Below are 56,397 nucleotides of genomic sequence, written 5' to 3'. Positions count from 1 at the left end.
GCTTGGAGTGCGTGGATGAATCCGGCACCACCGCCGACCCAGATAACGCAGTCGCAAACAGATTCGAATAACCTAGGAGTCTCTCCGACTGTTTTGTCGCCCGCAATGAAGAATTATGTTGTTAACGGAACGAATTACGCTTCTGTATTTGATCCCGAGGATCCGGGTAATTCTTCCGCAATAGATTATCTCGCCCTAAATGCTCCAGAATCACCAACGTTTATGTTTGGCGCCCATGGCGTTAACTCCAATCAGGGTTGGGTTGATTTTGCCGGGACGGGCAGTGGGGGCGCATACTATGACGTTGATAGCGTATGTCAAATTATTCATGATTCTTCGTATTACTCTGCCGGGATGCCAATCACTTTGGTGATGTGTGGGGGCGCGGATGATAAATATGGTCATACAGCTTTTGCTCAACAAGTTGCGGATAGAATGTATGCAATGACAGGCGCAAGAACCGTTGTTTTTGGCTATAACGGGAATATTAACCCATGGAATGTTAATTTGTCCACGCCGTTTACTTCACGTTGATCTGGCTTCTATTGCAATGGGGCTTTTTTGTGAAAGGTCAAAAATGTTTCGATCTGGGCTGATGTTTTTGATGATTTCGTCCATCTCTTGTTCTTGGGGAAATGGTATGGTCAAGGATTCAGGCGAAACTCACAAAATGCTTAAAAATTCATTTGGAGCAGCGAGCGCAATGTCTGCTGCGCTGTCGGGAGATGTTTCAGCCGCGCGCATCTTGTGCTCTGGAGACAATGAATACTGGGTTGAGATTGCTGCTGAAAATGGAGACCAAATTGAAACCCATAATATGGGGGTTTTGCTTTCCAATGGTCCAGAAATTAAGCAATTAGCAAGATCGTTGTTCTGGTTCTATCGAGCGAAAGATCTCGGGCTAATAATTTACCCGAATAATATTCCAAGATTGGAAAACAAACTGGAATTGGCATTGGGAACAGGCTATGCCAAGAGATTCAACTACCATAAGGACATGCCTTTGGCCGACTTGGAGGTTTCGGCAATGTTAGGGGATGCGGAATCTGCAAGGGCATTATTTGAATTAAATAAATCAGATAAGGCATTAAAATATCGCTGGGCTAGGATTGGTGCGCAAAATGGAAGTCTGGAGTGCATGTTTGAATATGGCTTACTCCTTCAAGATAAGCATTTCGAACCCGACATTCTTCGGGGTACCTATTGGATAAGGAGATCTGCGGTAAAACATTATCAAAAGGCTTGCGAATTTCTCAATGCATCTTCTGACATAAGCGAAGGAATGGTTAACTTTAAGAGGTAGCTGCAAACGACTTTGGCGCCGACCCACCCCATCGGAGGCGCCGGCCGGCTCGCCCAGGGCAAGGTCCGCGCCTCCGCTCCGGGTTGCTGCGCTGCAGCACGTCCCTTGCAGCTGGGCGCCCGTGATCAAGCGCGCCCCACGCCGTCGTGTCTTGTGTACCTTATACTTGAAAAGTTTCATCAAGTTACTGATTTATTTGCTGGTTGTACGTATTGCAGGGCAGACTAAATAGCCTCCGCCGCAAACAAATGGAGGGGATCTCCCTTCGGTTCCATCTTCGGTAACAATGCCGAACGGCGGTCAGCCACTTGCCGATTCGTCTCCTTCCTATGATGATTCTGGGGAAATGGCAGATGGTGGTGGTGATGGAAAAAAAGAAAGTGCGTGGGATCTCTTTAAAGAAGGGTATTCAAATGCATCTATTGGAGGATATAACAGTCCTCCTTTGGGTGATGCAGCTGGAATTATCTCTAGTGCGGCTGGTGGGTTGGCAACAGGTGCGGCTGCAAGATGGGGATTAGGGGCAGGTGTTGGTGGACCAGGAAGTCTTGCTGCTCAGAACTCAGCGGCTTTGGGCGGTCTCGCTACGCCGCTAGGCTGGGGATTAATGTTGAGTGTGCCTATAGGTAAGACGATTGCAGGCTTTGGAAATATTTACTTTAATCACGTGTATAGGCATTGAATCAATATTGGTCATTGCTGTGGGTCTTGGTTTGAAATTTGGAACAAGCGGGGAGTCCTATGAACAAATTCTCGGGATCAGATCTGTTAGTATTTTCAGTATTGGCAATAGTGTCAAGTCCTGTCCGGTTGTTCGTGGATCGCGATTTCGCCTTGGTGATTCAGATTGTCTTCTGTGGGGTTGGGACAAATTTGATAATAAGGAGTGTTCAAAAACTGCCTGGCTTTGGACGAATTGAAAGACTTTCAAGCCGAATCCAATGGGGGTTGGGAGGGGTATTCCTACTATTAGCTTTGCTTGTCAGCCTGACATTCCACTGCGTTCGCGTATAGTCGCAAACAGCAACAGCAGCAACCTCTGGGTCCCCATGAATGTGTCGGTGTTGGAGCACCGGCCCCACATGCATGGAGGACTGCAAGGGCGGTTCGTGTATCTCTATCCCGGCTCGCCGGCGACCTGCGGATGGCCAATCGTGCCAGGCCGTCGGTGCCGCGACGGTCGCTGGAGGGCCCCGGTGCGCGGGTAGCGGTGCATGAGGGCGCGGATCGTTCCCGGGATCTCGCGCCGGACGGGATCCTCGCGGGCGCCCTGGCGGCCTTCCCCCATGGGATGCCGGCGGAGGGTGTCCCGGGGTCAGGGTTCCTGGGGTTTCCGCTGGGCCTCCCGGGCCTCCTGGACGCGGCGGGCGGCGGCGTCGCGCTCGGCTTGGCCGGGGCGCCCCCAGACGAGCCGGCTCGGTTTGGCCTTGAGGAGTTCGAGCAGTTCCTCGGTGCTCCGCAGGTTCCGGTCCAGGGCCTTGAGGACGGTGGTTGCCTCGGGGCCGGCCTCCGCGGCGAGGGCCCGGGTCTCCTGGAGCAGGGCCTCGCTCGCCTTCAGGGTGCCGGCCAGGTGGACGAGAATGGCGTCCAGGTCGCCCCGGTGGGTGTCCAGGAGGGTCTGGACGGTGACGAGGCTCCGGTCCAGGTCCGCGAGGGTCCGGTCCGCGGTGCCCACCGCCGCCTCCCCATGCTGGACGAGCCCCTGGCCGTCCCGGGCCAGGTCCCGGAAGGTGGCGAGGGTGGCCTCCAGTTGGGTGAGCACCCGGGCGATTCGCGGATCGTCCAGGAGCACGCCCGCCCCTCGGGTCTTGAACGTGGTGTGCACCTCCCCCACCAGGCCATCCAGGTTGTGGAGCACATGATCGGCGGTGTCCAGGAGGCTGGCCAGGGAGGCCGTGGCGCCTCCCGCCAGGCGGCTCCCGGGCGGGAGGACTTCCTGGCGAAGGGCCGGAGGCGGGAGCTGGAGGTCCACGAAGGCGCCGCCCAGGGGCTTGGCCACGGCCACCGCCCGGGTTCCCTTCCAGAGGACGATGTCGGTGCGCAGGGCCAGGGTCGCCAGGAAGCGGTAGGCCACGCCGTCCCGCTCCAGGGCGATGCGCCGCACCCGGCCCACGCGCAGCCCCTGCAGCTGCACCTCGGTGCCCTCGGCCAGGTCCGAGGCCGCCTCCAGGGCCACCTCGTAGGGGGCCTCCTTGGTCACCAGGGCGGACACCCCCCGGCGGAAGACGAAGCCGGCGAAGACGGCCAGCGCCAGGAAAACGAGCAGCCCGATCTTGGCATCATCCTTCTCGAGTTTCATGCGCCGCTCCCGGACGCCAGGCGTCCATCCATGAGCCCCAGGTCCTGGACCGGACCCTCAAGCCAATCGCCGCCCACCACCAGGAAGGCGGCCTCCGGGTCCCGGGCCGCCGCGGCCAGGAGGGTCCGGGCCGCGCGGGCGGCCGCGGGATCCAGGTCGCCCGCAGGGCGGTCCACCAACCAGAGCCGCGCTCCCTTGGCGCCCGCCCGGGCCAGGGCCGCCAGCCAGCAGCCGCGGTCCGCCGGTACCGGGGGACGCAGGTCCTGGGCGCGGCCGAGGCCGGCCAGGTCCAGCCACCGGGCGGCTTCCGCCTGGGCGGACTCCCGGTCCAGGCCCCGCACGAAGCGCAGGGGCAGGGCCACGTTGTCCCGGAGGGTCAGGTTCACGGCCAGGCCGCCGTCCGTGGGGACCCACCCCAGGTGGCCGGCCTCCACGAAGGGGTGCCGCGCGTCCACGTCCGGGGCTTGGCCGGCCAGGCGGACTCGGCCGCGGTCGGGCTGGACCAGGCCCGCGCAGAGGCGGAGGAGAGCGGTGGCCCCGGTGCCGGGCGCGGCCCGCAGGCGCCAACGCTCCCCTGGCAGGATGATCGCGTCCAGCCCCGAGAAGATGGGCCGGCCGTCGGGGGCGTCGAGGGTGGCGCCCTCCAGGAGGAGCAGGGGCTCAGGCATAGATGAGCACCGACAGGAAGGCGCCGGCCAGCAGGAGGATCGCCAGGGAGCCCACCGCGGCTCGGGTGACCGCCTGGGGGATCTCCGTGGTGCTGCGGCGGACCCGCAGCCCGCAAGAGCAGCAGAGCAGGGGGATGGCGGCCCCGAAGACGAGGGCCTTGAAGGCGGTGATGGCCAGCTCCCGCGGGCCCACCGCGCGCCCCAGGGCGTCGAGGAAGGCGGTGAGGGACAGGGGCAGGCGCAGCCAGGCCACCGCGAAGCCCCCCAGGAGGGCGACGGTGTCGACGTAGACGATGAGCGTGAACAGGCTGATGACGCCGCCCAGGAGCCGGGGCAGGAGCAGGTACTGGGCCGGGTCGATCCCGGCCAGGTGGAGGGCGTCGATCTCGCCGCTCAGCTGGCGCGAGGCCATCTCGGTGGCGATGGCGGTGCCGCTGCGGCTGATGACGACCACGCCCACGAGGAGCGGCCCCAGCTCGCGGATGACCAGCTGCGCGAGGACCTGGCAGAGGTAGGTCTCCATGCCGAAGCCCGAGAGCTGCCCGAAGACCTGGAGCAGGGTGAGGCCCCCGAGGAGCAGGGCCGCCAGGGTGCACAGGGGGAGGGCGTCCAGGGCCGTGAATCGGATCTGGGTCCGGGTCACCTCGCGGACCACCTGGAAGCGGCTCCGGTCGAGGCGCAGGAGGCCGCCGGTGCACGCGTGCAGGAGCCAGGCCACGGATCCCGTGTGGGCGAGGAGGCTCCGGACGCTCTCCCCCAGCCCGCGCGCGGCCTGCGCGGGCAGCGTGAGCACCCTCCTGGCGGCCTCCTGGGATTCCATGCCTCCACCCTACCCAATCCGTGCCACGGTAAGCTAAAGAGATGGCGACGCGCACCTGGAAATTCATCGTGGATCCCGCGGAGGAAGGTCTCCGCCTGGACCAGCTCGTCGCCTCGCGGACGGGGCTGAGCCGGCGCAAGGCCCGCGAAGTGCTGATGCTGGGCGGGGTCCAGGTGGCCCGGGCCCGGGTCAAGGTCGCGGGGCGCGTGGTGCGCCCGGGCGTGGAGGTGCGCGTCTCCGTGGACGACGCCCTGGGGGATCCGCCCGACGCCGACGTCCCCGTGCTCTACGAGGACGACTTCCTCCTCGTGGTGGACAAGCCCGGGGGCATGGCCTCCCAGGGCACGCAGGCCTCGGACCGCCACGACCTGCTCGCCCTGCTCCAGCGGCGCCGGCCGGGCCAGTTCCTGGCCCTCCAGCATCGGCTGGACCAGGGCACCTCGGGCGTGATCGTCCTGGCCAAGCATCCCGGGGCCCACCTGGGCAGCCAGTTCCAGGCGAGGACCCTGGAGAAGACCTACCTGGCCCGCGTGCCCCGCCACGTGGAGCCGGTCACCGTGGACCTGCCCATCGGCCGCCTCCGGGGCGCGACCCCGGCCCGGTTCGGGTGCACGGGGGACCTGCTGGAGCCCCGGCCGAGCCGGACCGACTTCCGGCCCCTGGCGCCGGACGAGGTCCCCGGCCTCGCCCCCGGGTTCTATGTCGTGGCCACGCCCCACACGGGCCGGACGCACCAGATCCGCGTCCACCTCTTCCACCTGGGCGCCCCCGTCTGGGGCGACAACCTCTACGGGGGGGTCCCGGCGGACCAGCTGTGGCTCCACGCCTGGAAGCTGAGCCTGGAGCACCCCGTCACCGGCGTGCGGCTGGACCTGGTGGCGCCCCCCCTGCGGTTCCTGGGAGGTCCGGCGTGAAGCTGCCCCTCGTCTTCAATCCCCGGTCCGGCCACGGACGGCTCGACCCGCACGCCCTCCTGGCCCGGCTCCCCGCCGATCTGGCGGCGCGCCTGGAGCCGGTCCCCCTGGCGCCCCCCTTCGACTACTCCCCGTGGATCCAGCAGGCCGCCGCGGCTGGCGGCCCCTTGTTCGTATGGGGCGGGGACGGCACTCTGCACCACGCGGGCCGGGCCCTGGCCGAGGCCGGCTGCCCCGTGGCCCTGGCCGCCGTGCCCGGGGGCTCGGGCAACGGGCTCGTGCGCGGCCTGCGCACCCCCCTGGACCCCGCCGGGGCCGTGCTGCGGCTCCTGGAGGGCCGGGACCTGGCCATGGACCTGCCCCGCCTGGATGGGGACCCCTTCCTGAACCTCTGCGGGACCGGCTTCGAAGCCGAGGTCGCCCACGCCTTCGACCAGGCGCCTGGCCGCGGGTTCTCCACCTACGCCCGGGCCTGCCTCGGCCTCTGGCGCCGGCACACCCCCCTGGGTCTCCGGTGGGAGGCCGATCTGCCGGCGGTGCCCGAACCCGGGACCCGCATGGACAGGCTCCGGGCCGCCTGGCGCGGGACCGAGCCTGGGCTGCCGAAAACCGCCTGGAGCCTGTGCTTCGCCAACCTCCCCCAGTACGGGTCCGGCCTCTGGATCGCCCCCGGGGCCCATCCGGCCGACGGCCTCCTGAGCTGGGTGACCCTGGCCCGGCCGGGGGTGTGGGACGCCCTCTCCGAGGTGCCCCAGCTGTTCCGGGAGGGGGGCCGGACGCCCCTGCGCCAGGAAGGCCGCCTACTCCGCGCCACCCTGCGCCTGGACCGGCCCAGCCCTTGGCACATGGACGGCGAACCCGCCCCGGCCCGGGACCGGGCCGAACTCACCGTGGAGCCGGGCGCCTTCCGCATGCGCGTCACCCCCGAGTGCCCCTTCGCCTGAGCGTCGGACCAGCGCGGGGTCCAAGCCGCGCAGGCGTCTGTCGATGCCCTTGGAGAGGCGCTGAGGCCCGCGGAGGAGCCCCGGCCCTTGGCGCAGCGCTTGGGTTTCCGCTTCGAAGCGGGAAGCCCTGGGACAGGCCGGGCCTGGAAGCGGGGACGCCGGGCCTTCCCAACCCTTTGGCCCTCACCGGCGGCTCAACGTTTCTCCCGGCCGGCGGGTCCATCCTGGACACCGGCCGTCCGGCCCCGCCCGAAAGGCAGTCCCATGCCCCTCCGAACCCTGCTCCGCGGCATCGTCCTCGCCTTCGCCGCGACGGCGGCGGCCTTGGGGGTGCGGGCGCCCCGGGGCGTTCGGACGGACGCTCCCCGGCGGGTCCGGGCCTCGGCCCGCCTCCAGGGTTGGGACCGGCGGCGGGGCCTGCGGGAGGCCCGGTTGCGGGCCGGGGAAGGCCTGCGGATCCTCGCCCGGCCCCGGGCCTTTACCAGGCCTCGATCTGTCTGAGGGCCTCGTAGAGGCCCACCGCCGCGGCCTGGGCCAGGTTCAGGCTCCGGTGGAAGGTGCCCCGCATGGGGATGCGCACGTGCCGGTCCGGGAGCTCGGCGAGGATCTCCGGTTCGAGGCCCTGGGTCTCCCGGCCGAACACGAGGCCGTCCCCCTCCCGCCAGGCCACGTCCGTGTGGCGGCGCTCCCCCTTGGTGGTGAAGAGCCACAGGGGCAGGTTGGGGTAGGCCGCCCGGAAGGCCTCCCAGCTGGCGTGGTGCTCGGGGGCCAGGCGCTCCCAGTAGTCCAGCCCCGCGCGGCGCAGGTAGTAGTCGGAGGTATCGAAGCCCAGGGGGTGGATCAGGTGCAGCCGGGTGTCGGTGGAGACGCAGAGGCGCCCGATGCTGCCGGTGTTCTGGGGGATCTCGGGGTGGACGAGGATGATGTGCAGGGCCATGCTCCATGATGGCATCCACGGCGCCCCGGGCGCACAATACCGTCCAGGAGGACCCATGGCCGACAGCAATTGCATCTTCTGCGCGATCGCGGAGGGGCGCATCCCCGCGACGATCGTCCACCAGGACGCGGACGTGGTGGCCTTCAAGGACATCGCCCCCCAGGCCCCCGTCCACCTCGTCCTGGTGCCCCGGGAGCACTTCGCCGGCCTGAACGAGCTCACCCCGGACCGGGCCCGCCTCGTGGGCCGCATCGCCCTGGTGGCCAAGGAGCTGGCCGAGGCCCAGGGTTGCGCGGCGAACGGCTGGCGGCTCGTTTCCAACTGCGGTCCCGACGCGGGCCAGACCGTGTTCCACCTGCACTTCCATGTGCTGGGCGGACGGCCCATGGCCGGCAAGATGGTTTAATGGAGCCATGCACAACCCGCCCCACCCCCTGACCTACCTGGACGCCCTCAAGGCCTTCCTGCGGGAGGACTGGGGCACCCAGGACTGGACGACGGCGGCCGTGCCGGACCGCCCCATGGCGGCCCGGGTCGTGGCCAAGCAGGACCTGACCGTGGCGGGGCTCCCCGTGGCGCGGGAGGTGCTCCTGGCCGTGGACCCGGCCCTGCGCGTGGACCTCCCGGCCCGGGACGGCGACCGCCTGCGCCCCGGCGACGAGGCCCTCCGCATCGAGGGCTCCAGCCGGGCCATCCTCATGGCGGAGCGGGTGATGCTCAACCTCCTCCAGCGCCTGTCGGGGACGGCCACCCTCACCCGGGCCTTCGCGGACGCCGTGGCCGGGACCGGCGCGCGCATCCTGGACACCCGCAAGACGACCCCCGGCCTCAAGGTGCTGGAGAAGTACGCGGTGCGCTGCGGCGGCGGCTTCAACCACAGGCTGACCCTGGGGGACGGGATCCTCATCAAGGAGAACCACATCGCGGCCGCCGGCGGCATCGGGCCCGCGGTGGCCCGGGCCCGGGCCGTGGCGCCCAGCCTCGTGCGCATCGAGGTGGAGGCCGAGACCCTCGACCAGGTCGCCGAGGCCATGGGGATCCCCGAGGTGGACGGCATCCTCCTGGACAACATGAGCGTGGACCGCATGGCCGAGGCCGTCGCCCTCCGGATCGCCCAGGGCAGCCGGGTCTTCCTGGAGGCCAGCGGCAACATGTCCCTGGAGCGGGCCCGGCCCGTGGCCGAGACCGGGGTGGACTACCTCAGCGTCGGCGCCCTCACCCACAGCGCCCCCGCCGCCGACCTCAGCCTCCGCTTCTGACGGGCGCCCTACAGGGCGTTCTTGTGGATCCTCCCGTCCTTCATGATCACCTTGAAGTTCTTCCGGGGATCCGCGATGACCTTCAGGTCCGCGAGGGGGTTCCCGTCCACCAGGAGGAGGTCCGCCAGCGCGCCCTCCTTCACCACCCCCAGCGCGCCGGGGTAGGGGTTGCGGGGGCCGCTCAGGGCCAGGAGTTCGGCGTTGGTGGCCGTGGCCATGGTGAGGGTCTCCGCCGGGGTGAACCAGCGGGTCATCTTGGCCAGCTGCGCGTTCTGGCGCGCCGCCAGGCGCGGGTCGAAGAGCACGTCGGTCCCCCAGGCGAGGCGGAGCTTGAAGCGCTTGGCCAGGGCGTAGGCCGTGTCCGTGCCCCGGTGCATGGCCAGCATCTTGAGCTGGTTGTCGGAGCCCGGCGGGAACGGGGCCGCGTCCTCGTCGTCCAGGAAGGGCTGGAGGCAGAGCCAGATGTCCTTTTCCGCCATGAGGCGGGCGGTGGCCTCGTCCATGAGCTGGCCGTGGTCGACGCACTTCACCCCGCCGCGGATGGCGGTCTGGATGGCCCGGGGGGTGTAGGCGTGGACGGTGACGTACGTGCCCATGTTCTCCGCCGCCTCCACCGCTGCGCGGATCTCGGCCTCGGTGTACTGGCTGGCGTCCAGGGGATCGTAGTTGGAGGCGACGCCGCCGCCCGCGGCCAGCTTCAGGAAGACCGAGCCGCGCATGAGCTGCTCCCGGGCCCGCAGCCGCACCTCGTCCGGGCTGTCCGCGAGGGCGGAGGCGCCCGTCACCTCGGCGTGGCTCAGGGGCGCGCCGGGGGCCCGGGGCACCTCGTAGGGGAACCGGAAATCGCCGTGGCCACCCGTCTGGCTGATCATGGCGCCGGCCACCCAGATGCGGGGGCCTTCCACGAGGCCCGCGTCGATGGCCTGCTTGAGGCCGATGGCCGGGCCCGCGAGGTCGCGGACGCTGGTGAACCCGCGCAGGAGGGTCTCCCGGGCCTCCCAGCCCGCCAGGAGGTACAGGTAGCCCTGGTCGGCGACGAGGGAGAGGCTCTGGGGCACGGCGGCCATCATGCTGTGCCAGTGGGCGTCGATGAGGCCGGGCATGAGGGTCCGCCCCCCGCCGGCGATCACCTGGGTCCGGGCGCCCGGGTCCACGGGGATGGGCGTCGTGGAGATGCGCGCGATGCGGTTGCCCTTCACCAGGACGTGGGCGGGCGCCGACAGGGCCGGGCTGCGGCCGTCGAAGATCCGCACGTCCTGGAAGAGCACATGGGGGACCTCCTGGGCGAGGGCCGGCAGGACGGCGAGGGCGAAGGCGAGCAGGGCGCGGCGAGGCATGGCACCTCCGGACTGGATGGGGATGCCCCCATCCTACGCTCGCTGGCTCGGTTTTTCCTCGGGAATCAAGGGATTCCCGGGGGCCCGGCAGGGCCCTCAGAACTCGGAGGCCCCCAGGGTGTCGGCGATCTTGGCGGCGAGGTCGTCGTGGGTGAAGGGCTTGGTGACGTAGTTGGCCGCGCCGGCCCGCACGGCCTGGATGATGCGCTGCCGGTCGCTGTCGGTGGTCACCATCATCACGGGGACGTTGCGGGTGCGTTCATTGGCCTTGATGGCCTCCAGGGCGCTGATGCCGTCCATGCCGGGCATGTTGATGTCCATGATCACCAGGGCCACGTCCGCCACGTTCTGCTCCAGGACGGCGATGCCATCCTCGCCGGTCCCGGCCTCCAGGAGGTCGTAGCCCAGCATGCCGACGACGCGGCCGATGATCTTGCGCATGGTCGCGGAATCGTCCACGGAAAGGATCTTCATGGGGCGCCTCCCGGATTCTGGGGCTCGCAGCGGTAGTAGAGGCCTCCGCCGTGGGTGAGGGGCAGGAATTCGTCGGCGATGCCGCGCAGCGATTCGACGGCGCTCACCAGGAGGTGCCCGCCCGGGCCCAGGAGCCGTGCGAGGCCCTGGAAGATCCGGCGCTTGAAGTCGTCGGCGAAGTAGATGGTGACGTAGCGGCAGAAGACGATGTCCATGCGCCCCAGGGGCTCCATGGAATCCTGCAGGTTGAACTTCCGGAAGGAGATCATGGCCTTGACGTCGTCGTTGACCTTCCAGACCTGGCCGTCCGGGTGGAAGTACTTCCGTTTCATGTCGTCGGGCAGGCCGCGGCGGATGGCGTTCTCGTCGTAGCGCCCGGCCTTCGCCAGGAAGAGGGCGGAGGGGGAGATGTCGGAGGCGATGATCTCGAAGTGGCCCGGCTGGAGTCCCGGGGTCCGCTTGCAGAACTCCTGGATGGTCATGGCGATGCTGTAGGGCTCCTGGCCCGTCGAGCAGGCCGCGGACCAGATCCGGACCCGGAACCGGTTCCCCTTGAGGATCTCCTCGGCCAGGGGCGGCAGGAGCTGCTCCTCCAGGATGGAGAAGGGGTGCTGGTCCCGGAACCAGAGGGTCTCGTTCGTGGTCATGGCGTCGATGACCTGCTCCCGGAGCTGGGGGGAGTCGCCGCCCTTGGCCAGGCGGTAGAAGCTGCCGAAATCGGTGCAGCCGTGCTGGACCATGAGCCCGGCCAGGCGCGTCTCGATCAGGTAGGCCTTCTCGTCGCCCAGGCAGATGCCGCAGTGCTCCTGGATGTAGTCGCGGATGAGGCGGAACTCGGCGGCTGTGATGGATTCGGGACTCATGCGGACCTCCCGGAGCCGACAAGGTAGGCGATGCGGGGCGCGAGGCGGGGCAGGGGGACCTGCTCGTCGGAGAGGCCGGCCTCGTCCACGGCCATGGGCATGCCGTAGACGACGCAGGTGTCCTCCGTCTGGGTGAGGACGTGGCAGCCCTGGCGCTTCATGGCGCGCACCCCCTCGCAGCCGTCGGAGCCCATGCCGGTCATGACGACCCCCAGGATGGTGCCGCCGAAGTGGGCCGCCACGGAGCGGAAGAGCACGTCCACCGAGGGGCGGCAGCTGTTCTCGGGCGGGTTGTCGTTGAGGCCGATGATGGGCGGCCCCTCGGGCCCCCCCATGCGGCGGATGGTCATGTGGCGGCCCCCCGGGGCGATGTAGACCCGGTTGGGCAGGACGGGCTCGCCCTCCACGGCCTCGGCCACCCGGAGGCGCGAGGTCTTGTCCAGGTGCTCCGCCAGGCTCGCCGTGAAGAAGGGCGGCATGTGCTGGACTACGAGGACCGGGACGCCCAGGTCCGCGGGCAGGTTGGGAATGACCTCCGCCAGGGCGTTGGGGCCCCCCGTCGAGACGCCGATGGCCACCACGTCGAAGCGGCTGGGGCGGGGCCCCTGCCGGCGGGAGGGCTGGGGCGGGGCCGGGGCGGAGGGGGCCGCCGCTGGGGCCGGCTCCGGGTCGCGGCGGATGGGCGGCAGGGTGACGGGGCTCCGCAGGTTGAGGCGCGTCTGGACGTGGCGCAGCAGGGGGCGCAGCACGTCCCGGAGCTCCGCGCGGCTGGCCTCGGCGTCGGCGCCCTCGGGCTTGCGCACGAACTCGAGGGCGCCCAGGGCCAGGGCGTCCAGGGTGCTGGACGCGGCGGCGGACGTGGTGCCGCTGATCATGATGACGCTGGTGTCCGGGTGCCGGGCCCGGAGGAGGCGGAGGGTCTCCAGGCCGCTCAGGTCCGGCATCACCGCGTCCAGGAGCACGAGGTCCGAGGGCGCCTGGTCCAGGCGGGCCAGGGCCAGGCGCCCGCTGGGACAGGCCGAGACCTCCGCATCGGGCTGGACGGACTCCACCACCTCCGTGAGGATGCGCCGGTAGACCGCGGTGTCGTCCACGATGAGGATGCGGAGCTTGGGGATCATATGGCCTATAAGATAGCGGAACGGCCCAGAAAAAAACCGCCCGGGAGGGGAAAAGTCGGCTCCGGGGGCCGGGGCCCCCGGAGCCCTTCAGCCTACAGCTTGAACCGGGCCACGCTCTGCTGGAGCTTTTCGGCCAGACGGGCGAGCTCCTTGGCGGCGTTGTTGGTGTCGCCCGCGCCGCGGGTGGTCTCCCGGGCGGCGCCGCTCACCAGGGCCACGTTGCGGCTGACGTCGTTCATGCCCTTGGAGGCCTCCCCGGCGTTCTTGGCCACGTCGGTGGCCCCGAGGGCCAGCTGGTTGATGTTGCGGCTGATGTCCGTCACCCCCTTCACGGCTTCCTGGACGTTGCGGGAGACCTCGTTGGTGCCGATGGCCGCCTGCTGGACGTTCCGGGCCACATCCTGGGCGCCCCGGGCCGCGTAGCCCACGTTCTTGGAGATCTCGTTCGTGGTGGCGGTCTGTTCTTCCACCGAGGCCGCGATGTTGGCCGAGATGGCGTTGATCTCGCCGATCACCTGGACGATCTCGTCGATGGCCTTGATGGCCTGCTGGGTGTTCCCCTGCATGTCCTCCACCTGGGCGCGGATCTCCTCGGTGGCTCCGGCCGTCTGCTTGGCCAGTTCCTTCACCTCGTTGGCCACCACCGCGAAGCCCTTGCCCGCCTCGCCCGCGCTCGCCGCCTCGATGGTGGCGTTGAGGGCGAGGAGGTTGGTCTGGGCCGCGATGCCCTTGATCATGTCCACCACCTTGCCGATCTCCTGGGCCGAACGGCCCAGCTTGTTCACGGTCTCGGCGGTGTTGGTGGCGCTCTTGGCGGCCTTGCCGGCCACGGTGGCGGCCTGGCCCGAGTTCTTGGAGACCTCGTTGAGGCTGACGCTCATCTCCTCGATGGCGGTGGCCACCGTGTTGACGGAGGAGGTCATCTGCTCCGTGGAGGCGGCGATGGTCTTCATGTTCGAGGACATCTGCTCCACGGCGGCGCCCACGGTCTGGAGGTTGGCGCTCACCTCCTCGGAGGCAGAGGCCACGGTGTTGGCGTTGGCGCTCATCTCCTCCACCCCGGCGGCCATGTTCTTCACGTTGGCCGAGGCCTGTTCGGTGCCCGCGGCGGCCGTGTTGGCCTGCTGAGTCATCTGTTCCGCGCTGCCGCTCATGGTCGCGGAGGTCGCGGTCAGCTCGTCGGCGGAGCTGGCCAGGGTGTTGCTGGCGCCGCTGATGTCCGTGAGGGTCTGGGCCAGCTTGGCGGCCGTGTTGTTCACGGCGTTCCGGAGGGCCTGCAGGTCGCCCCGGTACTCGTTGGTGATGCGGGCGGTGAGGTCGCCCTGCTCCATGGCGCCCATGACCCGCTGGACCTCGTTGATGGGCTTGATGACGCCGTCGAGGGTGTCGTTGACCCCCTGGACGATCTTGCGGAAGTCGCCCTGGTGGCGGGTGGCGTCGGCGCGGGTGGCCAGCTTGCCGTCGGCGGCGGCCTGGCTGAGCATGGAGGCGTCGGCGATGAGGGCCTTCAGGTGGCCGCGCACTTCCTCGATGGTCTCGTTGATGAACACCTTCTTGCCGGGGAAGCGCTCCAGGGGCGCTTCGAAGTTGCCCTTGCCGAACTCGGACACGCAGGCCATGGCCTTCTTCTTCACCGCGATGTGGCCGAAGACCATGTCGTTCAAGCCGTTGGCCATCTGGCGGTAGGCGCCCTCGAACTGGGCGGCGTCCATCTTCACATCGATGTCGCCGGCGTCGTGCTGGGCCGACATGTGGTTCATCTCGCGGATCAGGCCGTCCAGGGCCGCGACGCACTTGTTGAGGTTGACCTTGATGGTGTTGAAGTCGCCGTTGTAGCTGTCGGTGATCGCCGGGGGGATGTCGCCGCGGCTGATGCGGTCCACATAGCCGGCCGCGACGTTGAGGGGGCCGATGACCGCGTCCAGGGTGTCGTTGACGCCCTGGACGATGCGGCGGAACTCGCCGTGGTGGCGGCTGACGTCGGCGCGGGTGGCCAGCTTGCCGTCGACGGCCGCCTTGCTGAGCATCGCGGCGTCCTCGACGAGGGCCAGGAGGTTCGCGCGGACCAGCTTGAGGGCCGGGGCGATCTCGTCCTGGGCGTCGGAGGCGGTCCATTCGCGGGCCAGGTCGCCCTTGGCGATCTGCTGGAGACCCACGACCATGCCCTGGAGATCGGCGGCGAAGGCGTCCATGGCCTCGGCCAGCTGGCCGATCTCGTCCTTGCGGTCCATCTTGAGGCGGATGGAGAGGTGGCCCTTGGCCATCTCCTTCATCATCTCCACGCCCTTGGCCATGGGCTGGGTGATGGAGCGGGCGATGACCACGCCGAGGGCGATGCCGAGGGCGGCCCCCAGGAGCATCAGGAGCTGCATGGTGTGGATGGTGGCGTTGGCGTTGGCGGTGACCTCGTCCGTGGTCTTCTTCGCCAGGTCGATCTTGGTGCCCAGCACTTCGGCTTCGCACTTGTTCAGCGCCTGGACCTTGCCGAAGTTGTCGCCGTAGAGGAGGTCCTCGGCCTGGGCCTTCTTGCCGGAACGGATGAGCGAGAACACCTGGCGGTTGGATTCGAGGCTGGCCGCCTTGGCGTCCTCGTACCGGGCCCAGGCGGCCCTGCCCGCGTCGGTGAGGAAGGAGGCCTTGACCTTCGCCTCGGCCTTGCGCGAGAGGTCCGCCAACTCGTCGTAGCGCCGCTGGAAGCGCTCCATGTCCCCGGAGATGTAGGCGTCGCGCATGTTCACCCGGAGGCGCTGGTTGTACTGGACGACGTCGCCCATGTCGGCGATGGGGGTGAGCATCTTGTCGTGCATCCGCTGGTTGTCCTCGTCGGCGGAGCGGAGCTTGAGGGCGCCGAAGGTGCCCACGACGATCGTGACCAGGGCGGTGAGCACGAAGGAGGCGATGAGTTTCGGCCCCATCTTGATGTTGTCGAGGAATTGCATGGCGTATCTCCTGGCAGGAAGGGAAGGGCGGGTTCGAAGGCCGTCGGGATGCCGGACTCAGCCGGTGGTCATGAGTTCCTGGAGGTTGAGGAGGACGAGGAGGCCGGCGTCGGTCTTCAGGACCCCGGACAGGAACCGCTCCTCGGCGCCGGACAGGTTGGCGGGGGGCGCCTCGGCCAGGGCCACGTCGGCCTCCACGACGTCGCCGATGGCGTCCACGAGGAGGCCCAGGATGTCCTGGCCCCCGCCGTTGCCCTTGTCCTGGGCGCCGGCGCCGTGCTTCAGGATGACGATGTGGCTGGAGTCCTTGACGGGCCTGGCCTGCTGGCCGAGGCGCACCGCCAGGTCGAGGATGGTGACGATCTGCCCCCGGAGGTTGATGAGGCCCCGCAGGTGGGCGTCGGACCGGGGCACGGGGGTGATGCTGGAGACCCGGATGATCTCCCGGACCCGGAGGATGTCCAGGCCGAAGAGGTGGTCGCCCACGTTGAAGGTCGCGAACTGGGTCATGCGGCACCTCCGGCCAGGCCCGCCGAGCGCAGGAGGTCGATGGGATCGAGGAAGAGGGTCAGGTGGTCCTGGACCACGGCCGATCCGAGGAGGCCGGGGCCCTTGAACTCGACGGGCTTGAGCTCCACCTCCACGTCCAGGGCGTCCAGGATCTCGCTGATGAGGATCCCCGCCGGCGGCCGGGCCGTCGAATCCTGGCCCGGGACCTTGGGAATGACGAGGAAGAGTTCCTGGAGGGCGGCGTCCAGGGGCCGCACGTCCAGGTGCTGGTCCAGGCGCACGAGGGGCAGGCCCTCGCCCCGGTACTCGATGTACTCCCGGTCCCCGATGTGCTCGATGCGCCCCAGGAGGATGCGCTCGAGGCGGAGGACGTGGTCCTGGGGCACGGCGAAGCGTTCGCCGCGGGCCCCCTCGAAGAGGATGACGGAGCGCCGGCGGCTGGCCTTGAGGGCGGCGTGGCGGCGCTCCTCCTCCGCGCGCCGGAGCTCCTCGGCCTGGAGGTCCGTGAAGTGGAGCTGGGAGGCCGCGGCGACGCCGCCGGCGTCCAGGATCATGATCACGCGGCCGTCGCCGAGGATCGTCGCCCCGGAGAAGCACTTGGTGTTCTGGATGAAGCTGGAGAGGGGCTTGACGACGATCTCCTCGATGTCGAAGAGCTCGTCCACGATGATCCCGTACTGGTTCTTGCCGACCCGGAGGACGATGATGTTGTAGTCGCTCCGCCAGTCCTTGCGGCGGTCCTCGCCGCGGCCGGCGGGAACCTCCTCCGCCTCCCGCCGGTCGGCGATGGCGTTGCGGCGGTCGGGCAGGGGCTCCCCGGTGCCGGGGTCCTGGTAGGTCCGGGGGATGTCCAGGATGTCCGCGAGGCGCACCAGGGGCAGGAGCTGGTCCCGCAGGCGGAGCACCAGGGCGCCCTGGACCTGCTCGATCCGCTGGGCGACCTCGCTGGCCTTCACCCACACGAACTCCACCACGTTCACCTGGGGGATGGCGAACCGGTGCTCGGCCACCCCCACGATCATGGAGGGGATGATGGCCAGGGTCAGGGGCAGGCGCAGGCGCACCGTCGTGCCCATGCCCACCTCGGTCTCCACCTCCACGTGGCCGCCCAGCTTCTCCACGTTGGTGCGGACGACGTCCATGCCCACGCCGCGGCCCGAGATGTCCGAGACCTGCTCGGCGGTGCTGAAGCCCGGCGCGAAGATGAGGTGGACGATCTCCCGGTCGGTCATCTCGGCGGCCTGGGCCTTGCTGACGAGGCCCTTGGCGAGGGCCTTGTCGAGCACCTTCCGGGCGTCGATGCCGCGGCCGTCATCGTGGACGGCGATGTTGATCTGGCCGCCCTCGTGGTAGGCGTGGAGGTGGATGACCCCGGTGGGGTTCTTGCCGGCCCGCTTGCGGTCGGCGGGGGTCTCGAGGGCGTGGTCGGCGCAGTTGCGGATGATGTGGGTCAGCGGATCGACCAGCATCTCGACGATGGACTTGTCGAGCTCGACCTCGGCCCCCTCGATCTGGACCTCGATCTGCTTGGAGAGCTGCCGGCTCATGTCCCGGATGATGCGGGGGAACCGGTTGAACACCGTGCCGATGGGCTGCATGCGGGTCTGCATGATCCCCTCCTGCATCTCGGTGGTCACCTGGTTCACGTTCTGGAGGATGGCCCCCAGGCCCGGGATCTCGTGGCGGTAGTCGTTGATGGCCCGGACCAGCTGGTTCCGGCCGAGGACGAGTTCCCCGGCGAGGTTCATCAGGTTGGTGAGGAGGTCCACCCGGACCCGGAGGGTCTCGTTGGCCGTGTCCTTGGCGCCCTCGCGCGGGGTCCGGGCCTCCGCCTCGGCCTCGACCAGGGCCTCGGCCGGCGCCTCCGGGGCGGCGGGGGCCGGCGGCGGCGCGGGGGCCGGGGCCTTCTCGGCCTTGGGCCGGGCCTTGAGGCTCTCCTTGAGGGCCTTCACCTCCAGGACCTTCACCTGGTCCGTGGGGAGCTTGAGGGCCATGGCGGCCAGGTCGGGCTCCAGCACCGTCGCGAAGAGGAGGGTGACGGGCAGGTCCTGCTCCAGGCAGTGCTCCAGGTCGGCGATGGCCTCGATGTCGATGAAGGCGTCGAGGCAGGTGCCGACGGACAGCGCGTTGTTGAGGAAGGCCAGGGGGGCCAGGCCCTGGTCGCGGATGTCGCGGTGCAGGTAGGCCACCGCCCGGAAGAGGTTCATGCCCCGTTTCAGGGCGCTGCGCACGCTCTCCGCGTCCAGGTCGAAGTCGCGCTTGGTGCCCTTCTCCCGGCCCTTCACGGTCTCGCCGAGGTTCACGCCCTGGCCGCCCAGGATGGCCTCCAGGGCCGCCAGCTCCTTGGCGAAGGGGACGTCGTCGCTGGCGTGGATGTCGTCCAGCATGGCCCGGAGCCTGTCCACCCCGGTGAAGAGGCAGTCCATGAGGTCCGGGGTGGGCTGGAGCTTCCCGTCCCGCACCAGCATCAGGACGCCCTCCATGGCGTGGCTGAGCTTCTTGAGGGACTCGAAGGAGAAGAACCCGGCCCCGCCCTTGAGGCTGTGGATCGCCCGGAACACCCGGTTGATCACCTCCTGGCTCACCTTCGCGCCCAGGTCCTCCATGGCCAGGAGGTCGGGCTCCACCACGCTGAGGTGCTCCCGGCTCTCGGCCACGAATTCGGCGATGATGCTTTCGTCGGCCAGGCTGACCATGTCAGCGCTCCTGGATGGGGAACAGCTTGGGCAGGCTGAAGAGCTTGAACACCCGCATCAGGTCGGGATTGGCCCCCTCGACCCGGAAGGCGATCTTGCGCTGCTGGCAGGTCTTGAACAGGCCGAGGATGAGGGTGATGCCCAGGGAGTCCACCACGTCGGCCCCGGCGAGGTCCAGGACGGCCTCGGCGCAGGGGGTCGCGAGGGCCTCCATCGCGGCCCGCCGGCGATCCTCGACGGTGCTGGCCACCAGGTTGCCGCCCGCGGCGATGCGGATGGTGCCCGGGGCGGCGGGAGCGGGATTGTTCGAAGCCATCGGTTCCTCCGGATCAGGGAGCGGTGAGGACGAGGGGGAGGTCGGATTCATGTCAACCAGCCAGGGAAGTTATTTGAAAATCATGCTGAGCTCGCCGCCGGTCATGGCCACCTGGCCCGCGAAGTGCCGGATCAGGGGGATGCCCCGGCCCCGCTCGGACTGGGCCGTGTCGGGGGGCTGGTGGGCCTGCAGGTCGAAGCCGGGGCCTTCGTCCACCACGCCGATCTGGACGGCGCCGGAGGGCAGGCGGGTGGCCCACAGCCCGAAGAGGGCCGCGGGGTCCGCCCCGTTGCCGTGGAGGACGGCGTTGGACAGGGCCTCCCGGACGGCGAGGAGGGTGTCGAAGTGCTGGGAGGCGGAGGCATCCGGGTTGCCGAGCCACTGAGCGAGGGCGTCGCAGGCCCGGTCGATGGCGCCCGCGTCGGAGGGGAGGCACTGGGCGAAGGCGCCCGGGCCGAGGTCGAGGGGGGGCTGCTCCAGGGCCACCACGAGGAGATCGTCCCCGAAGGTGCCGCCGGCATGGGTCCGGGCCGCCTCCGACACCAGGTTGATGGCCTGGAAGATGTCGGCGGAGCGCAGGTTCTCCCAGATGGCCCCCGCCAGGTCCGAGAAGGGCTGGCCGCCGGGGCCGAGGGCGTCGAAGAACCCGTCGCTGCCCAGCAGCAGGCGGTCCCCGGGGGACAGCAGGAGGACCTTCTCTTCGATGAGGGGTTCGTCCAGGATGCCGAGGGGGGTGCCGTTCAGGGGCACGGCGCGGGTGCCCGAGAGGCCGCCCCGGTGCCAGAGGGCGTGGGGGATGCCGGCGTTGAGCAGGTGGACGCGGCCCGTGCCGGGGGCCCAGTGCCCGAATAGGCAGCAGATGGGGACCTCGGAAAAGGGGCCGGCCTGGATGGCCTTGTTGAGGCGGAAGGCCAGGCCGCGGAGGTCCAGGTCGCCGGTGATGAAGTTGGCGAGCATGCCCAGGTAGGCGGCGACGGCGTACGAGCTGATCACGGAGTGGCCCGCCACGTCCGCCAGGCAGAAGAAGATGGAGCCGTCGTCGCGCCGGAAGGCCCGGAACACGTCCCCGCCGGCGTCCGTGAGCGGCTCGGAGATGGAATAGATGGGCATGTCCCGCTCGGGGAGGGCCTCCATGGCGCGCTGGGCCATGCGCACGGCCTGGGCCGTCTCGTGGCTCCGCAGGTTCTTCAGGCGCGTGGCCTGGTCCGCGCAGAGGCGCTCCACGGTGGAGACCAGGAGGCGCGATTCGAAGGGCTTCGTGAGGAACTCGCTCACCTGGAGGTGGAGGGCCTCCTTCACCGATTCGGTGCTTTCCGAGGAGGAGAGCATGACCATGGGGATGGAGGGATCCAGGGTCCGGATCCGGCGGGCCAGGCCGAGCCCATCCAGGCGGGGCATGACGATGTCGGTGACCACCAGGGCGTAGCGGCCCGGATTGCGCTCGAAGAGCTCCCACCCCTCCTGGCCGTCGCGGGCCTCGTCCACCTTGTAGCCGGCCTTGACCAGCCAGCTGCGGAGCAGGGACCGGGTGGACTGGCTGTCCTCGGCCAGCAGGATGGCCGAGTCGCCCTCGTGGCGCGCGGCGGCCTCCAGGGCGGGGTCCGGCGCGGCCTTGGCGGGCGCGGCCCGCATCACCCGGCGCACGGCGTGGGCCATGTCGAGGATGGTGGAGGGCTTCAGGAGGACTTCGGCGAAGGGGGTGGACATTCCCTCCAGGGGCAGGGGGTCCTGGAAGGCCCCGGTGATGAGGATGGCGGGCAGGTCGGGCCGGATCCGGCGCACCTGCTGGGTCAGTTCCACCCCCGACATGCCCGGCATGGAGAGGTCCGTGATGAGGATGTCGAAGTCCTGGGCATGGTGCCGGATCTCCTCGAGGGCCTCGTGGGCGTCGGACCGGGCCGTGACCCGGTACCCGAGGAGCTGGAGCCCCTGCTTCCCGAGGGCGGCCAGGACCTCCTCGTCGTCCACGAACAGGACCCGCTCCGAACCGGTGGGGACCTCGTCCGGCGTCTCCTCCTGCGCGGCCCCCGGGCGGATGGCGGCGGGGATGGTGACGGTGAAGACGCTGCCCTTGCCCGGCTCGCTCCGGGCGGTGACGGTCCCCCCGTGGGCCGTGACGATGCCGTGGACCACGGAAAGGCCGAGGCCCTTGCCGGCGGCGCGCTCCTTGGTGGTGAAGAACGGCTCGAAGACCCGGTCCAGGGTCGCCGCGTCCATGCCGCAGCCGGTGTCCCGGAAGGTGAGCCTCGCCTCGTCCGGACCCCCCTCCAGGCCGATCTCCAGGACGCCGCCCGCGGGGAGCATGGCCTGGAGGGCGTTGATGGCGATGTTCATCACCACCTGGTGGATCTGGGCGCCGTTCCCGTTGATCCAGACGCCCGATTCGTGGCTGGCGCGGACCTGCACCGAGGGCGGGAAGGTGGACTTGATCAGGTGGACGGCCTCCTTGACCACGACGCTCAGGTCGAAGGGGATGAACTTCTCGTCCTGGGAGCGGCTGAAGGCGAGGATCTGCTTGTTCAGCTCCCGGGCGCGCATCACGGCCTGGTAGATCACCTGGAGCTTGAGGCGGATGGGGCTGCCCTCCGCCAGGTTCCACTCGATGAGCTCCGTGGCGCTGAGGATGGCGGTCAGGAGGTTGTTGAAGTCGTGGGAGATCCCCCCGGCGACCTCGCCCAGGGCCTTCATCTTCTCCATCTGCCGGAGGCTGCGCTCGGTATCGGCCTCCAGGGTCACGTCCCGCGCCACCACGACGGTGGAGGTGGGCCGGCCCGCCGGATCCCGGACCGGGGCCAGGGTGCAGTCGAGGACCTGGACGCCGCCCGCCACCGTCCGGGTCACCCGGCCCTGCCAGGGGAGGCCCCCCGTCCAGCATTCCGTGGGAATCCCGGGCAGGACCTCGCTCGCGGGGCGCCCCACGGACCGGGTGCGCGGATCCTCCGCCAGGGCTTCCATGGCTGGGTTGGCGTACGTGATGAGGCCCCCGAGGTTGGCGGTCATGATGCCTTCCGCGGCCTGGTCCACCGCCGCGGCCAGGCTCCCCTGGGAGGTCGCCAGGGCCCGGCTTTCGGTGACGTCGTTGAACAGGAGGGCGAACTGGCCGGGCGCGGGGCAGAAGGCGAGCCCGGAGAACACCCGCCCCCGGAGGCTGATGTAGTTGTCCAGGGCCGCGGGTTCCCCGGCCAGGCCCACCCGGCAGAACCGCTCGATCCAGACCGGGTCCAGGTCGGGCACCACCTCCCGGGCGGTGCGGCCGATCATCTCCTCCGACCGGAGCCCCGTGAGGCGCTCATAGGCCTTGTTCACCCGCAGCCAGCGGAAGTCGACGCCCCGGCCCGAGGCGTCCCGGATGGCCTCGTGGAGGCCGTAGGCCTCCACCATGTGGTCCAGCAGGGCCTCGTCCCCGGCCGGGGGCAGCGCCTCCGCGGCGGTGGGCGCGACGGGGCCGCGGTCCACGCGCTCCAGCTCCCGGCGCACGGCCTGGGGCAGGCGGTTGAGGCGGCCGAGGGACACGAAATCCCGTGCGCCCAGCCGGACCGCCCGGGCCACCATGTCCTCGTCCGAGGTGGGGCCGATGACGATGCAGGGCACGGTCAGGCCGCGCTCCTGGGCCTGGGCCAGCACCCAGGCGTAGCTGAGGCCGGGCAGGGCGTGGGCGCAGAGGAGGAGGTCCTGCCCGCCCCGGTCCAGGGCCCCCTGGACCTCGGCCGCGGTGGCCGCGGCCTCCCAGGTGAAGGCCAGGCCCGCCTCCCGGAGGACCTGGGCCAGGCGCTGGACCTGGAGTTCGCTCTGCTCGACGATGAGAAGCCGGAATGCCATGGAAGGGCCTGCCGCGGAAGCGCGTTGCGAATTCGGGCTGGCAGCGGGTGCTCCAGGATTTCGCCTTCAACTTGCAGGACCGGATCCTGCCCGCCAAGACTGGTCGTCCCTGAGGGACTTGGAAAAGCTAGGCCAGTATGCGGAGGGGGTTAAAATTGTCAAGCGCCAGTCGTTGGCCCGGTTCCTTCCAGGGCGGACGAGAACCGGCGGCGGAGATCGCCGAGTTCCTTGGACTTGAAGGAACCCTTGGTCCGCTCCAGCACGTCCACCCCCTCCCGCAGGGTCTCCTGGAGCAGGCCGAGCCGGGGGCAGTCCCGGATGCCGCACACCCCCTGGGAGGCGGAGGTCTGGAGGGCCACGTCCAGGAGCTGCTTGAGCTCCAGGGTCGAGGCGGCGAGGTTGCCCAGGACCAGCCCGACCAGGCCGGACAGGGGCATGACGCCCATGCTGGCCGGGGCCGACCGGATATCGGCCTCCACCGCCCGCATCTCGTCCGCCCAGGTCTGGAGGCGGCGCGACGACTCCAGGGCGAGGGACTGCACCTTGCGCAGGCGGAGGCCGGTCTGGAGGGGCCCCATCAGCTCCTCCAGGGTGAACGGCTTCACCAGGTAGGCCAGGACCGCGTTGCCCATGGCCTCGAGGGCGGTGTCCACGGAGGGGTGGCCCGTCATGAGCACGACGGGGAGGCCGGCGTTGCGCTCCGGGATGCTCCGCACCAGGTCCAGCACCTTGCCGCCGGGCATGACGATGTCGGAGACCAGGATGTCGTAGCTGTTGGCCTCCAGGAGGGCGCGGGCCTCCGGGACCGAGGCGGCCGGGTCGACGGTGAAGCCCTGCATCTCGAGGAGCTGGGCCATGGCCTGGAGGAACACATCCTCATCGTCGGCAAGGAGAAGGCGGCCTTTGGATTCCATGGGGCTCCCGGGTGCGTGGTCCATTGGGGTCTGGCCAGGGATTCTATCGCGATATGATCGCAGGGCATGCCCAGCCCCGTTCCGACCCGCATCGAGCTCGCCCGCCCCGTTCCGCCGCTGACCTACCTCGCCCCCGCCGGCCTCGCGCCGGGGGTCCGGGTCCAGGTGCGGCTGCGGAGCGGCAAGGCGGTGGGCGTCGTCCTGGGGCCCGATCCCGCCCCGCCCGAGGTCCGCCTGAAGCCCGTGGACGCGGTCCTGGATCCCTTCCCGCTCCTGCCGGCCCGGCTCCGGGACCTCCTGGATTTCGCCGCCCGCTACTACGGGTGCGGTCTCGCCCACCTGCTTCCCCTCTGCCTGCCCTCCGCCGTCGTGCCCGACTGGGACACGGTCCTTCCCGACGGCCGAACGCTGGCCCAGCTCCGGGAGGCCGACGACTGGGGCGGCTTGACCGCCCTGGGGGAGGCCTGGCACGCGGGCACCCTCGACCTGCCGACCCTCTTCCACCGCCGGGGCGGGCGGGGGGCGGGGGTCATGGAAGTCCGGTTGACCGGCGCCCCCCATCCGCCCCGGGTCACGCCCAGCCAGGCCAAGGTCCTGCGGGCCCTGGAGGCCGCGGGGGGCGCCCTCCTGGAGGGGGAGCTCCTGGAGGCCTGCGCGGTGGGGGCCGGCGTGTTCGCCACCCTGGAGAAGCACGGGGTGGTGTCCCGCACCCGGCGCATCGACCTCCTGTCCCAGCGGCGGGTGGAGGAGCCGGATCGGCGGGTGGCGCTGAACGCCGAGCAGGTGGCCGCCGTGGAAGCCGTCGGCCTGGACGCCTTCGGCGCCCACCTCCTGTACGGCATCACCGGCAGCGGCAAGACCGAGGTGTACCTGGCCCTGGCGGAGCGCGTGCTGGCCCGGGGCCGGCGGGTGCTCTGGCTCGTCCCCGAAATCGGCCTGACGCCGCGGCTCCTGGCCCGCCTTGAAGCCCGATTCCCCGGTCAGGTGGCCGTCGGCCACGCCGGCCTGAACGCCACGGAAAAACAGGCGGATGTCGTTCGCCTCCTCCAGGACGGGGCGCCCCTCTTCGTGGGGGTGCGCAACGCCGTTCTGGCCCCCCTGCGCGATGTGGGGCTGATCGTCGTGGATGAGGAGCAGGAGGGGTCGTACAAGAGCGAGGAGCACCCCCGCATCCACGCCCGGGACCTGGCCATCAAGCGTGCCCAGCTGGAGGGGTGCCCGGTGGTGCTGGGGAGCGCCACCCCCTCCCTGGAGAGCTGGCAGGCCGCGCAGGCCGGCCGCTACAAGCGCATCGTCCTGCGCCAGCGACCCCGGGGGGTCACCCTCCCCACCGTGCAGGTGGTGGATCTGCGGGACGCCTTCAAGGAGGCCCGCAAGCGCGTCGTCTTCGCGCCGCGGCTCCTGACCGCCCTGGGGGAGACCCTGGCCCGCGGGGAGCAAGCCATGCTCCTGCTGAACCGGCGGGGCTTCGAGAACTTCTGGATGTGCCGGGCCTGCGGGCGCACCTTCGAATGCCCCCACTGCGCCCTCAGCCTCACCTTCCACAAGGGCGCCTGGCGCCTCCGGTGCCACCTCTGCGGCTTCGAGACCGCCCCCCCCGAGGCCTGCATCCACTGCGGGGCCGAGCACATCCGGGGGGTGGGGGAGGGCACCGAGCAGATCGAGGACCAGCTGCGCGCCCTCTTCCCCGCCGCCCGCATCCTCCGCCTGGACCGGGACACCACCTCCCGGCGGGGCTCCCTGGAGGCGGGCCTCCTGGCCGCGGAGGCCGGGGAGGTGGACGTGCTGGTGGGCACCCAGATGCTGGCCAAGGGCCACACCTTCCCCCGCCTGACCCTCGTGGGGATCCTGAACGCCGACCTGGGCCTCAAGATCGCGGACTTCCGGGCTGCCGAGCGCACCTTCCAGCTCCTCACCCAGGTGGCGGGCCGGGCCGGCCGCGCCGAGCTGCCCGGCCGGGTGATCCTCCAGACCTACAGCCCCGACCACCCCGCCATCGTCCACGCCGTGGCCCAGGACTTCGAAGCCTTCGCCGCCGAGGAACTGCCCTACCGGGAGGCCCTGGGCTACCCCCCCTACGCCGCCATGAGCCTCTACCGGAGCGAGGGCGCCACCCCCCAGGAGGCCCTGGATCCCCTCCGGGCCCTGCGGGCGAGCCTGGAGCGCGTCCCCGGCCTCCGCATCCTGGGCCCCCTGGAGGCCCCCATCGCCAAGGTCAAGGACCGCTACCGCTTCCAGCTCCTCCTCAAGGCCGCGGGCCGCGGCCCCCTGGGCGAGGCCATGCGCGCCGCCCCCCTCCTCCCCGGGGGCCCCGTCAGTCTGGACCGGGATCCCCTGAGCTTCGGGGTGTAGCGGAGGGCAAGGGCCCCCTGGCCGCTCCGGACGGGGTGTGTATTTTTTAGTCACAGCCCGCCCGGTCTGCGGGGGGCCCCCGGTCGGGTCGGTGTAATCGTCTGAAAAGCAAGTGTTTAAATTCAAGGCTACGCCCGGCCGGTAAAAGCTACCTTCTCTCCAGAGAAGAAGAGGAGGCGTCAGCCATGATCGCGTCATCGCCCGGGGCGGTCCGGGGCAGGTCAGCCGGAGCCGGATTCTCGATGATCGAGTTGATGGTGGTCCTGGTCATCATCGGCATCCTCGCCTTCGTGGGCGTCTTCGCCCTCACGCCCAAGTCCCCCGGCGCCGTGAAGGCCGGGCTCATCGAAGCGGCGGCCGCCCTCAAGCAGGCCCGGGGCCTGGCCATGGTGGGCGGCAAGAACGTCAACTTCGTCGTCACCGAGAATCCGGTCCGCCTCCAGGTCTTCGACCTCAAGCCGGACGGGAGCGTGAACACCGTCCCCCTCATGGACGTGACCTTCGCGGACAGCTGGCAGCGGAACGCCACCTTCTTCCGCGACCTGCCGCCTCCGGTGGGCACGGAGGCCGAGCCCGTCCAGGGCCTGGCCTCCCTGGCCACCCTCGGGTTCGCCAACTGGGACACCCCCGTGGCCGTGGGCGCGAGCAAACAGGGCTTCTCGTCGGCCGGCCTGCCCCAGACCGTCGACAGCACCGGGAACCGGACCGATGTGACCGGCGGCATGTGGCTGGGCGTGGCCGGCCGGAGCCCCAACCAGAAGGGGACGCCCTACGGGGTCATCTTCATCACAGGACGAGGGACCATCGAGACCTATTACAAGGCCGACTCTGGCTTGACCAGGGCCGAGCGCGCGGAGGCGGCGTGGCGACGACTGGACTGATGGATCGGCTGCGCGAGGGGGAGCGCGGCTTCACCCTGGTGGAGATGCTGATGGCCACCCTCATCCTGGCCATCGGCCTGCTTGGGCTGGCGGCCCTCCAGGTCGCCTCCGTGAGCCAGGGCACCACCTCCCGGCAGATGGGCACGGCCACCTACATCGCCCATGGCCTCCTGGACCGCATCCAGGCCGAAGGGGCGGTGACGAGCGCCGAGCGGATGGTCAATCCCGACGGCACCGTCAGCCTGTCAGGCCGGACCTTCACCTTCATCGACCCCGTCGCGGCCTCGGCGACCGCCTCCCCGGTGGCCGGGCCCGGTTTCACCCTCCTCGGCCTGCGCCAGGACGACCCCTACTACACCACCGAGGGCAGCCAAGGCTACGGCGCCGACAAGTCCATCGTCTTCTCCACCACGTGGTCGCGGAAGGCCGGGGACCTCTACCCCTACGCCAAGACCGCCCTCCAGGAATTCACGGTGAACGTGACCTGGCAGGAATTCGATCCCCGGTCCCCCAACGTCCCCAAGTCCAGGGCCTTCTCGGTGAGCCGCTATGTGCGCATGTGAATCGAGCCGGCGGAACCGGTCCCTGGGGTTCTCCCTGACGGAACTCCTCATTGCCGTGGTCTTCACCTCCTTCCTCATGGCGGGCATGTACAAGGTCTTCACGGCCAACGTCAGCGCCTTCTCCACCACCCTGGAGCTGAGCGGCATGCAGCGGAACGCCCGCTGGGCCCTGGCCCTCCTCCAGAACGACGTCCAGCAGGCGGGGTACCTGATGCCACCCCGGGTCGTCACCGAGCTGCTCGCCAACACCCAGCCGGCCATCCTCATCGAGACCAGCGCCAATGCCGTGACCCTCACGCACAGCGACGGCACCACCGAGTCCATCGGCAACCCCGACGAACTCCAGGTGGTCATGGACGTGCCCCTCACCACCCAGGCCACGGTCGCCGCCGATACGGCCCCCGGCGGCACCTCCCTGGGGTGCGCCTTCGCGTCGGGCGGCGCCCTCGTGAAGAGCGGCGACATCATCTTCGTCAAGGACTCGGCCATGGAGCTCTTCGTGGCGTCGGCCGCCCCCGACAAGGACGGCCTGGTCAGCTTCACCACCGGCGGCGACCTCCAGAACGACTACGGCAACAACGTGGTCAATCCGCTGATCTCCGGCCAGGTGATGAAGGCCCACAAGAAGGGTGCCGAAGTGGGCTTCATCCGGCCCCTGCAGGTGGTCAGCTACACCATCCAGGCCCTGGCCCTGGATCCCTCCAACAGCGCGGCGACCGTGCCCTGCCTGGTGCGCCGCACCCGGACCCTGGGCGGCTCCTGGGGCACGGCGGAAGTGATCATGGAGGGCGTGACCTCCTTCAAGCTCGACTGGAGCCTGGATGGCGGCCAGACCTGGATCCGCCAGGTCAACAACCTCGCCACGAGCCAGTGGGCGGCGATCCAGACCGCGACCGCCTCGGCCTTCACCACCCTCGCCTCCCAGAGTCCGCTGGCCGCGTCCCTCCCCGGGGGCATGTCCAGCGCGACCGATCCGTTCTGGTTCAACTACGCCTCCGTCCTCCTGAAGATCGATGTGGAGACGCGCACGCAGCTCCGGCGCACCGAGTACGCCAAGACGCCCAACCAGGCCGCGTACCGGACCCGGCGGGAAACCCTGTTCGTCTCTCCGCGCAACTTCGCCCTCGGTGCCCCATGATGTCTCCGCGCCCCCAAATCCCCTCCCGGCCCTCCGAACAGGGCGGCCTGGTCATCCTGATCGCCTTCATCATCCTGGCCACCATGACCATCGCGGCCCTGGCCGTGAGCCAGACCTCCCTGCGGGACCTGGCCATCACCGGCAACGAAGGCACCGGCCGCAAGGCGGCGGAAGCCGCCGACAGCGGCATCGACTGGGTGATCACCTGGAGCAACCCCGACGCCGGCAAGACCATCAACGCGACCACCGACGCCCTGGGCAACAACACCAGCACCCTCTCCCAGGCCTCCCTCACGGGCGGGCGCCTCTACGTCCAGCAGCAGATGCAGAAGATCCTCCTGGCCCTGGGCTCGGACGACCCGACCATCCTCGTGCCCGGCGACGATCCCCAGCCCAACACCCCCGGGGCGGGGGATTACGGCCTGCTCAGCAAGCAGACCGGCTCCACCCGGTTCTTCCTGCGGAGCGTCGACTACACGGCCACCACGGCCCCCGAACTCTTCCAGACGGGCTACGTCAAGGGCTCCAGCACCTTCCTCCAGCCCTCCGTCGTCCAGCAGGCCTTCGACACGGAGGTCCGCTACCTGGGCCGGCCCCTCTCCGCCCTGGGCAGCGGCGGCAAGGCCAAGGTCACCGGGGGCATGTTCCTGCTGAGGAGCACCGGACGGGCCAACATCGTCGGAACCACCCAGGCCTTCGTCGCCCAGCGGGAGGCCCTGGTGGAATACGCGCCAGGGCAGTGACGCACGACCCCACCCTTCGCACCCGGAGTCTCCCATGCGATTCAAGCATGCCGCAGTCCACCTGATGAGCCTCGCCGTCGCCTTCGCCCTCCGGGCGCAGGTGGAGCCGAACCTCATGACCGCCACCGACCTGAGCGACGTGTACAAGTCCAAGTCCGGGTCCGGCAAGCTGGTCCTCATCCTGGACTCCACGGTCGCGAGCCGGGGCGTCTTCGAGAGCTACGACTACCTCACCAACAAGGCCCGGTCCGCCTTCCTGGGGGCCGGGGCCCACGTGGACCCCGGGGACGTCAGCGCCGCCACCGTGTTCTTCAAGCCCGGCGGCGGGTCCGCCCTGAGCCGCGGCAACCCCATCCTCGGCTACGTCTTCGGCATGCGCAACAACAACGGCCGCGCCGAGGTGCGCATGTACACCTGGCCCAGCGGCAGCCCCGTGACGGTCCGGACCGCCGTGGGCGCCTCCACGGACCTGGTGGGGTATCCCATGGCCCTGGTGGGCCCCGGCACCAAGATGGCCGAGGTGCCCTACACCACGGATGCGAAGACGACCCTCGCCCACGCCACCGGCAATCCCGTCACCCACATCCGGTTCTCCCTCACCGTGGGCTCCACCGGCAAGGGCGGCAATGCCACGCCCATCGTGCGCACCATCGACCTGCCGTGCCCCTGGAACCTCTTCGACTCCCCCAGCTTCGTCGCCGAACCGCCGGTTCCCACGACGGGCAACAAGTTCCCGGTGCCCCAGCCGTACCAGCGCAATTTCTCCCGGCGGCTCACTTACCAGACGGGCCATGCAGGGATCGCCTACGACAGCTTCTCCAACACGTCCGCCAACGCCGCCCGGAAGATCGACCATTACGACGACGAGATCCTCGGCCAGTTCTACTACTCGCCGGACTACCTCTCCTGGATCTTCTACGGCCAGTCCATCCGGGGGGTCTACGCCCTGACCGGGAACAAGGCGGGCACGGTGACCTGGGCCGCCAACACCTATGGCTACGCCAACGGCTACGCGGTGCCCTCGGTCACCGACACCACCTCCGTTTCGGACGGGGGTACCGGCAAGACCACGGCCCTGGCGGAAGGGTACGCCAACCACCTGCCCGTCATGAACCGCCTCCAGGCGGAGAAGGTGGCCGTCATCAACGCCTTCATTTCCAAGTGGGGCAAGGGCGTCTGGTACTACCGCTTCCTGGCCCCCGCCTACGGGGACCCCGCCAACGACGAGGAACTGACCGCCACGGCCTACGCCACCCCCAGCACGTACCGGGCGGACCGGTCCGGGGCCGAGACGAACCCCGCCTACCTGTCCGACCTCCGGTCCCTCACGGGCGCCCTGCTGACGGGGGGCACCAGCGCCCTCCAGGGCATCGGCCCCAAGGACCTGGTGGGGACCCAGACCCAGGCCATTTCGGACTGGGGGTCCAACGACGCCTCGTACGACGCCTACACCCCCGGGCCCCTCGCCGTGGCCCTGGCCAACACGTACCGGAAGATCGTCCGGGATACCACCAAGTTCGGCTCCGGCTCCTGCGGCGGGGACGTGGTGGTCGTGCCCCTGTCGGCCACCGCCATGAACGACTCCCTGTCCGCCGCCGGCGACCAGGCTGCGGCCTACAGCGGCTCCAGTTCCGGCTACTACTCGTACACCCACGGCAACAGCGGCCTGAGCAAGGGCGGAGCCAACTACCCCGTCGCCGCGATCAGCAGCCAGATGGCCGGCGGGGGCTTCGTTCCCGGCAGCGACTACTTCCATCCCGCGGTGATGGCCGCCTACGCCGCCTTCGGGCTCAACGGGGTCACCAACAACAGCGCCAACTATGACGCGCCCTGGAACGACCCCGGCACCAAGAAGTCCCTCTCCATCCAGACCATGGTCGTGAGCCTGGCCGTGCCCGGCACCTACGTGCTCGCCAGCGACAACAACGGCCGGAACCCCCACGAGGAGTTCTTCGACGTGGCCCAGTGGGGCAACCCCAAGAACCCCCGCTGGGCCGCCTCCAACCCGGCCCCCTCCAGTGACCTGATCTACTTTTACCAGTCGGCCAACTCCAACAACGTCCGGTACTTCCCGACGGCCGACCCGACCTCGCTGGAACAGGCCATCAATGACGCCGCCAGCTACGTGGTCTACGGCAAGGCGGCCCTCTCCGCCCCCGCGACCCCGGCCACGGGTGTCCAGAACGCCAACCAGGCCTACTTCGGCACCTTCCAGACCACCGCGACCACGGACGCCACGGCCCGGGTCCCCCTGTGGACCGGCAACCTGTACGCCATCGGCCTGAAGCGCGCCACCGTCCCCGGCACCGCCCTGGGCACCGTCCAGAACATCATCCAGTTCTACGGCATCGACGACTCGACCGGCAATTTCACCCCCATCAACAACACGGGCACCAACACGGCCGACTTCGACGTCCTGAACCTCTGGAGCGCCTACACCATCTTCGGGAACTACCAGAAGACCCAGGGGAACCCCGACAAGATCCTGGGCGGCACGCCCCTCTCCTGGAAGAGCCGGACCGCGTACATCCTGGGCGACGTCAACACGCTCGAGACCTACACCCATTCCGCGAACGGCGCCGGCAGTTCGACCCAGCTCACGCGCATCAAGGGCTGGATGACGGCCAAGGACCCCACGGGCCGCTACTACCTGTCCTCCTGGGTCGCCGCCAACGGCGCCCCCTCCGACGACGACGCCCGCAACCTCATGCGCTTCCTGCTCGGGGCCTTCGAGGCCACCAACAACACCGACCTGCGGAACCGGGACAAGACCGACACCGACAGCTCGGGCAACCTCCTGGGCCACCTGAACATCATGGGCGACATCGTCGACTCGGCCCCCCTGGCCATCGAGCTCTCCAAGAGCCTCGCCGACACCCTGCCCAGCAAGGTCACCGGCGACCAGTTCTACACGGACGCCTACGGCTCGGGGTACACGGACCCCCACACCCGGCTCATCATCGTGGGCACCAACACGGGGAACCTCCACTGCTTCGTGGAGGTGGCGGCCAAGGCCACCACCAGCAACGACGAGGGCTACTACAAGGCCAAGGCCTACGAGCTCTGGACCTTCCTGCCCCCCAACCTCTTCCCCATGCTCTGGGACCTGTACAACCAGAAGGGCCAGCAGGATCCCAAGATCTACAAGCACCACTACGGGGTGGACGGCGACGCCGTGCTCTTCCACGTGGACAAGCCCTCCATCGGCAGCGTCACCGGGGACACCCGGGTGGGCAGCGGCGAGGACGCCACCGTCATCTTCAGCTTCCGCAAGGGGGCCCGGGACTACTTCGCCATCAACATCTCGAATTCCGGGCTCTCCGGCGTGACCCCCGGCAACCCCAGGCTGGCCTGGTGGATCCGGCCCACCACGGGCGACATCGTCAAGGCGACCGGGACGGACAGCTCCAACGCCTCCCTCCTCCGGACCATGGGCATGAGCACCAGCGTGCCCACGTTCGGCTACGTGCGGGATGCCATGAGCGCCCTCCGGCGCTGCGTCTTCATCACCGGCGGCTACGCCAACGACGAGATCAACGCCCGCTACCTCAATGACGACGCCCTGGCCGGGACCAGCTACTTCCAGAGCGGCCTCGGGCGCCTGGTGATGGCCCTCGATCCCATGACCGGCGACCACGTGCGGACCTATCCCTGGGATTTCCGCACCTCCCCCTCCGGGACCACCGTCGGCGCCATTCCCGGCGGCGTCATCCCCGTCTCCGTCATCGACCAGGCCGCGGGCCTCACCAACCGCGTCTACTTCGGCGACATGACGGGCGGCGTCTGGGCCCTGAACGCCGACAAGGTCGCCAAGGTCGCCACCTTCCGGTCCGATTCGGCGAACATCAACGAATGGGTCGATTCCAGCAAGGTCCGGCTCATCTACCGGGATCCCAGTGTCCGGTTCACCACGGCCCCCGACGCCTTCCGGCTCCCCGGCGACTTCCCCGTGATGGTCCGGGTGGACGCCACCACGGCCGTCAAGCCCGTCACCGTCATGGTGGCCATCGGCGCCGGCGACCGCAACAACCCGGGCGACTACCCCGAGGACTTCAGCTACACCAACAGCAGCGGCGCCACGGTCAGCGCGACCCGGAACCCGGCCCCCTACAACCGGTTCTACCTGCTCGCCGACCTCCAGAACGCCGCCTCGGCCATCACCGACAGCCAGCTCCAGCCCATCACCAGCGCCTGGGCGACCTCGTACAGCGACGCCCGGGTCAACGCGGGGTCCCCCACCTACCTCTGGGGCCAGTTCACCCCCTCCACCAACAGCGGGAGCAACTACAAGTACGGCTGGTACATCGACCTCCCCCACACCGACACCGCCAACCCCCTCCTGGCCCCGGCGGGCGACAGCCCGAACCTGACCCGGGACAAGGTCCTCGTGAGCCCGCTCATCAAGGACGGGGCCGTCTTCTACTCCCTGTTCAACATCTACGGCTCCTCGGGCTTCGCCTGCTCCCCCTTCAGCACCACGCGCACCTTCCGCCAGTGCGACGTGCTCCGGCCCCTCTACTTCGACCCCGAGATCGACGTCACCTCCGCCAAGGTGGGGGACATCACGAACGGCACCGGCGCCTCCAGCGTCGACGGCTGCTCGGGTCTGGCCTTCTCCTTCAACTCCCTGTCGAGCCAGCTCGTGGACGCGGGCGACTACGTCATGCAGGGCGGGGCCAAGGCCTCCCTGGCCGAGGGCACCAAGGGGGCCAACACCCCCGACATCCAGGCCGTGAAGGACACCAGCAGCTCGCGGGGCTTCCGCATTCGCAACTGGCGGGTGGTGCGCTAAGATTCGGTACCGTCCCAGGAGTCCAGCCATGATCCCAAGGAAATCCGCCCAAGGTTTCTCCCTCGTGGAGCTCCTGCTCGTCCTGGCCATCATCGGCATCCTGTCGGCCATCGCCATCCCCTCGTACCTGGGCCAGCGGCGGCGCGCCCGCATCGTCGGCGACGCCAAGGCCAATGCCCAGGTCCTGCGGATGCAGCTCGAGAACCACAAGGCCGAGGTGGGCCTCTACGGCACGGCGGGCACCTACACCTGGAGTTCGGCGGCGACCCCCGCCGCCTCGACCTCCCCCGCGCCGGGCTTCACGGCCAAAGGCGGCACCCAGATGACCTACGTGCTGACCATCGGGTCCACCGGCCTCACCTACGGCCTGGACGTCAAGGACAAGACCCTCGCCAACGCGGTCGTCTTCACCACCAACCAGAACGGCAGCAACGTCTTCACCCTCCAGTAGCCCCGGCAGGGCCGGACGGCGGCTGTCACCTGGGGGAACACTCGGCGCCCCTCCCGGACCCGGTTGACCGGGCGGGAGGGGCCAACCGCGGATAGGCGTGGCGTTGGCGCGGCGGGCGCGCCGCCCCCCGCGGTCCCATCCTGCCGGCCTGGAGGTGGCCGGTGGCGGGGGCGCGGGGCACGACCCTGGTGGAGGTCCTGGTGGCCGCGGCCCTCCTGGGCACGGGCCTGCTCGGCCTGCTCCGGCTCCTCACGGGGTGCCTGCGGGCGGAGGGGGAGGTCCGGCGCCACCTGGAGGCCCGCCTCGCCGTCCAGGCCGCCCTGGAGGCCGGGCAGCTGGAGGAGCGTCCGGACTGGCTGGCCCTGGAGGTGCGGGAGGGGGAGGGCCGGCGCGAGGTCCGGGCCCGGTGGCGGGAGGGCGCCCGGGTCCGGGAGCTGGTGTTCGTCCGTCGGCTACCCCGGGGCCATTGCCTGGCCGAGCTCATGATGGCCCTGGGCCTGACCGGGCTGCTCCTGGCGGGCACCCTCCAGATCCTGGCCGCCCTGGGGCTGGGGGGCCGGCGCCTGGGGGAACGGCTCGAGGCCCAGTTGGACCTCCGCTGCGCCGCGGCGGGCCTGGTGCCCCTGATCCAGGGCATGGGCTACCGCCACCCCTGGGCGGCCGGTCCCGGCGCGCCGGGACCGGACCGGGGCCGGCCCCTCCTGGGGGAGGGCCGGCTCTGCTTCGTCCGGGACCGCCTCCTGGCCTCCGGCCTCCGCCTGGAGGCCCTGGAACCGGGGGGGCGGGCATGGGTCGGGGGGGACCACGGCCGGCTCCTCCCCGGGGACCGGCTGGTGCGCTGGGCGGGCCCTCCGGGCAGCCTCCTCCTCCCAGCCGGCGCCGGGCCGGGGCGGCCGGTCGAGGCCCTGGGGGCCCTGGGCGGCGCCTGGGCGGTCGGAGCCGCCCTGGTGCCCGTGCGGTGCGGGGAGGTCGTGGAGGTGGGCCCTGTAGGCCCGGAGGGCGGGCTGCGTTGGCGGGCCGGGCGGGGGCGGGACCTGGGCCGGATGCCCGGGATCCAGCGATTCCAACCGGAGGCCTGGGCCGGCACCGGGGTCCGGATCCGCCTGGAGGTCCGGCGGGGGAGGACCCGCCTGGCGGGGACCCTCGCGGCCCGGCCGCGGACCCCGCCGTGAGGGGGCGGCAGAGGGGCGCGGCCCTCCTCCTGGCCGTGGCGGGGCTCCTGGCCCTGGCGGCGCCGGCCCTCCTCCTGCTCCACGGGGCCCTCCTGCGGGCCTGGGCCATGGAGGGGCAGGCCCTGATGGGGCTCCGGGCCGACCTGGCGGCGGAGGACCTCCGGACCTGGTTCCTGGAGACGGGCTGGCCGGCCTACCTGGGGGAGGCCCCCGTGGAGGGGGCGGCCCCGCCCGCCGCCTTCCTGAACCCGGGGCAGGGGGGGCGCATCCACGTACGTCCGCTCGGTTGCTTGGAGGACGGCCGGCCCCTCTGGGAGGTGGACCTGGACGCCTGGCTCACGGGCCCGGGGGGCGATCGGTGGACCCAGGGGCGCCAGCTCCAGGTGGCCGGCATCCCGCCCGTCCTCCTCGCCTGGCGGACCCTTCCGGGCCGGTGACCGCCGGACGGATCCCCGCCGCCCACCCTTTGGCGCCCCATGCGGGTAGACTTGGAGGGTGCCCTTGGATCCCGACCCCGTCCCCAGCCTCCAACCCAAGAAGGGCTTCGGCCAGCACTTCCTCATCCAGGCCTCGGCCATCCGGGCCATCGTGGACGCGACTCTGGCCGCGCCATCGGTGCGGTTGCTGGAGATCGGCCCGGGGCCCGGGGTCCTGACCGCTCCCCTGCTTGAGGATGGGCGCCCCCTGTGGGCCGTGGACCTGGATCCGGAGGCCATCGAGGTGCTCCAGGCCCGCTTCCGGGACACCCCCCACTTCCATCTGGTCCACGGCGACGCCGTCCACCAGGACCTGCCCCCCGGCCCGCCCTTCGCGGTGGCCGGCAACCTCCCCTACAACGCCTCCACGGCCATCCTGACCCGCTTCCTGCTGGGCGGCCTGCCCTGGGACCGCCTGGTCTTCATGTTCCAGCTGGAGGTGGCCCAGAAGATCATCGGCCGCGCCGGGACCAAGGACTACGGCCCCCTGGCGGTGCTTGCCCAGACGGCAGCCCGGGTGACCCGCCTCCTCAAGCTCGGACCCGGCGCCTTCCGGCCCGCGCCCAAGGTGGATTCCGCCGTGCTGGTCTTCGAGCCCCTGGCCGACGCCCCCCCGCCGGAGGCGCGCCGGGCCCTCCTGGCCCTCCTCCACCGCAGCTTCCAGCACCGGCGGAAGACCCTGGCCAACAACTGGCAGGGCTTCCTGCCCCCCGACCGCATCCAGGCGCTCCTCGCCTCCCAGGGCCTGCCGCCGGCGGTCCGGGCCGAGGCGGTGCCCCCCTCCACGTGGCGCGCCCTGCTGGCGGGCCTACCTTGAATCAGACCCAGGAACCATGAACCACACCTTCCCCCCCTTCGAAGCCTGGCAGACCCCCCCCGCAAAGGACGAGCTCCGCGTCATCCCCATCGGGGGCCTGGGCGAGTTCGGCATGAACGCCATGGTGGTCCACACCGCCCGCACCCTCCTCCTGGTGGACTGCGGCCAGCTCTTCCCCTCCGAGGACCAGCCCGGCATCGACGCCGTCATCCCGGATTTCGCCTACCTCGAGCCCTTCGCCGACAAGGTCAAGGCGGTCCTGCTCACCCACGGCCACGAGGACCACATCGGCGCCCTGCCGTACTTCCTGGAGCGGTGGCCCGTCCCGGTCTACGGCTCCGCCTTCACCATGGCCCTCGTCGAGTCCAAGCTCCGGGAGCACGGGCTCTGGGAGCCCTCCCGCATGCACGTGGTCGAGGACTTCGAGCGCGTGGACATCGGGGGCATCGGCGCGGAGTGGATCCCCGTCACCCATAGCATCCCCGACGCCTGCGCCATCGCGCTCCACACCCCCTGGGGGACGATGGTCCACACCGGCGACTACAAGCTGGACCCCACCCCCGTCGACGGCCGCCTCACGGGCACCGCGCGCCTCCGGGAGCTCGGGGACAAGGGCGTCGCCGTCCTCCTCTCCGATTCCACCAACGTGCTCGCCGTCAAGCCGACCCCCAGCGAGGAAGTCTGCCGGGAGGGGCTCCGGGACGCCATGCGCCTGACCCCGGGCAAGCTCTTCGTGGCGACCTTCAGCTCCAACATCCACCGGATCCAGATCCTCCTGGACCTGGCCTACGAGGAGGACCGGCGCGTCTGCGTCATGGGCCGCTCCATGGAGCGCAACATCGCCGCCGCGCGGGCCCTGAAGCGCCTGGCCCTGCCCGACGACCTGTTCATCGAGCCCAAGGAAGTCAGCCTCTTCCCGCCCCGCCAGGTCATGGTGCTCTGCACCGGCAGCCAGGGCGAGGACATGAGCGCCCTCAACCGCATCGTCAAGGGCGAGGTGAAGGGCGTCAAGATCCTCGACGGGGACCGGCTCGTGCTCAGCTCCCGGGCGATCCCGGGGAACGAGGTCAGCATCAGCCGCATCCTCGACCAGGCCGCGCGGCTCGGGGCCGAGACGACCACCGACGGCCTCGGGACCGTCCACGCCACGGGCCACGGCCACCGGCCCGACGCGGCGGAGATGATCCGGATGGTGCGGCCCCGGGTGATGGCGCCCGTGCACGGCACCTACCGGAACCTCAAGGTCCACGGCCAGCTGGCCGAGAGCCTGGGCTGGCCCCGGGAGCGCATCCTCCTGCTGGACGGCGGCGAGTGCCTGCGGCTCTTCAAGGACGGCCGCGCCGAGTGCGCCGGCAGCGTCCCGGTGGGCAAGTGCTTCGTGGACCAGGGCGTGGACCACCGGGTCGACGCGCGCGTCATCCACGACCGGCTCATCCTCCAGGAGGACGGCATCGTCATCGCGACCCTCGTGGTGGACCCCGACACCGGGGACCTGGCCGCGGAGCCCTCCATCCTGAGCCGCGGCTTCGTCGTCCTGAACGACGACCAGGCCTACAGCGAGCTCCTCCGGGCCACCGTAGCCAACGCCTACGCCGAGGCGCCGCGGGAGATCCGCAAGGACCGGGATCTCCTGGTGGAATTCCTCCGCCAGAACCTGCGGCGCACCATCCGCAAGACCACCCAGACCCGGCCCGTCGTCGTGCCGGTCATCCTGGAGGCCAAGGCCCCCGAATGAGGGGCCCCTTCAGGCGACCGGGTTTCCCGGGACGCCGGCGCCCTCGATCCCGCGGGTGAGGCACATGGAGAAGCTCCCTGGAACAGGCCCATTGCACGCCTGTCCCAGGGAGCGGTTCCGGCCGCGGGCCGTCAGAAGGCCAGGGCCGCCGTGCCGGCGCCGCCGTCCGGCACGACCAGGGGCACGATCGCCGGATTGCTGACCACGCGGGTGACGGTCCCGTCCGAGGCGGTGGTGGCCCGGACCCCGGTGACGAAATAGGCGGCCGCGGGCACGGTGCCGAAATTGAAGGTCTCCGTGGCCCCCACCGCCGCCACGTCCCGGCGGACGATGAAGTTGGCGGTGGATCCGCCGGAGGCGAAGGTCGCCAGGAGGTAGGCCGCGTCGCTCTGGTCGGTGGTGGCCAGCGGGGTCACGGTGCCGCCGGCGGTGCCCGAGACGAGGGAGGCGGTGAAGGCGGCGCTGTAGGTCGCCACCGGGGCCGCCACGGTGATGGGCGTGGCCGCGCTGGCCTTGGGCGAGTAGACCTTGGTGGCCGTGGCGGGCATCGTCACCACGAAGTAGGTGCCGCCCACCGGCAGCAGGTCGAGGGTGTACTTGCCGGAGGCGTCCGTGACCGTGCTGCGGACGACGGAGGCGTTCCCCGCGTTGTCCAGGGTCTCCGCGTAGACGGTGACGCCGGCGAGGGCGGAGTTGTCGGCGGCGTCGGTGAGGGTGCCCGAGACCGAGCCGGTGACGGCCTTGTCGTAGCAGAAGACCACGGGCCGGAGCATGTACTTGCCCGAGTTGCCGGCCCCCACGACCTGGATGGAATGGGCCGCGTCGAAGTCGATCCAGATGTCCGCGGTGGTGCCCGCCTGGACATTGAAGTTCCCCACCAGCTTCAGACCCGTCTGGAGGCCGGAGGGCACGGTGAGGGCGTGGCTGCTGCCGTCCTGCAGGACCACGCTGTTGTTGGTGCCGAGGTGCAGGCGCATCTGCCCGTAGACCCCCGACGAAAGGGTCACGCCCTGGGCGAGGGTCTGGGAGATGCCGCCGGTGAGGGTGAGGAGATCGATGGGCCCGCCGGTCCAGGTGCCCAGGGTGGTCCAGGATCCGCCGTCTTTGCTGATCTCGATGGAGGTGACATCCAGCAGGACGGACTTGTACGCCGACGTGGGACCGTCGACCATGTGCACGCTGAGGGTGCCCGAGGAGGAACTTCCGGAATTGGAGGTGCACCCCAGGAAACCTGCAAGGGCCGCGGCGGCCGGGAGGATGATGAGTTTTCGCATGTGCGGGCTCCGGAGAGGTCTGCAGCCCCAACAATAGTCGTTCGGCCGGTCTTGGCCAGGGTACAGTTCCCCGTTCGGGAGATGGTACAGGGGAGCGGGCGGAGGAGGCGCTGAGGCTGGCCGCGGCCCCCATGCCGACCGCGCCTAGTGTCAATACTGTCGGTACAATGAATCATCGAGGCCGCCGGCGATGCCCTTTGGGGTTCCGGTGCCGGGGCTGAGGTGTCTCCAGGACCTCGATTTCGAATTCGACTCGCCTCGTCCCGGCTCGACTTCTTAGTCGGGTCGGCCAGTTGCTCATTTTCCTCTTGATGGCCCTGGGATTCATCCGGTCGCGGCTACAGCCTGCAGGTTCGCTCAGCAGCTCAGACAGGACGCTCTGATGGAATGCTGGCCTCTCCCGAGGGGGGGAGAGACGCGAAACGCGTCAGCTTGCGGCGAATCACCCGAACTGCGTGCAGGAACGATAAGCGATCGGGATCGACATCCCCCTTCAGGGCCGCTTCATGCATCAGGCCGCGGATGGAAAAGTGGGCCATCATCATCCCGTAGAACTCCTGTCTGACCAGGTCAGGCGTCTTGCTTCGAAGGGTTACCTGGCGACCCCGGAGATGGGTCTTCAATTCATCGAACGCACTCTCGATCTCCCATCGCTCGTGATAGAGGGCAGCCAATTCCCTGGCTGGGGCTTTCTCTGGATCGAGGATGGTAGTCGCCAGGCGGTAGATCGGTTCCGCTCCCTCCATCCCCTCCAGGGTGTATTCCACAACGCGGACCCGAATTCCATTCGTGGACTTCTTCCGGTCATACCAATACTCGTAGAAGGTGCTCAGGTAGCTTCCATCCTGCAGTTGCTTCTCCCTGGGCAGGTTCATGTCCTTACGCAGGCGCCAAAGGAGATCAGCCCCGGTTCCTTGGGCCAACTTCCATAGCTTGAAGCAATTGAATCCGCGATCGGCCAGGCAGAGCATCCCTGGTTCGAGCAGGGGTAACACGTCCTCCGCCAAGGCAACCTCTCCGACCTCATAGGAATCTACGCAGCTCCCGAACATCACATGGGTCCCAAGCTCGCAGAGGCAAACAAACCGGACCTTCGGGAATGCGACTTTGCCTCGTGATGACTCTATGGATCCGAAGGCTGCCTCGTTCTCAGCCTCATCTGGAACATCAAGGGTGCTTCCGTCAATGCTCACCAGCCGCCAGTTTCGAAACCAGGCACCCCGTGTCTGAGGCGTCGCGATAGGCTTGACGATCTCGTCGTGAAGCACCTTCATCGGTTCCCAACCAAGCCGAATTCGGGCCTGGGAAATGCTGGATTTGTGGGAGACCTTCGGCTCGACAGCCTTGTCCATCAACCATTGGACGCCTTCCAGCAGGCACCTCAGCACCTCACCGTAGGAAGCCTGCATGAATAACGCGAGAGCGATCACGTAGTAGACGACGACATGGGCGGGGAGGTCCCGTTGCCGCGCACTGGTCCTGCCTGTGCGTTTTAAAACATCGTCAACGTGGGTTCGGGGGAAGGTCTTTGCCACTACCCCCAAGCTCATGTAATCGGTGATCCGACTCCCTGCCGGGAGCGTCGCCGCAGTCCTCGCCATGGTCGCCTCTTCTTGCAACTATAGGCTACCGAGGCGTCTTGGCAAGGCTTGTACCGACAGTATTGGCCCTAGGGTGTGTTCGTAATCTAGGATAGTAATGGCTAATACCCATCCGTGCCGGAGCATGGAGGAGCTGGAATGGTGAGTCTGTGCTGCAGTGCCTGATGGCGCCGCGCATTCGCAGCATCCTATTGGAACGCGGAGGCGCGGAGGATCTCGCTGAGGCTCGCGGAGAAAGGATCAAGCCCACAAGCCCCCTCCACTCGATATCCAGGAAAACCTCCCGCTTCACCTTATGGCCGGCCAGTCTCAGGGAGTGCGCCAGACAGACCTTGTAGGGATCTTCCAGGAGTCCGTGCCCCAGAGCCTTCTGGATCTCGATGGCCTCCCCGATGATGGCCTGGGTGATCTCCTTGTGCGGATGATCCTCCCCGTCGACCTCTCCCCAATGCCTTCCCATCACGCCTCCCGTTGGGACGTGTCATTGGGAGGTGGCAGGTTCCAGGAGCGCTTTCCTCCGCGACCCTCTGCGAGATCCTCCGCGCCTCCGCGTTTCATAGGATCAATGAGGATCCGGAACGCTTGTCACCCTCCGCTCATAGCCTCAGCCAGATCACGATGCAGGCCAAAGCCACCTGGGCTGAGAAACTTCGCGCCGTTTTGTCGAACCTGGTGGCCAGCGCCCTGAACTGTTTGAGCTTGGCGAACCCATGCTCGATGGCATGGCGGGCCTTGTATAGGTGTGAGTCCCAGGCCGCCGGATTCTTGCGCCGGGGATGAGGTGGGATGACGGCTGTCGCACCCATGGCCTCGATCGCCTTCCTTACCGGGTTCCCATCGTAGGCCCGATCTCCGGACACGTACTCTGCCTGCCAACCGCACAGCAATCCTTCAGCAGACCGGCTTTCATGGGCTTGCCCCGGAGTGACCAGGAAATCCAAAGGATTACCGTGGGCATCGCAGATCAAATGGATCTTGGTCGAGCATCCACCCCGAGATCGTCCGAGCGCCTGGTTCCAGAGCCCCCCCCTTTTGCCTGCTGAAGGTTGATGAGCGCGAAGGATGGTGCCATCCGGCATGACCCACTCCAGGTCGGCTTCCTTGCGCAGGAACTCCAGGATCCTTTGCCACACGCCGCGCTTGGTCCAGGCCTCAAATCGCGTGTACACGCTTGTCCAAGGTCCAGATTCCTCCGGCAGGTCCCTCCACGGCGCCCCAGTCCTGTGCCTCCACAGGATCGCCTCCACCATGGGACGGTTGGGGTGACGGGATCGCCCCATCCCTCCACGCTCTGGCGGAAGGAGCGGTTCAAGCTTTGCCCACAGGGCATCGGTCAGGAAACTTCTCGGCATCGTTACCCCAGGAAAATTCGTGGTGTACGAGCCTTTACGTATGAGTACAAGTTAACTATTTATCTAATCTATAGATTCCGAACACAGCCTAGTGCTCCCCGCGCCCCACGCCTTCCCGCAGCACTTCGCGGAGCCGCTGCTGGATCTCGTCCATCGCCAGGATCAGCCGCGCCTGCTGCGCGGGGGTCAGGCCGGCGCGCACGTCCTCCTCGAACTGCTTCCGGCCCGCCTCCTGCTGCTGGCGGAGGACGATGAACTGGTCGATCAGGGGCCGCAGCCGGGCGTTCTTGTCCTCCTCGCGCTCGGGCCCCATGAGGATCTGGTTGAACTGCCGGCGCAGTTCCACGGCCTGCTGGCCCCGCTCCAGGTGCTCCCGGTCCCAGCGGCTCCAGCGTTCGGCCACGAGGCGGGCCCGGTCTTCGGGGAGCCCCACGATCTGCTGGATCCGGGCGAGCCGGAAGTGGTAGAGCCGGCTCATCAGGCGAGGATCCCGGCCCGCGCGCCCCGGCCGGGGGGTCTGGCCGCGGAGCGGCTCCGCCTCCCGGGCCTGGAGGGAGAGGGCCGCGCCCAGCGCGAGGCACGGCAGGAGTCGGGCGCGGAGGCTCATGGCTGGCTCCCTTGGGCATCGGCCTTGTCGATGAGGGCCTTCGCTTCCTCGGCCGAGAGGTTGTGCAGTTGGGTGATCTCCTCATCGCCTTCCTGGAAGGGCGCGTCGGGGAGGGTGGCGGGCAGGTCCTGGGCCGCGGGGACGGCCGCGGGGTTGATGCTGGCCTCCACAACCGGCTGCCTGTTTGCACGGCCCAACAGGAAGCCGCCGGTGCCCATGGCGGCCATCAGGCCCGCGGCCAGGGCCCAGAGCAGGGCGGGGCGCTGAAGGGCGGGACGGGTGGCGGGCAGCTTCCGGAGGACCCGGCCGGGAAGCCGATCGAAATAACCGGCCGGCGCCAGCGCCCCGGGGGCCTCCTCCATGGCGAGCCAGGTGACCCGGGCCTCGGCGCAGGCGGGGCAGCGGGCCACGTGGGCCTCGGCGGCGGGGGGCAGGGCGAGGGGATCGGCTTCGATGGCCTTCAGGGCCTCAAGGCAGGGGCTGGGCAGACCGGTCATGGACGCCCTCCTTGGATGTGCTGGGTCAGGTTCTGGATCGCATGGAAGATGTGGGCCTTCACGCTGCCGACCGAGATGTTCATCTGGGCGGCAATCTGCTCATATTTCCAATCATTCTCTATCTTGAGCATAAGGGCCTCCCGCTGCCGCTGGGGCAGGCGGGGCAGGGCCTCCCGGAGGAGCCGGCGGGACTCCTGGTCCAGGAAGGCGGACATCTGGTTGTCCTCCACCCGGAGGGCCGGGTGTTCCTGCCCCTCCGGGGTGGGATCCAGGCTCTCGTGGGAGGAGCGGACCCGGCCCAGGAAGTTGAGGGCCTGGCGGGTGGTGATGGTGATCAGCCAGGTCCGGAAGGAGGACTCGAAGCGGAACCCGGGCAGGGCCCGGTACACCCGCAGGAAGGTCTCCTGGACCACGTCGTCGGCGTCCAGGTGGTTCTTGAGGATGGAAAAGGCCTTCCCGTAGACGTCCCGCTGAAAGCGCTCCACCAGGTTGGCGAAGGCGACCTGGTCTCCGGCCTGGGCGGCCACCACCCACGCCTGGACCTCCGGCCCGTGGTAGGGGGAGTCCTGGAGGGCAGCGGACGTCGGCCTCTCGTCATGAACCATGGCTGTTGTCATCATCGGGGGGCCCCTTGGAAAAGGCAAGGTCCCTGAACGGGGCCATTCAAGAGACCCCCGGCCCCGGGCCGGGGTTGAATGGTATAAAGGTGACGGAGAACACCATGTCCAAGTCCCTGAGCCGCATCTACCCCCTCCTCACCCAGGACCAGATCGCCGCCCGCGTGAAGGAGCTGGGGATCCAGCTCGCCGCGGACTACGCGGGCAAGGACCTCGTGGTCATCGGCCTCCTGAACGGCGTCTACCCGTTCTTCGCCGACCTGACCCGGGCCATCGCCCTGGACATGGACGTCAGCTTCATGCGGGTCGCCAGCTACGGCCACGGCTTCGAGTCCACCGGGGAGGTCAAGATCCTCACCGACTGCGACACCTCCATCCGGGGCCGCCACGCGCTGATCGTGGAGGACATCGTCGACACCGGGCTGACCCTGCACAAGGTCCGCAAGATCCTCATGGACCGCGAGCCGGCCAGCCTGCGCATCTGCACCCTGCTGGACAAGCCCAGCCGGCGCCGGGTCGAGGTGCCCGTGGACTACGTCGGGTTCTCCATCGAGGACCACTTCGTCGTGGGCTACGGGCTGGACCTGGAGGGCAAGCTGCGCAACCTCCCCTACGTGGGCATCTACAACCCGGCCTGATGAACATCCGCCCCGTCGTCCCCCTCCTCGCCGGGGCCCTCCTCCTGGGCTGCGGCTACCGGCGCCTCGACCAGCGGCCGCGGACCGCGGCCTGGATGGCCAAGGGCGGCACCGTGCGCATCGCCAGCTTCCGCAACAACACCCCCAAGCTGGGGGCGGAGGAGACCTTCCGGAAGGCCCTGGAGAACCGCATCGTCGCGGCCTCCCCCTGGCGCCTGGTGCCCGGGAGCGCCTCCAGCCGCTGGGTCCTCCAGGGGGCCATCGAGACCTACGAAGTGCGCCCCCTGGGCCTCTCCCTGGGGTCCGGGGTCCTGCGCGGATCCTCCGCCGGCTCCGCCACCCGGGTGGAGGTGGTGGTCGCGGCCTCCGTCCAGCTCCTGGACGGCGTCACCGGCGACGTGGTCATCCAGCGCCCGCGCCTGACCTTCTCGAACCAGTACCGGGTCGACCAGAACTTCGCGACCTTCAACAACCAGGAGCTCCGGGTCCTCTCCTCCCTGGCCGACGATTTCGCCGAGAGCTTCCTGACCCAGCTCCTGGAAGGGAGCGACTGATGGCCATCCCCCGGACCTGGCTGGACGCCCCCTACGCCCTCGTCCACGGGGAGGACGCGGATGGGCGGCGGGAGGCCGTGGAGGCCTGGAAGGCCGTCCACGTGGACCCCGAATGGGAGGTGTTCTCCTACACCCTCTGCGCCGAGGGCTGCCCCTGGCCCGAGGTCCTGAACGCCCTGTCGGAGACGGCCCCCCTGGGCGCCGACCGGGTGGTGGTGGTGCCCCAGGCCGACAACCTGCTGGAGCGGGCCAAGGAGTTGCCGCCGGCGGTGAAGCGGGTCCTGCAGGAACCCCTGGATGGCACCCGCCTGCTCCTGGTGTCCCGGACGGGCCTCCAGGCCGGCCCCGGCCGGATCCTGGGGGCCAAGCCCTTCAGCGACTGGGCCAAGCAGGGCCGGGTCCTCAAGCTGGGCGCCCTGGACGACAAGGAGGCCCCGGCCTTCGTCGAGGCCGAGGCCGCCGCCCTGGGGCTGCGCCTGGGCTCCGGCGTCGCCCGCCGCATCGCCGCCCGCATGGGCGGAAACCCGGGCGTCCTCCGGCGATGCCTGGAGGTGCTGGACCTGCTGGCTGACGACCGTCGCGTGGAGGCGGACCTGGTGGACAAGGCCACCTTCCGGCTCGGCGAGCAATCCGCCTTCGCCTGGTCCAAGGCCTGGCAATCCGGATCCATCCCCCAGGCGCTGGCCTCCCTGCGGATCGCCCTGGAGGACGAGCCCAGCGGCGCCCCGCTCATGCTCCTGGGCCAGGCCCGGCGGGAGGTGGAACGCCTCTGCCGGCTGGCGGACGCACGCCGGGACGGCATCCGTGTCCGCAACGACCTGCTGCCGGCCCTGGGCCTGGGTCCCAACCAGGCCTTCCTCCTGGATGGCTATGAAAAGGTCCTGAACCGCATCGGGGCCGAGGGCGCCGCCCGGCTCCTCCACCTGGTGAACCAGACCGACCTGGATCTGAAGGGGATGGCCCTGAGCCGCAGCGTCACCCCCCTGTTGAACCTCACCACCGCCCTCGCCCGGGCCTGGGCCTGAAGGGCGCCGGCGGCCGGGCGGGTCCGGCGGGGCCTGAAAAAAGAGTTGTTAATCTCATTTCACGGGCTTACACCTAGGAAGACGCTCCCCGGGGGAACCATGACCGCCTGCCCGTTACCCTCCCTCACCTCCCTTGAGACGGTGGAGGCCCGATCCGTGTTGCCCGCCGACTGGAAGGCCGATCTGGCCAACCCGGCTTCGGTGGACCTGACCCTGCCCGTCCTCGAGCTGATCCGGCGCAGCACCACCCGGCTGCCCCAGGACGTGATCGAGGCCCTGGTGGCCTTCCGGAACCGCGAGGCCGAGGGCTCCCGGGCCGCCAACACCCTGGACACCATGCTCGAGAACGTCACCCTGGCCGACGAGAACGTGGCGCCCCTCTGCCAGGACACGGGCACCCTCATCTTCTGGGTGCGGCATCCCTTCGGCTTCTCCCAGCGCGTCCTCAAGCAGCAGGTGCGCAAGGCCGTGGCCGAGGCCACCGCCAAGAGCTGGCTCCGGCCCAACTGCGTGGAGAGCCTCTCCGGCCGCAACCCCGGCAACAACATGGACCCCTTCGGCGAGACCCACCCGGTCGTGCACTTCGAGGAGCACGAGGGCCCCGGCATCGAGATCTCCATCATGCAGAAGGGCGGCGGCTGCGAGAACGTGGGCGCCCAGTACCGCCTGCCCGACGTGGCCATCGGCGCGGGCCGCGACCTGGGCGGCGTGCGCAAGTGCATCATCGACGCCGTGACCAAGGCCCAGGGCCAGGGCTGCTCCCCGGGCATCCTGGGGGTGGCGATCGGCGGCGACCGCGTCACCGGCTACGAGCGCAGCAAGGAGGTCATCCTCCGCAAGCTGGGCACCCCGAACCCCGACCCCAAGCTGGACGCCTTCGAGCGGCAGCTGACGGAGGAGCTGAACAGCCTCGGGATCGGCCCCATGGGCTACGGCGGCCTCACCACCGTCCTGGGCGTGAACGTCTCGGAGATGTGGCGCCATCCGGCCAGTTTCTACGTCAGCATCAGCTACATGTGCTGGTCCTCCCGGCGCATGGACCTGGTCATCGAGCCTTCCGGCAACGCCGTCTACCGCTAGGAGCCTCCCGTGAAGAAGATCATCACTCCCATTTCCGAAGCGGTCATTCGCGAGCTCAAGGTGGGCGACGAGATCCTCCTGAACGGCAAGGTGGTCCTGTCCCGGGACATCGGCCACAAGTTCATGGTGGAGAAGAAGCCCGAATGGCTGAAGCCCATCCTGGAGGAGGCCGTCATCTACCACTGCGGCCCCGTCGTGGCCAGGCAGGCCGATGGGTCCTGGACCTTCGTGTCCGCCGGCCCCACCACCAGCATCCGCGAGGAGCCCTACCAGGCGGATGTCCTGGAGACCTACAACGTCCGCGGCGTCATCGGCAAGGGCGGCATGGGCAAGAAGACCTCGGACGGCCTCCGGAAGGCGGGGGCCTGCTACTTCCACGCCACGGGCGGCGCCGGGGCCCTCCTGGCCGAGCGGGTCAAGCGGGTCGTGGACGTGAAGATGCTGGAGGAGTTCGGCAGCCCCGAGGCCTTCTGGATCATCGAGGTGGAGGACTTCCCCCTCGTGGTCACCATGGACAGCCACGGCGGCAGCCTCCACGAGGAGGTGGCCAACACCAGCCAGGCGCGCGCCAAGGAACTGATGGCCGCCCGATAGGCCCGCCTCCGGGTAGGATGGCTGTTCGGACCTATGCACGGAACCACGTACGCCCAGCTCCAGCGCCACCTCGCCGACGCCCTCGCCGGTTTCCTGGAGGTCCAGGAGGCCCGGGCGGAGGCGCGGCGGTGGTTGATCGAAGGCCTGGGCCTCGGCTCGACCTGGCTGCTCGCCCACGGGGAGGACACCGTCCCTTCCCGGGACGTGGACCAGGTGGCGGGGTGGCTGGACCGGCGCCGGGCCGGGGAGCCCTGGTCGTACATCCTGGGCTGGGCCCCCTTCCGGGGGCGGCGCTTCAAGGTCACCCGGGACACCCTGATCCCCCGGCCCGAGACCGAACTGGTCCTGGAGGCGGCCCTGGACGTGGGGCGGCGCCTGGGCGTCCTCCACGCCGTCGACGTGGGCACCGGCTCCGGGATCCTTGCCGTGTGCATGGCCCTGGAGACGGACTGGGAGGTCCGGGCCTCCGACATCAGCCGCGGGGCCCTGGCCGTGGCCCGGGAGAACGCGGCCGCCCACGGCGCCCGGGTGGCCTTCCACAAGGGGGACCTCCTGGGCCCCCTCCCGGACCCCCTGGGGCTCGTGGTGTCGAACCCCCCCTACGTGGATCCGGCGGACGAGCAAACCCTCCAGCGCGAGCTGGCCTTCGAACCCCGGTCGGCGCTTTTCGCCGAGGACCGGGGCCTGGCCCTGGCCACCGCCCTCCTCCGCCAGGCCCGGGTCCGCAGCGCCCCCGGGGTGGTCCTGGAGATTGGCGCGGGGCAGGGGGCCGAACTCCAGGCCCGGGCCGAGGGCCTCGGCTGGGGACGGGTGGCGGTGCACCGGGATTTCGCCGGGCACGACCGGGTGTTGATGGCTTTGGCATGACCCCTGCCCATTCCTCCCTTGGAGGCAGGTCATGCGGTATCTTTTGCCCATCCTATCCGGATTGCTGGTCCTGGGGTGCTCGCTCCCCAAGACCCACGATCCCAACCTCACCCGCCAGCCCCGCATCCCCTATCCCGAGGACGCCCCGGCGCGGGGAGCCCTCTCCGACGGATCCCTCTGGCAGGACCGGGCCACCTTCGCCGACCTGCGGGCCCACAACCTGAACGACCTCGTCACCATCCGGATCGCGGAGACCACCACCGCCACCTCCAAGGCCGACGTGACCACCGCCCGGTCCGGCTCGAACAACCTGAACGCCCCCAGCCTCTTCAGCCGCCTCGCCAATGCGGGCGTGGGCAGCGGCGCCGCCGCCACCAGCGGGTACACCACCTCCAACACCAACAAGTTCGCGGGCAACGGGGTCACCGACCGCAGCGCCGTCTTCACGACGACCATCACCGCCCGGGTCGTGAAGGTCCTGGGCAACGGCAACCTGATCTTCGAGGGCTACCGGGACATCCACCTCAACAACGAGAAGCAGCGGCTCTACGTGGCCGGTATGCTGGACCCGGCCCGGCTCGACGCCACCAACACCATCGCCTCGGCCCAGGTGGCCGAGCTGCGGGTGGGCTACGGCGGCCAGGGCGTGGTGGACGAGACCCTCAAGCCGGGCTACATCAGCCGGCTCCTGGCCTACATCTGGCCCTTCTGAGGCGGCATGATGCGACGGATCCTCCTCTCCCTCCTGACCGTCCTCGGCGCCGCCGCCGCGGAGACCCGGTACGAGCTGCCCCTCCGGGAGGTCGCGAACCTCCAGGGCGTGCGCGGCAACATGCTCCTCGGCTACGGTCTCGTGGTCGGCCTCAAGGGCACCGGCGACACCAACCAGTCCAAGTTCACCATCCAGACGCTGGCCAACCTCATGGCCCGCCAGGGCATCAGCATCGCGACCACGGGCCTGAACGTGAAGAACGTGGCCTCCGTGATGGTCACCGCCGAGCTCCCCGCCTTCGCGCGGCCCGGACAGCGGGTCGACGTCACCGTCAGCTCCAACGGGGACGCCCAGTCCCTGGCCGGCGGCACCCTCCTCATGACCCCCCTCCAGGGCCCCGACGGCCAGGTCTACGTGGTCGGGCAGGGCCCCGTCCTGGTGGGCGGCTTCTCCGTCGCCACCGCCGGAGCCTCCAACACCAAGAATCACCCCACCGCCGGCCGGATCCCCGAAGGCGGCCTGGTGGAGCGGGAGGTGGGCGGCAACTTCAACGACCGCAAGGTCCTCCGCTACAGCCTCCAGGAGGAGGACTTCACCACCGCCGTGCGCGTGGTCAAGGCCATCAACCAGGAGCTGCCGGCGGCCTCCGCCCGGGCCCTGGACGCCCGGACCGTGGAAGTCCCCATTCCCCCCGAATTCCAGGGGCGGACCGTGGAGCTCGTCGCGCGCCTGGAGAACCTGCCCATCGCCCTCCAGACCAAGGCCCGGGTCGTCGTGAACGAGAAGACCGGAACGGTCATCATGGGCTCGGACGTGCGGATCGGGGCCGTGAGCATCGTGCAGGCCGGCCTCTCCATCTCCGTCTCCACGGTCCAGAAGGTGAGCCAGCCCGCGCCGCTCTCCAAGGGCAAGACGGTGACCACGGCCACCGGCGACGTGAAGGCCGAGGAGGAGAAGACCAAGTCCTTCACCCTCGAGCCGGGCACCACCGTCGGGCGCCTCGCCGAGATGCTCAACAACGTGGGCGTCACCCCCCGCGACCTGGTGGCCATCCTCCAGGCCATGAAGGACGCGGGCGCCCTCAACGCCGAGCTGAGGGTCCTGTGAGCTCCGTCCCCCTCCTCGCCTCCGCCCAGGGCTCCCCCCTGGACCGGGTGGCCACGGCAACCGAGCCGACGAGCAAGGACCCCGCCGAGGCCGCCAAGCAGTTCGAGGGGCTGCTGATGGCCAATCTTTTCAAGGAATTGCGCAAGACCGTCCACACCTCCGGCCTGTTCGGGGAAAGCGCCGGGGCCCGGAGCACCTATGAGTTCCTCTTGGACCAGGCCGTGATCAACCACGCCATGGAGGGGGGGGCCTCCTGGGGCCTCAAGGACCGCCTGGAGGCCTCCATCAGGGCCGCCCAGGGCACCACCCAGGACTCCGGCCACACGAGTTAATGGTAAATCCCCACCTGCCGATACCATGAGTGTCGAGGTGTGGAAATGAGGGTTTCAATCAAGTCGGGGGGAACGGGGTCGGGCGCGAAGGTGAGCGCTGGCAGTTCGGCTCCCTCTCAGCCGGCTTCCACCGCTCCGGCGGGTCCCGTCTCGGACGCCCTCAGCGTCTCCAGCGGCGCCCACTTCGTGGCCGTGGCCCGGGCCCGCATCACCGGGATTCCCGACGTGCGGCTGGACCGGGTGGAGGCGCTCCGGGCGAGTCTGGACGCCGAGGACTACCATCCGGACCCCGACGCCGTGGCGGACGGGCTCCTCAAGGAATACACCCCCCTCCCGCTGGGGTCCTGAGGGCGCGCCATGAACCCCATCACCCTGCGCCAGTCCTTCCAGACGGCGAACCTGGAGGCCCTGAGGGAAGCCCAGGGGTTCAACGACCTGCTGGCAAGGGAAGCGGCCCATAAGCGGATCCTGGACGACCGCACCGCGCAGGAGCAGAACAACGTGCCCGAGATACCCCGGGCCGACGCCCTGCGCACCGAGGAGCGCAAGGGCCGCCAGGGGCGGGAGGACGCCCCGGAGCAAGGGGAGGCCCCCGAAGCGGCTTCGGGGGAGGACCTGGCGCCTGAACGGGCAATTCCTGCCGAAGGCGGCCTGGATCTCCTGGTCTGACGGCCCTGGCACGTGGTTTGCGGTGAGGAGGCCCGGAGGCCTTTCATGCTGCACGCCCTGCCCGCCCTGCTCCATGACCTTGAAGCCAAGCTCATCGCAGGCGAGGATCCGCTCCCGCTCCTGGCGACGGTGCGGTGGCAGGAGCTCATCGGCTGGCCCGCGGACCTCGAGGGGGCCCAGGCCCTCCGGCGGCGGGTGCAGAACCTCCAGAACCTCGTGTCTTCGCTGGAGGCGCCCCTGCGGGCGACGCTCATGAAGCTGGGGGACGGCGGGACCTACGCGCCGCGCGGCGGCGTGCCCCTCCCCGCGACCCTCTCCGTCCGCATCCAGCAGCACGTGTAGGAGGACGCCGTGCCCGGACTCACCGCAGGACTCAACATCGGCCTTTCCGGCCTGACGTCGGCGCAGGCCGCGCTGGACATCATCGGCCACAACATCGCCAACGTGAACACCACGGGCTACTCGCGCCAGACCGCGGTGGTGAGCAGCAACGGCTCCGTCAACGAGGGCAACCTGTTCTTCGGCATGGGCTCCTCCCTCGCCAACGTCCAGGCGGTGCGGGACCAGCTCCTCAACCTCCAGATCACGAACAGCACCTCCCGCCAGGCCGGGGCCCAGACCCGGAACCAGGCCCTCGAGACGGCCGCGTCCATCTTCACGGACGACGGGACCTCGGGCATCTCCTACCAGCTCAACCAGTTCTTCACGGCCCTCCAGAAGCTGTCCGCCCAGCCCGAGGACACCTCGGTGCGCACCAACCTGGTGGGCGCCGCCAAGAGCCTCATCGAGACCATGCAGGTGAAGTACCAGGCCCTCCAGGCCGCCCAGCAGAACGCGGACGCCCAAGTGCCCACCCTCGTGAACCAGGTGAACACCCTCACCAAGCAGATCGCCGCGCTGAACCAGAAGCTGGCCGGAGAGACCAACTCCCTGAACGACAACGACGCCATGGACCAGCGGCAGGCCCTGGCCGATCAGCTGGCCCAGCTGGTGGGGGTCCAGACCTACATCGACTCCAAGAACCAGATGACGGTCACCCTGGACGGCGGCGCCGCCCCCCTCGTGGCGGGCCTGACCTCCTTCGACCTCCACGCCGTCAAGGGCGCCACGTCCCCCTACTACACCCAGGTGACCACCTCCGCCATCCAGACCGGCACCCCCCCCAGCGACAAGAACGTCACCTCCGGCATCCTCAACGGCCAGCTGGGCGCCCAGCTCGACCTGCGGGACAACCTCCTGTCCGGCTACGAGCAGCAGCTCGACGAACTCGCCGCGGGCCTGGCCTACAACGTCAACACCCTGCACAGCACCGGCTACTCCCTGGACGGCACCCAGCACGGCCTCGACTTCTTCGTGGGCACCGCCGGAACCACGAACCACCTCCCCAGCAACGTGCAGGTCCCGCCCTCCGCCAACCCCGCCGACGACTACCGGGGCACGGTGCTCAGCCTCTCCGTGAACGCCGCCATCGCCGCCGACCCGGACCTGATCGCCGCGGGCGGGGCGGCCGCCGCGGGCGACAACAGCATCGCCAAGCAGCTCGTGGATCTGCAGACCAAGACCAGCGTCATCGACGCCACCGGCGCGGGGCCGGGGGCCGCCACCACGGGTCCCTTCAGCACCTTCATGTCCGGCCTGGTCAACCGCATCGGGACCGACGCCAACCAGTGGGACACGACGGCCACGAACCAGGAGAACATCACCACGGCCCTCACGAACCAGCGCTCCAGCATCGCCGGCGTGGACCTGGATACCGAAGCCGCCAACCTGATCATGTACCAGCGGGGCTACCAGGCGTCAGCCCGCTTCCTGACGGTGATCAGCCAGCTGACGGACCAGATGATCAACCAGCTTGGCCGATGAAAGGCGGGTGACCCATGACGATCCGCAGCACCAACCCCATGAACAGCGCCCAGCTCCTCCTGGACCTCCAGCGGAGCAAGGACCGCCTGTCGCTCTACACCTCCCAGCTCACGTCCGGCAAGCGCATCATCAACATCGGCGACGATCCCGGCGGCAGCGCGGCCATCCTCAACTTCCAGGCCTCCATCGGCCAGAACAAGCAGTACATGGCCCAGATCGACACGGCCACCTCGTACCTCGCCAACACCGAGGACGTGGCCTCGTCCATGCAGACGGAAGTCACCCGCCTCATGCAGCTCGCCCAGACGGGCATGACCGGCACCCAGAGTTCCGTGAGCCGCCAGGCCATCGCCTCCGAGGTGGACGGCATCTTCGATCACCTCATGAACCTCGCCAACACGCAGGTCCAGGGCAAGTACATCTTCGCCGGCAGCATGACCACGGGGTACACCGACCCCCTGGGCGTCTTCCATCCGCCCTTCGAGGACGTCCAGGGCGCCACGGCCCCTGCGAACACCATCACCTACAACGGCAACAACGCGGACATCGTCTTCAAGGTCGGCGCGAGCTCCAACGTCACCACCAACGTGGCCGGGGACACCCTCTTCTTCGGCGGGCCCGCGGCCACCTCCCTGGGCAGCGCCACCGACATCTTCAAGGTGGCCAAGGACCTCAGCCAGGCCCTGACCTCCGGCAACACGGCCGCCATGCAGACCGCCTACGACAGCCTCAAGACCATCAGCGACCACGTGAACGTCGTCATCACCGACCTCGGGGGGCGGCAGAGCGGCATCGACCAGATCAAGACGAGCCTGTCCACCCTCAACACGAACCTGGCCGCCGTGGAGTCCTCCGTGGAGGACGTGGACTACGCCGACGCCATCACCAGCTACACCAAGGAGAACGTCGCCCAGCAGGCCTCCCTGGCCACCATGGCCAAGACCAACCGGCAGACCCTCTTCGACTACCTGGCCTGAACCGGCGCGAAGGGCAGGGCGGTCAGCGGCGCCCACCACACCGCCCCCGGGGGGCCCTCCAGGAGCAGGGACCCGGAGGCCGGATCCAGGCGGGGCGCCCCTGGCGGGATGTCCTGGGGAGGCCGCACGAGGGACCAGGCCTGGCCCCAGGCGAGGCGCTCCAGGCCCTCGCGGGCCGGGTCCCAGCGGTAGACGCGGTCCAGTCCCGCCGCGAGCCAGGCCGCCCATTCCCCGCCAGGATCCGCGTCGGCGGGGACGGCGGGCTTCGCGGGCGCGAACCAGAGGCGGCCCTTGTCGTCCCCCCCGGCCAGGCGCAGCAGGCGCCCGTCCCGGGCGAAGGGGTCCTCGGCGGGGAGCGGCCCGGGCTCCACGTCCTCGATGACGCTGCCGTCCCTGGCGACCTCGGCGACGCGGCCCGGGACCGCCTGCCACCAGAAGCGGCGCCCGGCCTGGACGACGGAGCCGCGCCACTCCGCGCAGGGCAGGCCGCGCTCGGCGGGGCCGGCCACATGGCTCCAGCCCTTGGCGGCGCTCCAGGCGCTGAGCCCCGATGGCGTGGCGGCGAGGAAGGAGGAGGGGCCCGTGGCCAGCAGGGCGTCCACGGAGGGCGCTTCCGGCGGCAGCTCGATCTCGCGGGGCGCCGGGCGCTTCCCCGCGCCCGGGACCGGAACCCGGAGCACCGGCCCGGCCTGACCATAGAGGAAGACGGCCCCTTCGGCCCCGCCGCCCAGGTCCATGCGGGTGAAGGTCCCGCGCACGGACCAGCGCGCCTCGCCGG

General features: G+C 69.4%; 55 protein-coding genes (2 of these 55 running past the window's edge). 33 read left to right on the top strand and 22 right to left on the bottom strand.

The genetic code is table 11. From position 1 onward, the window contains the following. From R2J75_RS11360 to R2J75_RS11350, 3 genes are all read left to right on the top strand, one after another. Positions 1–534, top strand: the 3' end of a protein-coding gene (locus tag R2J75_RS11360) for an RHS repeat-associated core domain-containing protein (RefSeq protein WP_316410196.1). 2,799 nt of this gene lie to the left of the window's left edge; the window shows 534 of its 3,333 coding nt (coding positions 2,800–3,333); its start codon lies off the left edge, out of view; its stop codon occupies positions 532–534. Between the two features lie 70 nt (positions 535–604). Then, complete coding sequence (locus R2J75_RS11355) at positions 605–1,303, top strand: SEL1-like repeat protein (protein ID WP_243332188.1); 699 nt, start codon at positions 605–607, stop codon at positions 1,301–1,303. Positions 1,304–1,589: 286 nt separating this feature from the next. Beyond that, positions 1,590–1,985 carry a hypothetical protein gene (locus R2J75_RS11350; protein WP_316410192.1) on the top strand — a complete coding sequence of 132 codons (396 nt, stop codon included), beginning with the start codon at positions 1,590–1,592 and terminating at the stop codon, positions 1,983–1,985. 633 nt (positions 1,986–2,618) lie between these two features. On the opposite strand, the gene R2J75_RS11345 is transcribed toward R2J75_RS11350, so the two are convergent. Genes R2J75_RS11345 through R2J75_RS11335 form a run of 3 tightly spaced genes read right to left on the bottom strand, consistent with a single transcriptional unit; the run spans position 2,619 to position 5,090 of the window. Continuing rightward, entirely contained in the window at positions 2,619–3,602 is a 984-nt protein-coding gene (locus R2J75_RS11345) for an MlaD family protein (RefSeq protein ID WP_316410190.1), read from the bottom strand. Then, complete coding sequence (locus tag R2J75_RS11340) at positions 3,599–4,270, bottom strand: ABC transporter ATP-binding protein (protein WP_243332195.1); 672 nt, start codon at positions 4,268–4,270, stop codon at positions 3,599–3,601. The genes R2J75_RS11345 and R2J75_RS11340 overlap by 4 nt, the downstream gene beginning before the upstream one ends. Next, on the bottom strand, positions 4,263–5,090 hold the full coding sequence (locus tag R2J75_RS11335) for an MlaE family ABC transporter permease (RefSeq protein WP_243332198.1): 828 nt from the start codon (positions 5,088–5,090) through the stop codon (positions 4,263–4,265). Before R2J75_RS11335 ends, R2J75_RS11340 begins: the two co-directional genes overlap by 8 nt. Before the next feature lie 41 nt (positions 5,091–5,131). Here R2J75_RS11335 and R2J75_RS11330 point away from each other — a divergent pair, with 41 nt between their 5' ends. From R2J75_RS11330 to R2J75_RS11320, 3 genes are all read left to right on the top strand, one after another. Continuing rightward, on the top strand, positions 5,132–6,004 hold the full coding sequence (locus R2J75_RS11330) for an RluA family pseudouridine synthase (protein ID WP_243332199.1): 873 nt from the start codon (positions 5,132–5,134) through the stop codon (positions 6,002–6,004). After that, the gene (locus tag R2J75_RS11325; RefSeq protein WP_316410182.1) at positions 6,001–6,948 is read left to right on the top strand and encodes a diacylglycerol/lipid kinase family protein; all 948 of its coding nucleotides are present in this window, start codon (positions 6,001–6,003) and stop codon (positions 6,946–6,948) included. The genes R2J75_RS11330 and R2J75_RS11325 overlap by 4 nt, the downstream gene beginning before the upstream one ends. Before the next feature lie 264 nt (positions 6,949–7,212). After that, complete coding sequence (locus R2J75_RS11320; protein WP_316410179.1) at positions 7,213–7,449, top strand: hypothetical protein; 237 nt, start codon at positions 7,213–7,215, stop codon at positions 7,447–7,449. Here the strand turns inward: R2J75_RS11320 and R2J75_RS11315 are convergent. Further along, the gene (locus R2J75_RS11315; RefSeq protein ID WP_316410177.1) at positions 7,427–7,885 is read right to left on the bottom strand and encodes a tRNA (cytidine(34)-2'-O)-methyltransferase; all 459 of its coding nucleotides are present in this window, start codon (positions 7,883–7,885) and stop codon (positions 7,427–7,429) included. The two genes, R2J75_RS11320 and R2J75_RS11315, sit on opposite strands and share 23 nt — an antisense overlap. Before the next feature lie 55 nt (positions 7,886–7,940). On the opposite strand from R2J75_RS11315, the gene R2J75_RS11310 reads away from it, so the two are divergent. Beyond that, on the top strand, positions 7,941–8,291 hold the full coding sequence (locus R2J75_RS11310) for a histidine triad nucleotide-binding protein (RefSeq protein WP_243332207.1): 351 nt from the start codon (positions 7,941–7,943) through the stop codon (positions 8,289–8,291). 7 nt (positions 8,292–8,298) lie between these two features. Next, complete coding sequence (nadC, locus tag R2J75_RS11305; RefSeq protein ID WP_243332209.1) at positions 8,299–9,144, top strand: carboxylating nicotinate-nucleotide diphosphorylase; 846 nt, start codon at positions 8,299–8,301, stop codon at positions 9,142–9,144. An 8-nt stretch (positions 9,145–9,152) separates the two neighbouring features. Here the strand turns inward: nadC and R2J75_RS11300 are convergent, their stop codons facing one another. The 10 genes from R2J75_RS11300 to R2J75_RS11255 all read right to left on the bottom strand — a co-directional run bounded on the left by R2J75_RS11300 (position 9,153) and on the right by R2J75_RS11255 (position 24,133). After that, positions 9,153–10,481 carry a metal-dependent hydrolase family protein gene (locus tag R2J75_RS11300; protein ID WP_316410174.1) on the bottom strand — a complete coding sequence of 443 codons (1,329 nt, stop codon included), beginning with the start codon at positions 10,479–10,481 and terminating at the stop codon, positions 9,153–9,155. A gap of 96 nt (positions 10,482–10,577) precedes the next feature. Beyond that, the gene (locus R2J75_RS11295; protein ID WP_243332213.1) at positions 10,578–10,955 is read right to left on the bottom strand and encodes a response regulator; all 378 of its coding nucleotides are present in this window, start codon (positions 10,953–10,955) and stop codon (positions 10,578–10,580) included. Further along, positions 10,952–11,818, bottom strand: coding sequence for a CheR family methyltransferase (locus R2J75_RS11290; RefSeq protein WP_316410172.1), 867 nt, complete (start codon positions 11,816–11,818; stop codon positions 10,952–10,954). The genes R2J75_RS11295 and R2J75_RS11290 overlap by 4 nt, the downstream gene beginning before the upstream one ends. After that, entirely contained in the window at positions 11,815–12,939 is a 1,125-nt protein-coding gene (cheB, locus tag R2J75_RS11285; protein ID WP_316410166.1) for a chemotaxis-specific protein-glutamate methyltransferase CheB, read from the bottom strand. The genes R2J75_RS11290 and cheB overlap by 4 nt, the downstream gene beginning before the upstream one ends. Positions 12,940–13,031: 92 nt before the next feature. Next, positions 13,032–15,878 carry a methyl-accepting chemotaxis protein gene (locus R2J75_RS11280; RefSeq protein WP_316410164.1) on the bottom strand — a complete coding sequence of 949 codons (2,847 nt, stop codon included), beginning with the start codon at positions 15,876–15,878 and terminating at the stop codon, positions 13,032–13,034. A gap of 57 nt (positions 15,879–15,935) precedes the next feature. After that, on the bottom strand, positions 15,936–16,388 hold the full coding sequence (locus R2J75_RS11275; RefSeq protein ID WP_243332220.1) for a chemotaxis protein CheW: 453 nt from the start codon (positions 16,386–16,388) through the stop codon (positions 15,936–15,938). Continuing rightward, positions 16,385–19,084 (bottom strand): chemotaxis protein CheA, encoded by a 2,700-nt coding sequence (locus R2J75_RS11270; RefSeq protein WP_316410161.1) that lies wholly within the window; start codon positions 19,082–19,084, stop codon positions 16,385–16,387. The genes R2J75_RS11275 and R2J75_RS11270 overlap by 4 nt, the downstream gene beginning before the upstream one ends. 1 nt (position 19,085) lies before the next feature. Then, a complete protein-coding gene (locus tag R2J75_RS11265) occupies positions 19,086–19,400 on the bottom strand; it encodes an STAS domain-containing protein (RefSeq protein ID WP_243347012.1) in 315 nt (104 codons plus the stop codon). A 69-nt stretch (positions 19,401–19,469) separates the two neighbouring features. Next, positions 19,470–23,219 carry a response regulator gene (locus R2J75_RS11260; protein ID WP_243332227.1) on the bottom strand — a complete coding sequence of 1,250 codons (3,750 nt, stop codon included), beginning with the start codon at positions 23,217–23,219 and terminating at the stop codon, positions 19,470–19,472. Between the two features lie 158 nt (positions 23,220–23,377). Then, positions 23,378–24,133, bottom strand: coding sequence for a response regulator (locus tag R2J75_RS11255; RefSeq protein ID WP_243332228.1), 756 nt, complete (start codon positions 24,131–24,133; stop codon positions 23,378–23,380). Between the two features lie 66 nt (positions 24,134–24,199). Here R2J75_RS11255 and priA point away from each other — a divergent pair, with 66 nt between their 5' ends. The 11 genes from priA (at position 24,200) to R2J75_RS11200 (ending at position 39,253) form a co-directional block, all read left to right on the top strand. After that, on the top strand, positions 24,200–26,485 hold the full coding sequence (gene priA / locus R2J75_RS11250; RefSeq protein WP_316410153.1) for a replication restart helicase PriA: 2,286 nt from the start codon (positions 24,200–24,202) through the stop codon (positions 26,483–26,485). A 185-nt stretch (positions 26,486–26,670) separates the two neighbouring features. Then, a complete protein-coding gene (locus R2J75_RS11245) occupies positions 26,671–27,366 on the top strand; it encodes a pilus assembly FimT family protein (protein WP_316410152.1) in 696 nt (231 codons plus the stop codon). Further along, positions 27,348–27,929: a type IV pilus modification protein PilV gene (gene pilV, locus R2J75_RS11240; protein WP_243332239.1), complete on the top strand. Its 582-nt coding sequence runs from the start codon at positions 27,348–27,350 to the stop codon at positions 27,927–27,929. The genes R2J75_RS11245 and pilV overlap by 19 nt, the downstream gene beginning before the upstream one ends. Further along, positions 27,916–29,067, top strand: a complete 1,152-nt coding sequence (locus R2J75_RS11235; RefSeq protein WP_316410150.1) for a PilW family protein — start codon at positions 27,916–27,918, stop codon at positions 29,065–29,067. The genes pilV and R2J75_RS11235 overlap by 14 nt, the downstream gene beginning before the upstream one ends. Further along, positions 29,067–29,810: a pilus assembly PilX N-terminal domain-containing protein gene (locus R2J75_RS11230; protein ID WP_243332244.1), complete on the top strand. Its 744-nt coding sequence runs from the start codon at positions 29,067–29,069 to the stop codon at positions 29,808–29,810. Before R2J75_RS11235 ends, R2J75_RS11230 begins: the two co-directional genes overlap by 1 nt. A gap of 34 nt (positions 29,811–29,844) precedes the next feature. Further along, positions 29,845–34,602: a pilus assembly protein gene (locus tag R2J75_RS11225; RefSeq protein WP_316410149.1), complete on the top strand. Its 4,758-nt coding sequence runs from the start codon at positions 29,845–29,847 to the stop codon at positions 34,600–34,602. A gap of 28 nt (positions 34,603–34,630) precedes the next feature. Further along, positions 34,631–35,053, top strand: coding sequence for a type IV pilin protein (locus R2J75_RS11220; RefSeq protein WP_243332248.1), 423 nt, complete (start codon positions 34,631–34,633; stop codon positions 35,051–35,053). 161 nt (positions 35,054–35,214) lie between these two features. After that, positions 35,215–36,225 (top strand): hypothetical protein, encoded by a 1,011-nt coding sequence (locus R2J75_RS11215; protein WP_316410148.1) that lies wholly within the window; start codon positions 35,215–35,217, stop codon positions 36,223–36,225. Continuing rightward, on the top strand, positions 36,222–36,662 hold the full coding sequence (locus tag R2J75_RS11210; protein WP_243332250.1) for a hypothetical protein: 441 nt from the start codon (positions 36,222–36,224) through the stop codon (positions 36,660–36,662). The genes R2J75_RS11215 and R2J75_RS11210 overlap by 4 nt, the downstream gene beginning before the upstream one ends. Before the next feature lie 64 nt (positions 36,663–36,726). Beyond that, on the top strand, positions 36,727–37,518 hold the full coding sequence (gene rsmA, locus R2J75_RS11205; RefSeq protein WP_243332252.1) for a 16S rRNA (adenine(1518)-N(6)/adenine(1519)-N(6))-dimethyltransferase RsmA: 792 nt from the start codon (positions 36,727–36,729) through the stop codon (positions 37,516–37,518). A gap of 16 nt (positions 37,519–37,534) precedes the next feature. Beyond that, on the top strand, positions 37,535–39,253 hold the full coding sequence (locus R2J75_RS11200) for a ribonuclease J (RefSeq protein ID WP_243332254.1): 1,719 nt from the start codon (positions 37,535–37,537) through the stop codon (positions 39,251–39,253). 131 nt (positions 39,254–39,384) lie between these two features. On the opposite strand, the gene R2J75_RS11195 is transcribed toward R2J75_RS11200, so the two are convergent. The 7 genes from R2J75_RS11195 to R2J75_RS11170 form a co-directional block, all read right to left on the bottom strand. Continuing rightward, complete coding sequence (locus R2J75_RS11195; RefSeq protein ID WP_316410147.1) at positions 39,385–40,527, bottom strand: DUF4382 domain-containing protein; 1,143 nt, start codon at positions 40,525–40,527, stop codon at positions 39,385–39,387. 365 nt (positions 40,528–40,892) lie between these two features. Next, entirely contained in the window at positions 40,893–42,128 is a 1,236-nt protein-coding gene (locus R2J75_RS11190; RefSeq protein ID WP_316410146.1) for an IS4 family transposase, read from the bottom strand. 25 nt (positions 42,129–42,153) lie between these two features. Then, entirely contained in the window at positions 42,154–42,588 is a 435-nt protein-coding gene (locus R2J75_RS19900) for a GxxExxY protein (protein ID WP_394365838.1), read from the bottom strand. 136 nt (positions 42,589–42,724) lie between these two features. Further along, positions 42,725–43,480: an IS5 family transposase gene (locus R2J75_RS11185; RefSeq protein ID WP_316410145.1), complete on the bottom strand. Its 756-nt coding sequence runs from the start codon at positions 43,478–43,480 to the stop codon at positions 42,725–42,727. A gap of 88 nt (positions 43,481–43,568) precedes the next feature. Next, positions 43,569–44,087, bottom strand: coding sequence for a hypothetical protein (locus R2J75_RS11180; RefSeq protein ID WP_243335833.1), 519 nt, complete (start codon positions 44,085–44,087; stop codon positions 43,569–43,571). Then, a complete protein-coding gene (locus tag R2J75_RS11175) occupies positions 44,084–44,584 on the bottom strand; it encodes a hypothetical protein (RefSeq protein WP_243335834.1) in 501 nt (166 codons plus the stop codon). Before R2J75_RS11175 ends, R2J75_RS11180 begins: the two co-directional genes overlap by 4 nt. Further along, a complete protein-coding gene (locus tag R2J75_RS11170) occupies positions 44,581–45,189 on the bottom strand; it encodes an RNA polymerase sigma factor (RefSeq protein WP_243347533.1) in 609 nt (202 codons plus the stop codon). The genes R2J75_RS11175 and R2J75_RS11170 overlap by 4 nt, the downstream gene beginning before the upstream one ends. A 116-nt stretch (positions 45,190–45,305) precedes the next feature. Between R2J75_RS11170 and hpt the strand changes: the two genes are divergently transcribed. The 14 genes from hpt to R2J75_RS11100 all read left to right on the top strand — a co-directional run bounded on the left by hpt (position 45,306) and on the right by R2J75_RS11100 (position 55,619). Continuing rightward, positions 45,306–45,839, top strand: coding sequence for a hypoxanthine phosphoribosyltransferase (gene hpt / locus R2J75_RS11165; protein ID WP_243335836.1), 534 nt, complete (start codon positions 45,306–45,308; stop codon positions 45,837–45,839). Beyond that, entirely contained in the window at positions 45,839–46,393 is a 555-nt protein-coding gene (gene lptE, locus R2J75_RS11160; RefSeq protein ID WP_316410144.1) for an LPS assembly lipoprotein LptE, read from the top strand. Before hpt ends, lptE begins: the two co-directional genes overlap by 1 nt. Next, on the top strand, positions 46,393–47,418 hold the full coding sequence (gene holA, locus R2J75_RS11155; protein WP_243335838.1) for a DNA polymerase III subunit delta: 1,026 nt from the start codon (positions 46,393–46,395) through the stop codon (positions 47,416–47,418). Before lptE ends, holA begins: the two co-directional genes overlap by 1 nt. A 156-nt stretch (positions 47,419–47,574) precedes the next feature. Beyond that, complete coding sequence (locus tag R2J75_RS11150) at positions 47,575–48,498, top strand: fumarate hydratase (RefSeq protein WP_316410143.1); 924 nt, start codon at positions 47,575–47,577, stop codon at positions 48,496–48,498. 9 nt (positions 48,499–48,507) lie between these two features. Then, entirely contained in the window at positions 48,508–49,092 is a 585-nt protein-coding gene (locus tag R2J75_RS11145; RefSeq protein ID WP_243335842.1) for a FumA C-terminus/TtdB family hydratase beta subunit, read from the top strand. A 33-nt stretch (positions 49,093–49,125) separates the two neighbouring features. Beyond that, positions 49,126–49,959 carry a peptide chain release factor N(5)-glutamine methyltransferase gene (gene prmC / locus R2J75_RS11140; RefSeq protein WP_243347544.1) on the top strand — a complete coding sequence of 278 codons (834 nt, stop codon included), beginning with the start codon at positions 49,126–49,128 and terminating at the stop codon, positions 49,957–49,959. Positions 49,960–49,990: 31 nt separating this feature from the next. Next, positions 49,991–50,671, top strand: coding sequence for a flagellar basal body L-ring protein FlgH (locus tag R2J75_RS11135; RefSeq protein ID WP_243335846.1), 681 nt, complete (start codon positions 49,991–49,993; stop codon positions 50,669–50,671). 6 nt (positions 50,672–50,677) lie between these two features. Beyond that, positions 50,678–51,778, top strand: a complete 1,101-nt coding sequence (locus R2J75_RS11130; RefSeq protein ID WP_243335848.1) for a flagellar basal body P-ring protein FlgI — start codon at positions 50,678–50,680, stop codon at positions 51,776–51,778. After that, positions 51,775–52,110, top strand: coding sequence for a hypothetical protein (locus R2J75_RS11125; RefSeq protein ID WP_316410141.1), 336 nt, complete (start codon positions 51,775–51,777; stop codon positions 52,108–52,110). The genes R2J75_RS11130 and R2J75_RS11125 overlap by 4 nt, the downstream gene beginning before the upstream one ends. A 90-nt stretch (positions 52,111–52,200) precedes the next feature. Further along, positions 52,201–52,458, top strand: coding sequence for a flagellar biosynthesis anti-sigma factor FlgM (gene flgM, locus R2J75_RS11120; protein ID WP_316410140.1), 258 nt, complete (start codon positions 52,201–52,203; stop codon positions 52,456–52,458). Between the two features lie 9 nt (positions 52,459–52,467). Further along, positions 52,468–52,779, top strand: coding sequence for a hypothetical protein (locus R2J75_RS11115; RefSeq protein ID WP_243335851.1), 312 nt, complete (start codon positions 52,468–52,470; stop codon positions 52,777–52,779). Positions 52,780–52,824: 45 nt separating this feature from the next. Beyond that, positions 52,825–53,121, top strand: a complete 297-nt coding sequence (locus tag R2J75_RS11110) for a hypothetical protein (RefSeq protein ID WP_243335852.1) — start codon at positions 52,825–52,827, stop codon at positions 53,119–53,121. Positions 53,122–53,130: 9 nt separating this feature from the next. Continuing rightward, on the top strand, positions 53,131–54,642 hold the full coding sequence (flgK, locus tag R2J75_RS11105) for a flagellar hook-associated protein FlgK (RefSeq protein ID WP_243335853.1): 1,512 nt from the start codon (positions 53,131–53,133) through the stop codon (positions 54,640–54,642). 14 nt (positions 54,643–54,656) lie between these two features. After that, positions 54,657–55,619 (top strand): flagellin N-terminal helical domain-containing protein, encoded by a 963-nt coding sequence (locus R2J75_RS11100; protein WP_243335854.1) that lies wholly within the window; start codon positions 54,657–54,659, stop codon positions 55,617–55,619. Here the strand turns inward: R2J75_RS11100 and R2J75_RS11095 are convergent. After that, a protein-coding gene (locus R2J75_RS11095) for a hypothetical protein (protein ID WP_243335855.1) crosses the window boundary here: on the bottom strand, positions 55,607–56,397 show its 3' portion. Its footprint extends 442 nt past the window's final position; the window shows 791 of its 1,233 coding nt (coding positions 443–1,233); its start codon lies off the right edge, out of view; it ends in the stop codon at positions 55,607–55,609. The genes R2J75_RS11100 and R2J75_RS11095 overlap by 13 nt on opposite strands.

The sequence above is a fragment of the Mesoterricola sediminis genome (assembly GCF_030295425.1).
Lineage (GTDB): Bacteria > Acidobacteriota > Holophagae > Holophagales > Holophagaceae > Mesoterricola > Mesoterricola sediminis.
This window is presented reverse-complemented; position numbering and strand designations above follow the sequence as displayed.

Bases quoted from the DNA above. Each gene is read 5' to 3' on its own strand.
- lptE (WP_316410144.1), top strand. From the start codon at position 45,839: ATGAACATCCGCCCCGTCGTCCCCCTCCTCGCCGGGGCCCTCCTCCTG.
- R2J75_RS11170 (WP_243347533.1), bottom strand. From the start codon at position 45,189: ATGGTTCATGACGAGAGGCCGACGTCCGCTGCCCTCCAGGACTCCCCC.
- R2J75_RS11330 (WP_243332199.1), top strand. From the start codon at position 5,132: ATGGCGACGCGCACCTGGAAATTCATCGTGGATCCCGCGGAGGAAGGT.
- R2J75_RS11100 (WP_243335854.1), top strand. From the start codon at position 54,657: ATGACGATCCGCAGCACCAACCCCATGAACAGCGCCCAGCTCCTCCTG.
- R2J75_RS11345 (WP_316410190.1), bottom strand. From the start codon at position 3,602: ATGAAACTCGAGAAGGATGATGCCAAGATCGGGCTGCTCGTTTTCCTG.
- R2J75_RS11275 (WP_243332220.1), bottom strand. From the start codon at position 16,388: ATGACCCAGTTCGCGACCTTCAACGTGGGCGACCACCTCTTCGGCCTG.
- R2J75_RS11225 (WP_316410149.1), top strand. From the start codon at position 29,845: ATGCGATTCAAGCATGCCGCAGTCCACCTGATGAGCCTCGCCGTCGCC.
- R2J75_RS11265 (WP_243347012.1), bottom strand. From the start codon at position 19,400: ATGGCTTCGAACAATCCCGCTCCCGCCGCCCCGGGCACCATCCGCATC.
- R2J75_RS11180 (WP_243335833.1), bottom strand. From the start codon at position 44,087: ATGAGCCTCCGCGCCCGACTCCTGCCGTGCCTCGCGCTGGGCGCGGCC.
- holA (WP_243335838.1), top strand. From the start codon at position 46,393: ATGGCCATCCCCCGGACCTGGCTGGACGCCCCCTACGCCCTCGTCCAC.
- R2J75_RS11195 (WP_316410147.1), bottom strand. From the start codon at position 40,527: ATGCGAAAACTCATCATCCTCCCGGCCGCCGCGGCCCTTGCAGGTTTC.
- R2J75_RS11200 (WP_243332254.1), top strand. From the start codon at position 37,535: ATGAACCACACCTTCCCCCCCTTCGAAGCCTGGCAGACCCCCCCCGCA.
- R2J75_RS11340 (WP_243332195.1), bottom strand. From the start codon at position 4,270: ATGCCTGAGCCCCTGCTCCTCCTGGAGGGCGCCACCCTCGACGCCCCC.
- R2J75_RS11355 (WP_243332188.1), top strand. From the start codon at position 605: ATGATTTCGTCCATCTCTTGTTCTTGGGGAAATGGTATGGTCAAGGAT.
- R2J75_RS11260 (WP_243332227.1), bottom strand. From the start codon at position 23,219: ATGGCATTCCGGCTTCTCATCGTCGAGCAGAGCGAACTCCAGGTCCAG.
- R2J75_RS11270 (WP_316410161.1), bottom strand. From the start codon at position 19,084: ATGGTCAGCCTGGCCGACGAAAGCATCATCGCCGAATTCGTGGCCGAG.
- prmC (WP_243347544.1), top strand. From the start codon at position 49,126: ATGCACGGAACCACGTACGCCCAGCTCCAGCGCCACCTCGCCGACGCC.
- R2J75_RS11130 (WP_243335848.1), top strand. From the start codon at position 50,678: ATGATGCGACGGATCCTCCTCTCCCTCCTGACCGTCCTCGGCGCCGCC.
- R2J75_RS11185 (WP_316410145.1), bottom strand. From the start codon at position 43,480: ATGCCGAGAAGTTTCCTGACCGATGCCCTGTGGGCAAAGCTTGAACCG.
- R2J75_RS11175 (WP_243335834.1), bottom strand. From the start codon at position 44,584: ATGACCGGTCTGCCCAGCCCCTGCCTTGAGGCCCTGAAGGCCATCGAA.
- R2J75_RS11255 (WP_243332228.1), bottom strand. From the start codon at position 24,133: ATGGAATCCAAAGGCCGCCTTCTCCTTGCCGACGATGAGGATGTGTTC.
- R2J75_RS11245 (WP_316410152.1), top strand. From the start codon at position 26,671: ATGATCGCGTCATCGCCCGGGGCGGTCCGGGGCAGGTCAGCCGGAGCC.
- R2J75_RS11335 (WP_243332198.1), bottom strand. From the start codon at position 5,090: ATGGAATCCCAGGAGGCCGCCAGGAGGGTGCTCACGCTGCCCGCGCAG.
- R2J75_RS11290 (WP_316410172.1), bottom strand. From the start codon at position 11,818: ATGAGTCCCGAATCCATCACAGCCGCCGAGTTCCGCCTCATCCGCGAC.
- cheB (WP_316410166.1), bottom strand. From the start codon at position 12,939: ATGATCCCCAAGCTCCGCATCCTCATCGTGGACGACACCGCGGTCTAC.
- R2J75_RS11320 (WP_316410179.1), top strand. From the start codon at position 7,213: ATGCCCCTCCGAACCCTGCTCCGCGGCATCGTCCTCGCCTTCGCCGCG.
- priA (WP_316410153.1), top strand. From the start codon at position 24,200: ATGCCCAGCCCCGTTCCGACCCGCATCGAGCTCGCCCGCCCCGTTCCG.
- R2J75_RS11220 (WP_243332248.1), top strand. From the start codon at position 34,631: ATGATCCCAAGGAAATCCGCCCAAGGTTTCTCCCTCGTGGAGCTCCTG.
- R2J75_RS11310 (WP_243332207.1), top strand. From the start codon at position 7,941: ATGGCCGACAGCAATTGCATCTTCTGCGCGATCGCGGAGGGGCGCATC.
- R2J75_RS11115 (WP_243335851.1), top strand. From the start codon at position 52,468: ATGAACCCCATCACCCTGCGCCAGTCCTTCCAGACGGCGAACCTGGAG.
- nadC (WP_243332209.1), top strand. From the start codon at position 8,299: ATGCACAACCCGCCCCACCCCCTGACCTACCTGGACGCCCTCAAGGCC.
- R2J75_RS11190 (WP_316410146.1), bottom strand. From the start codon at position 42,128: ATGGCGAGGACTGCGGCGACGCTCCCGGCAGGGAGTCGGATCACCGAT.
- hpt (WP_243335836.1), top strand. From the start codon at position 45,306: ATGTCCAAGTCCCTGAGCCGCATCTACCCCCTCCTCACCCAGGACCAG.
- R2J75_RS11230 (WP_243332244.1), top strand. From the start codon at position 29,067: ATGTCTCCGCGCCCCCAAATCCCCTCCCGGCCCTCCGAACAGGGCGGC.
- R2J75_RS11110 (WP_243335852.1), top strand. From the start codon at position 52,825: ATGCTGCACGCCCTGCCCGCCCTGCTCCATGACCTTGAAGCCAAGCTC.
- R2J75_RS11235 (WP_316410150.1), top strand. From the start codon at position 27,916: ATGTGCGCATGTGAATCGAGCCGGCGGAACCGGTCCCTGGGGTTCTCC.
- R2J75_RS19900 (WP_394365838.1), bottom strand. From the start codon at position 42,588: ATGGGAAGGCATTGGGGAGAGGTCGACGGGGAGGATCATCCGCACAAG.
- R2J75_RS11315 (WP_316410177.1), bottom strand. From the start codon at position 7,885: ATGGCCCTGCACATCATCCTCGTCCACCCCGAGATCCCCCAGAACACC.
- R2J75_RS11350 (WP_316410192.1), top strand. From the start codon at position 1,590: ATGCCGAACGGCGGTCAGCCACTTGCCGATTCGTCTCCTTCCTATGAT.
- R2J75_RS11135 (WP_243335846.1), top strand. From the start codon at position 49,991: ATGCGGTATCTTTTGCCCATCCTATCCGGATTGCTGGTCCTGGGGTGC.
- R2J75_RS11295 (WP_243332213.1), bottom strand. From the start codon at position 10,955: ATGAAGATCCTTTCCGTGGACGATTCCGCGACCATGCGCAAGATCATC.
- R2J75_RS11280 (WP_316410164.1), bottom strand. From the start codon at position 15,878: ATGCAATTCCTCGACAACATCAAGATGGGGCCGAAACTCATCGCCTCC.
- R2J75_RS11300 (WP_316410174.1), bottom strand. From the start codon at position 10,481: ATGCCTCGCCGCGCCCTGCTCGCCTTCGCCCTCGCCGTCCTGCCGGCC.